This window comes from Snodgrassella sp. ESL0323 (assembly GCF_013346865.1).
Classification (GTDB): Bacteria; Pseudomonadota; Gammaproteobacteria; order Burkholderiales; family Neisseriaceae; genus Snodgrassella; species Snodgrassella alvi.
Genome location: NZ_JAAEDT010000009.1, coordinates 57,672 through 110,703 on the forward strand (window position 1 = coordinate 57,672; position 53,032 = coordinate 110,703).

Genomic DNA, 53,032 nt, shown 5'->3' on the forward strand with positions numbered 1-53,032 from the left:
GTTGTTCAATCTCTTTTAAAGAGGGTTGTTCAGAGCGGTATATATCGTCAGATACTTTATAAAAGTTGTCGGGTAACTGGTTAGAATTATCATTGGATCGACAGCTGCTAATGATTAAACACACGCAGCAACATAAAAAAATGTTCGCTATTTTTGTCATTCTAAAATCATTGTAAAGATAACGGTAAAAATATGCGGTTGAATTTAAGATTGTGGCTGTAACCATTGCTGTAACAGCAATATATCATCAATACTCAGCAGCGCAGTATCTGTTAATGCTGCCTGCGCCTGTAAGGTAGTCTGTCGCAGCAAACCATCACGGATGAAGTGTATCTGTACTGTTTCACCAGCATGAATACGTGCCCACTGCTTATTAAAATCGGTAATAATTTCATCATTAATAGCAATAAGCTGGTCACCAGCACTCATACCTGCATTCTCGGCACTGCCTTGATTAAATACTTGTTGTAGGCTAACACCGAATGAGGCTGGCTGAACGCGGGCACCCAGATCTGCATCGGGCTGTTCGGCAACAGAATAATGCTCAACATATGCACCACCATGCTGGCGAGGCAGAGCAGCCCAGTGAAGCTGTACACCAGCCTGCTGTAGTTGTTCTGCCAGAGGCAAGTCTGCCGTGGTCATAATGTATTGCTGATAAACCTGAGTTAAGTCTGTTCCGGTAGCTTGCTGGGCTATTTTCAGCCATTCATTTTCCGCCAGCCCCATACCTCGCTGACGCCAGTCCTGATACAGGGCACGCATAATATCATCCAGATTTTTTTGCTGGCCGGTATGCCGGCGGATATAGTGATCCAGACACAGAGCTGCCAGTGCGCCTTTCTGGTAATAGCTGACAATACTGTTGGCACTGTTTTCATTCTGTTTGTAATATTTTGTCCATGCAGTAAAGCTGGAATCTGCCAGACTTTGCTTTAAACGGCCGGCACCCTGTTGTACACGGGTAATGGTTTTGGCCAGTAATTGCAGATACTGTTCTGGTGTAATCACACCGCTGCGTACCAGAAACCAGTCATCATAATAGGAAGTGATACCTTCAAAAGCCCACAACAGCTGTGTATAAGCTTCATCATCCAGTTTACTGTTTAAAAATGCAGAAGGAATAATAGATTTTACGTTCCATGCATGAAAATATTCATGGCTGAACAAACCCAGTAATGTAATATAAGCGTCGGTATTTTTTCCGTCTTTTTGCGGCAGATCATGCCGGTCGGCCATGAGGGCAGAGGAGGATTTATGTTCCAGTCCGCCATAAATGCCATTTCCGACAAAAAGTAAAAAGCTGTAGCGTTCAAACGGTGCCGGTGCGGCAAACATAGCAATTTCACTGGCACATATTTTGCTTACATCATCTACCAGACGCTGCTGATCAAAAGATGAGAAATGGCCGCTGATAACAATTTCATGTTCAATGCCGCCTGCACTAAATGGCAGACGCAGCAAATAGCCCATTTCCACCGGATAATCAATTAAAGAGCGGTAATTATTTACCTGATAAACATGGGACTGTGATGTTTGCGGCATGGTAGTGGCAATATCCCAGTTTTCAGGCAGGCCGGTAATGATTAACTGGCAGTTTTCCTGTTCACGCTGATTATGCCGTAAAAACAGACAGGCACCGTCAAAGAAACCTCGTTCAGTATTTAAAAAAGAACCACGCACTGAAGTATCGAAAGCATATACCAGATAAGTGATCTCCCATTTACCTACCTGTCCGTTGCAAGCCCAGGTGTTTTTATTTATCTGTTCGGCTGATGCCGGTGTATTGTTGCAACTGGCCGATAAAGTGACAATATGACGGGCAAAATCACGAATCATATAACTACCGGGCACCCAGCTGGGTAAACTCAGACTGAAGTTCTGATTATCCAGTTGTGTAAAACTAAGGCGTACTTGCCACAGATGCTGAGTCAGAGAATGGGGTTGCAAATGATAGTTAAGCATAATTTGTGCCTCAATGAAGCGGAAAAGAAATATCAGCGTTGTCTGTCAGAGAAAAATTGCCAAGATTAATATTAACTTGGTTGAATTTGTTCTGGTGTTTGTATGGCAACAGGTACTGATTCTGTTTGCCACAATAGGTTCAGGCTGTCTGAAGCCTGTATAAGCGGATTCAGACAGCCTGTACTTCTGCTGGTAAAACGGGTTAAGCGAGTGGTGTAACTTCCATGCCAAACATAGCACGTGCAGTATTCAGCATCTGGCAGCTAAAGCCCCATTCATTGTCATACCAGGCCAGTACTTTTACCATATTACCATTGGTAACTTTAGTTAATGTACTGTCAAATATGGAAGCCTGAGTTGTATGATTAAAATCGGTGGAAACCAATGGCAGAGTATTGTAGCCCAGAATATGTTTCATACTGCCTTCACTGGCTGCTTTAACTATGGCATTAACTTCTTCGACACTGGTGTTACGGGCGGCTTCAAACGTTAAATCAACCAGTGAAACATTAATTGTGGGAACACGTACTGCAAAGCCATCAAACTTACCCTGTAATTCCGGTAATACCAGTCCTACAGCCTTGGCTGCTCCGGTTTTGGTCGGAATCAGATTTTCAACAGCACTGCGGGCACGGCGTAAATCTTTATGGCGAACATCAGTCAGTACCTGATCATTGGTAAATGAATGAATAGTTGTCATTAAGCCTTTTACCATTCCCAGTTCGTCGTTAATGGCTTTTGCTACCGGTGCCAGACAGTTTGTTGTGCAAGAACCATTGGATATTACTGTCATTTCCGGTCTTAATACCTGATGATTAACTCCGTATACCACGGTAGCATCTACATCGGCACCGCCGGGTGCGGAAATCAGAACTTTTTTGGCACCACTTTGTAAATGAATGCTGGCTTTTTCTTTGGTAGTAAAAGCACCGGTACATTCCAGCACCAGGTCGATACCCAGTTCACCCCAGGGTAATTCTGCTGGGTTACGGGTAGAAAAAAAACGGATGCGGTCGCCATTAATAATTAAAGCATCATTATCAGATGAAACATCTGCGGCAAAACGGCCATGAACCGTATCAAATTTTGTCAGGTGTGCACTGGTTTCCAGTGAACCGCTGGCATTTACCGCAACAATTTCCAACTGATTGCTCAAGTTATAGTCATAGATTGCACGCAATACCTGGCGGCCAATACGGCCATAACCATTAATGGCAACTTTTAACGTCATGCTTATTCCTTTTTAAATCAACAAAACCAATCAGGCAAATTTGGGATGTACAGAGCGAAATGGTTTAAACCGTACCAAAAACATCATGTATTATAGCTGAACCGGCCTGTTTCCACATCTGTATCAGCGCATACCTGTCCCAGCTGACTGTGCTTCCAGTATTTGCCGAAATGCATCTGACATGCTGTTAATATCCACCCAGCCCATGGTGCTGAATAACAATAGCAGTATGCCTCCGGCCAGAAAAAACATTAAGTGATAGATAATATATCCCAAAAATACTTTAAATATATTTTGCTGACTGATACGGACAAAACCACAGATTTGCACTACCAATGTCCATAGTAGCCATAAAGATCCCGGAGCGGCTAATACCTGTGGCCAGTATAGTGTGGCCAGTGTAGGCAGGATCAGCACCTCAGTGGCCAGTACATAACCATACCAGTATCCTGGCTGCTTATTGTAGTAGCCCAGAATGATCTCCATTGCCATGCTCAGAACACCCCAGCGCACCACTGTTAACACAATGACAAAGATAGTTATACCGGTTTGCCGTCCCAGAATCTGTGACATATTGGCCATATTCATCAGACCAAGCGCAAGTAAAACGGTAACGAAGATTAATGGATTGTAACTATAATGTGTTTTGGGATAAAAGCGCAGGCGCAGAGCAGCACAGGCGTCCAGAAAAAATTGATACATCAGGTTAATACCACAATTAGGGTTGTAAATAAGGATAGCTGTTTTAACCAGCAGCCATTCTACGGCATCATAATCAAGTGTAGGTCAGAAGACTGGTATGTCTATTTTACCAAGCAAACATGTTTGTTGTTTTGTATGATGGCTGATATTAGTGTGTAATCAATACACAATATAGCTTTACCGATAACATCACGATTGTTTTGTATCGTGAATTTCTGCTGCTTTCAATGTGTTTTCCATTAAGGTAGCTATGGTCATAGGGCCTACTCCGCCCGGTACCGGTGTAATCATAGATGCACGTTCTCTGGCTGCATCAAACTCTACATCCCCGCACAACTGTCCGTTTTCCAGACGGTTAATTCCCACATCTATTACTACAGCCCCGGGTTTAATCCATTCACCTTTAACAAAGTTCGGAATGCCGACGCCTACAACCACAATATCAGCAGCAGCAACTTCCTGTGCCAGATTCCGGGTGGCACTATGACAGATTGTGACTGTCGCACGTGCCAGAAGTAATTCTAACGCCTGTGGCCGGCCGACAATATTTGAAGCGCCTACTACAACAGCTTTTTTACCGGTGACTGGTACCTGACAGGCATCCAGTAATGTCATTACCCCTTTAGGTGTACACGGACGCATTAGTGGCATTTTTACCGCCAGCCGGCCAACATTATACGGATGAAAACCATCTACATCTTTATGAGGCACAATCCGTTCCAGTACCTGCTGACTGTCAATATGTGCAGGCAGTGGTAATTGCACCAGAATTCCGTCTATACCATTATCTGCATTCATTTCGTCAATCAAGGCCAGTAATTCGGCTTCTGTGGTATGTACAGGCAGCTCGTAACTGCGGGATTCAAAGCCAATGGTTTCACAGGCACGCTTTTTATTGCGTACATATACTGTACTGGCCGGATCTTCACCAACCAGAACCACAGCCAGACAGGGGCGGCGTAGCTGATTATCCAGACGCTGCTGTACACGAATGGTTAATTCTTGCAGGATTTGTTGAGAAATTTTTTTACCATCAATGAGTTGAGCGGTCATGAGAAAATTCCAGAGAAAAAAATTATGCCGATGGCAGGTAACTATCAGCTAATATTTACAAGAATAGCATTGTCGCATTTTTTTTAAGCGGTTTCATCTGCTTTTGTATATAGCTGTTCATATAAATCAGCCATATTTCAAAAATATGGCAAAAAAATTTACTTTACCTCTTGACGATAGTTTTTCATGGCTGTATAGTTCGCCTCTCTCGTCGGGGTGTAGCGCAGTCTGGTTAGCGCATCTGCTTTGGGAGCAGAGGGTCGTGAGTTCGAATCCCACCACCCCGACCATATCGACCGAATCCTTGTCCGGATAGATTTGAGAGTACGCGCCCGTAGCTCAACCGGATAGAGCACCGGCCTTCTAAGCCGGGGGTTACAGGTTCGATTCCTGTCGGGCGCACCAAAGTTTAAAGTTTTATGGTGGCTGTAGCTCAGTTGGTAGAGCCCTGGATTGTGATTCCAGTCGTCGTGGGTTCGAGCCCCATCAGCCACCCCAATATAAAAGCCCAAGCCGTTTGCTTGGGCTTTTAATTTTTATGGTACCCTTCGGGAATACACTATCGCCTGCTAAACTTGCTATCTATTACGTCTTACTATAATAGTTGCTTATAAAACTGCTATCCTGCTATGAATAAAGCTGCAACTGAACTTCCCATTTTAACCATAGCCTTGTGTGCCGGCGAAGCATCTGGTGATTTGCTGGGTGCCCATTTGATGAATGCGATTCGTACACGATATCCGCGGGTACAGTTTGTTGGTATTGGCGGACCGCGGATGCTGGCAGCCGGAATACAAAGTCTCTATGATCAGGAAAAACTGGCAGTACGCGGTTTTGTTGAAGTTGTCAAAAAATTACCGGAAATTCTGGCCATTCGTCGCGGCCTGATTCGTTCACTGAAACAAATCAGACCACAGGTATTTGTCGGTATTGATGCACCGGATTTCAATCTGGGTGTTGCCGAAAGTTTAAAACAGGCCGGTATTGCTACCGTACATTATGTCAGTCCGTCTGTCTGGGCATGGCGGCGTAAACGGGTAAAAAAGATTGTTAAACAGGTGGACGAGGTATTATGCCTGTTTCCGATGGAACCGGAACTATACCGGCAGGCAGGCGGACGGGCACGTTTTGTCGGGCATCCTCTTGCTCAGACTTTGCCACTGGTTATTGACAGAAAGGCGAAAAGACAGCAGCTGAAACTGTCTGAACAGGCTCCAGTGTTTGTTTTAATGCCGGGCAGCCGGGTCAGTGAAATTGATTTCATGGCACCGATTTTTTTACAGGCTGCTGAAATTATTCACCAGCGTTATCCTCAAGCTCAGTTTTTACTACCACTGGCTACGGCGGCAACACGGCAGCGTATGCAGGATATTCTGGCTCAGCCGGTGTGGCAAAAACTGCCGATACGTTTAATGTCTGCACATGCAGAAATGGCCTGTCAGGCAGCCGATGTTGCACTGGTTACCAGCGGTACGGCCACGCTCGAAGTGGCTTTATGCCAATGCCCGATGGTAATCAGCTATAAAATCTCACCTTTAACCTATGCATATGTCAAACATAAAATTAAAGTGCCGTATGTTGGTTTGCCTAATATTCTGCTAGACAGAGGTGTGGTACCTGAATTACTGCAAAGTAATGCAACGCCACAAAAACTGGCAGAGGCTGTGATTCACTGGTATGAATCGCCACAGGAAGTACAGGATTTGCAGGCAGACTTTTCAGCACTACATCAGCAGCTGCGTTTGAATACTGATGAACTGTCTGCACAGGCGGTATTGCAGCATGCAACGGGGCAAATATGAATACAGAGCTGATGGTTTTACCCAGCCATGCCGGTGTAGACGAAGCCGGTCGTGGTCCGTTAGTTGGCAGTGTATATGCAGCAGCTGTTATTTTACCGGCAGATTATGATTTACCCGGTCTTACTGATTCAAAAAAATTGTCCGAGAAAAAGCGTGATGAGCTGGCAATATTAATTAAGCAGCAGGCAACTGCATGGTCTGTAGCTGCAGCAGACGTGGCAGAAATACACCAGTTTAATATTCTGTTTGCAACTATGCGTGCCATGGCTCGTGCTGTAGCCGGTTTACATATTCAGCCGGCTAAAGTGTGGATAGATGGCAATCGCATACCTGCTGATATGACGTTGCCGGCAGAAGCAGTAGTTAAAGGCGATCTCAAAATAGCCGCTATTTCTGCCGCCTCTATTCTGGCCAAAACGGCACGTGATGCAGAGATGTATGAGCTGGATAAATGTTATCCGCAGTATGGTTTTGCCCGTCATAAAGGCTATGGTACAGCCGCACATCTTGCTGCATTGCAGCAGTTTGGTGTACTGCCACAGCATCGGCAGGATTTTGCACCTGTGAAAGCTTTGCTGGCGCAGGGAAAATACTGTCTCTGAGGCTATTCAACCGCGGGATTGTACTTTTTATGCTTAACCTGTACATCGCTGTTATATCAACCTTTTATGATTTCTATTGAATTAATTTCAAATAATTAGCAGCAGTTAATATTTAAGCAAATCAGCGGTAAGGCATGCATTATCGCAATGATGATATGTAGCAATAATGCAAAAACGCTTTCCGGCAGGAAAGCGTTTTTAATCCATAACAGATAAATTAATCAACAAACTGTTTTTTAATTCGTTCACGCCGTTCCTGCGCTTCTACCGACAAAGTTGCAGTAGGGCGAGCGAGTAGCCGTTTCAGACCGATAGGTTCGCCGGTATCCTGACAAAAGCCATAATCGCCTTCGTCTAGTTGACGCAATGAAGCCTGAATTTTACTTAATAACTTACGTTCACGGTCACGGGTGCGCAGTTCTAATGCATATTCTTCTTCCAGTGTTGCGCGATCTGCAGGATCAGGCGTAGTAGCCTGCTCCTGTAAATGTCCGGCCGTATTGTTGGCATTATGAATCAGCTCATCCTGGAGTTTTAACAGCAAATCACGGAAGAAAGCTTGGTGTTCTTCATTCATGTATTCTTCTTCAGGGCCATTCCAGGCCTGGATGTCTTGTTCTGTGAGTTTGGCCATTGTACAGTCTTTCTTTTGCATAGCTCGATTAAGCAATTAGCTCAGGAACTGACAGCTTAATCTGGATTTGAAAATAACAGATACTGGATTTCAGGCTGTTAAAAAAGTTCGGGCATAATAGCATGTTTTTATAATTTATTAATAATTTTGCATTCGACAACATTATCCGAATATCAGCCAGTATGAAATCTTACTGCTTGCCTGCGGCAGCCACCATTCGAGACAAAGCCAGAGCACAAGCAGAATAATTGTCGCAGAAAAATCATATTTACCAATACGCATAAAGGCAAACGGACGGGTTAATGGAGCATAAATACGCTGCAAGGTAAATAGCAGTACTGAATAAGGTTTGCTCAGACTTAAAAACATTCTTATTACCAGCCCGATGAATAATACATAGCACAGTGCTTTCAGGGAAAACAGAATGCAAAGAGCCAGACTGGCTGCAATAGTGCGAATATCCGGTAATACCCATCTAAGGCTGATAAACAGATTTAGCGTACATACCAGGTAATAAATAATGACAGTAGCCAGAATGCAGGCAATATCCCATTGGTACAATGGCGGTATAATTTTACGCAGAGGGCGTACCAGCCAGTTGGTACTGCGTACACAAAACTGAGCCAGAGGATGCAGAAAAGGTAATTTAGCCCACTGTAACAGAAGCCGGGCCCAGCATATAATACTCAGTGCACTGGCTAATAAAAATAATGTTTTACTAATCACATAATGCCTTTAAGATTCAACTGATGTTGAATCTTGTTTTGTAGAAAGAGATTCAGGCAGATTATATTATGGAAAAGTTTGAAAGAACAAACCCTAACTTGGCAGTGTATTCTGCTTAAAATGAAAAATAAATAATAATATTTGATAAATATGAGCTTTTATCTAAGGTAAAATTTAAATCTGCAACGGTATAATCCGGCATCCATAATACAGAAATTTGTATTCCGCAATTTTAATCTGAAATACAATGTCCTTGTATTGGTAATTTTTCTTACTTTTAAGTTTAATTGAGCTGTTAACTCAGAGTTACTCTATATTTATGAATCAAGATATACTGACAAGTTTTTGGTGCAACGGATGAAGTAGGTTTACCGATATCAGTTATACCGGTTTTAATACTGAAGCAGGTAGTTCCGGGGACAAGTTGTACCCGAATATTGGTACTAATGATGACATCTGTGCAATATCATTAAAACAATATAATAATCATATTGAAGATATAAATAAAACTGATTACCGGATAGATATAGATAAAGAAAATTTAAAATTTATTCAATTAACCCTTTGCTAAATGAATACCAGATATATCAATTTGGACTAATTTATTGATATTTATTTTAAAAAATAAAGATAGAATATAATGAGGAATGAATATGGATTTGCAGGAATTACGCCAGCAATATAGCAGAGGTAAACGATTCAAATATTTATACTTTTGGGGACATACGCAAAAGCAACCCTCTTCAATGATAACTAAATCCTGTCTTAGCCAATGGTATCATAGTGGTTTTGTGATTGATAATATTTATTATCCAACTGCTGAACATTATATGATGGCAGAAAAGGCAAGATTGTTTAATGATCAACAAAAGGTGTCAGAGATTCTTAAAGCAAATAATCCAAAATTAGCGAAATTGTTAGGAAGAAAAGTAGCATATTTTGTACCTGATATTTGGAATGAACGATGCTTAGCTGTTGTTATAGCTGGTAATTTTGCTAAATTTTCACAAAATCCGGAATTAGCCGATTTTTTATTATCCACTAAACAAAAAATATTAGTCGAAGCTAGTCCTGTAGATAAAATATGGGGGATAGGATTGTCTGAAGATACACCTAATATTGATAACCCCTTAATTTGGCGTGGTAAAAATTTATTGGGTTTTGCTTTAATGACTGTCCGTCAGCAATTAAAAGAATAAGTATTAATTGTATTAATACTTAGATAAAACAGAAAAGCAATATTTCTTGGATAAATATTGCTTTTCTGTTTAAACTGTTTGCCTGATAAGTTGCCATTTTCATCTTTTCAGCACTGGTTTTTTCAAGCATAGCTGATAAGTTTGTAACAATTAATTTATATGTTTGGTCTAAAAATGTCGATTCGACTATCCTTGAAGTACATTATCAGAAATTATACTAAAAAATATATTTTTTAATTAATAATGTTTTGTATGGGAATAGTATTTTTTAAATAGGTGCAAGTTGTTGCTGCATTTCTTCTGCTCGCGCAACACTGGCAGCAACACCGTCAATTACAACCTGTGTCAGCTGATGCTGGTCAAAAACTGAAGTCGCAGCAAATGTGGTGCCACCTTTAGATGTTACATTTTTTTGTAGTTGAGCAAATTCGGTGCCAGACTGTTCTGCCAGATTTACTGCACCTTTGAATGTGCCAAGTGTCAGACGGTGAGCTTCTTCAGGGCTGAAACCCTGTTGTATGGCAGCCTGTTGCAGGGCATTAAGAAAATAGAAGACATAGGCCGGACCACTGCCACTGATACCGGCGATACGATTAATGCCACTTTCTTCTTCCAGCCATACTACTTCGCCTGTTGTGCGCATGATATTTTCTGCAACGGTTTTGTCTGCTTCACATATGTCTGCTAGTGCATACATACCGGAGATTCCCTGACCAATCTGGCAGGGGGTATTTGGCATAATCCGGATAATACGCTGATGATTATCCAGAAACTGACTTAAAGTATTTATTGTTAAGCCGGCAGCTATGCTTAATACAAGTGCACCGTTAAGCCGGATACCGGCTGTAGCCTGTTGCATATCTTGCGGTTTAACTGCCAGTACCAGGATATCTGTGGCTGCCAGTTCTGTTAATTTAGCACTGGTGCGTACCTGATATCGCTCGCTTAGATACTGTCGTTTATTCTGATTACGGTCAATTACTTCAATCTCATAACCGCCTTGCTGAGTCATACCGGCAACAATCGCTTTTGTCATATTGCCACCGCCAAGAAAATATACGTTCATAAGATTTTCCTCAGTTTCTATTAAAAATAATTAACTTAATCGGTAATATTGTCTGAATTAAATAAATTTAAACAATATTGGTTTGTAAAGAACTTTATATTCAATATTAGCTTAATTATAGGTTCAATGTGCAACGGATAAAGTCAACATTGGTTGCAGCATCGGATTCAGCAACCGAATATTAACTAATTAATATTTTACTCTGCTGATTTTAAAGCTGATAAGAAACAAATAAAATTACTGGTGTTAATTTGACTATTATGTTAATAATATATTTTTATCTGATAAATAAAGAATATTTATGTTAAAAATAAAATCAATAGGTCGTAAAGCTTCTTGTAGTTTGATCATGGTGTTATTAACCAGCATACTGAGTGCTTGTAATACGGCTGGCACCAGTAGTAGGGATAGGGTTAGTAGTACGAATAGCACCAGCAATCAATCAGATTATCGCCATGAAAAAAAGTCATCGGAATTTCTGGGCTTGTCTGCTGGCTATGAGGTACGTGGGGTAGGGAGTATATCTTCATCCATCGAGGGGTATGATTCCAGAATAGGATTTAGGGAGGCAGTCTATCAGAGTCCAGGCTCAAGGGCTGTATTTGAAACTCAGCAGCCGGATACTGCGCAATATAAAAATTATTCTGATAACCCGGTAAAACAGGTGGCTACTGAACCTGTCAGTACATTCAGTCTGGATATGGATACAGCCAGTTATGCAAATAGCCGACGGTTTATCACCCAAGGTCGGATGCCTCATCCTGATGCGGTAAGAGTAGAAGAATTTATTAATTATTTTCCAAGTGCTTCGAATGAGAAATTAACGTCAATAACAGGTTCTCCTTTTTCTGCCGGTTATGAGCTGGCACCCAGCCCATGGAACACAGATAAGATTCTGTTAAGAGTTAATATTAAGGCAAATGATGTCAATTTTAATCAGTTACCGCCGTCGAATCTTGTTTTTCTGATAGATACATCCGGTTCGATGGATGGTGAAGACAGGCTGGATTTGCTTAAACAGTCATTAAAGTTACTGGTAAATGAACTGCGTCCGCAAGATAAGGTTTCTATTGTTACTTATGCCGGAAGTGCCGGAGTGGCGCTGGAATCTACCTCTGGTAGTAATAAAACCAAAATTATGGCTGCCATTAATAAACTTGAAGCTAGGGGCAGTACCGCTGGCGGTCAAGGACTGCAGCTGGCTTACAAGATGGCTGAACGGGGCAAAGTAAAAGGTGGAATCAATCGGATATTGCTGGCTACTGATGGTGATTTTAATGTTGGTATTAATAGCACAGAAGAGCTGAAAGCATTTGTCAGCAGAGAAAAAGAAAAGGGTATAACATTATCTACACTTGGTTTTGGTACTAATAATTTCAATGATGCAATGATGGTTCAGATTGCCGATGCAGGTAATGGTAATTACAGCTATATCGATAGTCTCGAAGAAGCGCAAAAGGTATTGCAGGAGGAGATGAGTGCCACTTTGGTGACGGTAGCTAAAGATGTCAAAGCTCAGATCGAATTTAACCCGGCTCAGGTACTCGAGTATCGCCAGATTGGTTATGAAAAACGGCAGTTAAAGCAGGAAGATTTTAATAATGATAAAGTTGATGCAGGTGATATTGGTGCGGGGAAAAAGCTGACGGTTCTATATGAACTGACGCTGGCCGGTGGTAAACCAAGTATTGATCCTTTACGTTATCAGAACAAAAAATCAGCACCAGCTATAAATGCAAACAATAAAGAAATTGCTTTTCTTAAATTACGCTGGAAAGCACCACATGGTGAAAAAAGTGAACTGGCTTCCCTGCCTATAGAAAAGAAAGCTCTGGCCAGTTCTTTTGCTAGCGCCGGAGTAGAAACACGGTTTATGGCCGCAGTAGCTGCATACGGACAAAAATTGCGTAATAATCCTGAACTGTCTAAAACATCTTATCAGCAGATAGCAAGCTGGGCAAATAATGCCAAAGGTGATGATAAGCAGGGCTACCGCGCTGAATTTGTAAAATTAGTCAGAAAGGCAGCTGCTCTGGACGATAAAGACAACTAAGGTATGATTCAGTAGCATATTAAATTCTATTTCTAATAGAAAATAAACAGAGATTACTGAACCGGGTAATTTAATAACTAAAAAAGCCAGTTTTAAAACTGGCTTTTTCATTTTTTAATGTTTATAAATTAGTTTTGTCTGCTCACTACAATTATCAGATTCAGAAGATATAAATATTTATGCTTTTGGAGTAATTTAAAGGTTATAATTAATTTCAGTGATAAAAATAATTGTTTTCAGCTTAATTAATTTCAATTCAACTATTATCTGGTTTATGTGCTGCAATCAGAATTAGTATTGTTCAAATAATGATATGCAGTATATATATAAAACCAATAATTATTGAGAAAAATAAAACACAAGGTTTGGCTGTTACATGAATATCTGAATATTTTGTAAATAAATTTTATATAGTATTGTTTTTGCAATGTTAGAGATAAATCCGGACAAATTATGTCGTAATTAGTGTGTATACAGATATGAAAAGCAAGATTCAGGGCTGAGGTGTTGATATAAGTAATGATTTATCCGAACCAATATAATCTGAGTATAATCAGTTTTGTCAGCATGTTTAGCTGATTATCAGGTTTTTATGAAATTCGCTGGGTAAACACTCATTGGATTGTAAATGGCATTATTATGAAAAATATACTTTCAATTCAGTCTCACGTGGTATTTGGTCATGCAGGTAACAGTGCTACTGTTTTTCCTATCCGTCGGTTAGGTGTCAATGTCTGGCCATTAAATACAGTACAGTTTTCTAACCATACTCAGTATAAGCAATGGAAAGGTATGGTAATGCCGGCTGCACATTTACTGGATATTGCAGATGGCATTGCCGCAATTGATGAATTAAAAAATTGTGATGCTGTACTAAGTGGTTATATGGGTTCAGCTGAGCAAGGCAATGCGATTACTGATATTGTCAGAAAAGTGAAACAAGCTAACCCGCAAGCCATTTATTTTTGTGATCCGGTAATGGGACATCCGGAAAAAGGCTGTATTGTGGCAGGTGGCGTAGCTGAATTTTTGTGTGATGTGGCTTTGCCGCTGAGTGATATGATTGCGCCGAATCTGTTTGAGCTGGAAGAATTGAACAACAAACAACGTATTCATAATGTGGAGGAAGCAGTTGCAGCCTGCCGCGCTTTATGCAATAAAGGTCCGCAGGTGGTTCTGGTGAAACATTTGAGCCGTGCCGGCTATCAGACAGATCGTTTTGAAATGCTACTGGTCACTGCTGAGGAAGCATGGCATATTCACCGGCCATTGGTAGATTTTGGTGAACGGCAGCCGGTAGGTGTGGGAGATATGACCAGTGGTATTTTTCTGGCTGATTATCTGTCTGGTAAGACCTTGCTGGAGTCATTTGAGCATACTACTGCTGCAGTATACGGCGTTATGCTGGAAACTCTAAAATGCCGGCAGTATGAGTTGCAGGTGGTCGCTGCTCAGGAAGAAATAGCTCATCCTACACATCGCTTTCAGGCTGAGAAAATAGCCTGATTGATTTATATATTTATCATAATGATGATAATTTTTGTGCTGCCGGTAAGAAATCCTTACCGGCATAATTTTATTTCTAAGAATTATTTTCTGTTTGAGTGTAGTTGCGCTGCCCAAAAATTGCACTGCCTACCCGTACATGAGTAGCTCCGCAAGCTATAGCAATACTTAAATCCGCGCTCATACCCATTGATAATACATCAACAGAAAAACCGGCCTGGTGCAAGTACTGTAACAGGTTTTGCATCTGATGGAACTGTTGTTGTAATTCAGTGTCTGTGCTACCGGCCTTGGCTACACACATAAGTCCGCGCAGTTTAAGACGCGGTAATTCGCTGATCATATTAGCCAGTGTCAGTAATTCGCTTTTATTTGGGCTAATACCATGTTTATTGCTTTCTGCTGAAATATTCACCTCAATACAGACATTGAGGGGCGGTAAATATTCAGGACGCTGCTCATGCAGCCGCCGGGCAATTTTTTCACGATCAATAGTGTGTACCCAGTGTGCCCGTTCTGCCACAATTCGGCTTTTATTTGACTGAATATGCCCTATCATGTGCCAGACAATATCCAGCTCAGCGAGCTGACTGGTTTTTTCGCTGAATTCCTGAATATAGTTTTCACCAAAATCACGCTGACCAGCCTCATATAAAGTAATGATATCATTGGCGGGAAAGGTTTTACTGACAGCAATCAGCTGTACCGGCTGTGGGGCCGCAGTTTGCCGACAGACATCATTTATGTTTGCCAGTACCTGTTGCCAGTGTTGAATTAAGATGTCTGTATTTTTCATAATTAATGGTGTTTTTCAATTTTTCTGATTAAATCTAAGTATATTTGTAAAAATTTTGACATAGTGACAAATATTTTCATTTTAAAGATACGACAACTTGATTAAAATAAGAACCATATTTTGTGCCTGTATCATGCAGGCAAGCATAATGGAGTAAATATGCAGATAACCGATTTATTGGCCTTCGGCGTTAAAAATAAAGCTTCCGACTTGCATCTGAGTGCTGGTCTGCCTCCCATGATACGCGTTAATGGTGATATCCGCCGTATCAATCTGCCTGAACTGAGTGCAGAAGAAGTAGGCAAAATGATTGCTTCTATCATGAACGATTATCAGCGCAAGGAATATCAGCAAAATCTAGAAACTGACTTTTCGTTCGAATTGCCCAATGTATCGCGGTTCCGTGTAAATGCCTTTAATACTGAACGCGGCCCTGCAGCTGTTATGCGTACCATTCCGAGTAAAGTTCTTACGCTTGAAGAACTCAGAGCCCCGGCAATTTTTCAGAAAATTGCAGAAATGCCGCGCGGGCTGGTGCTGGTAACCGGGCCTACAGGTTCAGGTAAGTCAACTACACTGGCTGCTATGATCGATTATATCAATAATAATGATGCCGGCCATATTTTAACAATTGAAGATCCGATTGAGTTTGTGCATCAAAGTAAAAAATCGTTGGTAAATCAGCGTGAACTGCATCAGCATACCCATAGTTTTGCCAATGCTTTACGTTCGGCACTGCGTGAGGATCCGGATGTAATTCTGGTAGGTGAAATGCGAGATCCGGAAACGATTGCTCTGGCTTTGACTGCTGCTGAAACAGGTCACTTGGTGTTTGGTACTTTGCATACCACTGGTGCCGCTAAAACCGTTGACCGTATTGTGGATGTATTTCCTGCTGGTGAAAAAGAAATGGTTCGTTCCATGCTGTCAGAAAGTTTGCAGGCAGTGATTTCTCAGACACTGCTGAAAACCAAAGATGGAAATGGTCGTGTGGCTGCGCATGAAATCATGATCAGTAATCCGGCAGTGCGTAATCTGATTCGGGAAAACAAAATTGCTCAGATTAACTCCACTTTACAAACCGGGCAGAAATTCGGAATGCAGACACTCGATCAGTGTTTACAGCAATTAGTGCGTGAAAATCGCATCAGTATGGATGTTGCACGTTCGAAAGCAGTGAGCCCGGATCAATTAGTAGGATAATTATTTTTGTTTTTATTCAGGAAAGTGTATTGACATGGGTATGTTGAAAGGCTCTGCTACTGAGTCCGGCTTATCTGATTTACTTGCAGATATGGTTAATCAATATCAACAGCCTGCTACTGAGGCAGCTGATACTTCAGTTTCAACTGTCGGTGCAACTGTCAATTCATCGGCCGTTGCCAATCAAAAGCCGGTTTCACAAGCTAACGTTGTTGCTAAAGAAGCTACGTCTGAAATCAATAAAACGATCAAACCTAAAAACACAATGACAGAATCCCGTACACAAGAAATAAATACTTCAGCCCCTGTTGCCCCGGAGAGGGAAACTATCCATATCCATCCGGTACTTGAAAAAATGGCTGCAGAGGCTGTTCGTTTAAATGCAGCAGATATTTTTATCAGTCCGGGTTTTCCTCCGTCATGGAAAATTGACGGTATCATTACACCGGCCCCTACTAAACCTTTAACCGGCGATGAAACTGCCAAAATTACCTTTTCTACCATGACGATGGCGCAACGTCAGCGCTTTATTAAAGAGCTGGATCTGAATTATTCTATTATTGCTAAAAATGGTGTGCGCTTCAGGGTTAATGCTTATCATGAACAAGGTCGGATTGGTATGGTATTGCGCCGGATTACCACTGATATTCCAACGATTGAAAGCCTTTTTTTACCACCGGTACTGAACGAACTGGTAATGAAAAAACGCGGGCTGATTATTCTTGCCGGTCCTACTGGTAGTGGTAAATCCACTACCATGGCTGCTATGCTAGATTATCGCAATGCTAATTCTGCCGGCCATATTCTGACTATTGAAGATCCGATTGAATATGTTCATAAACCCAAGAAAAGCATTTTTACTCATCGCGAGGTAGGTGTAGATACGCTGAGCTGGGATAATGCTATGCAAAGTGCTCTGCGTGAGGCCCCTGATGTAGTGTGTGTAGGGGAGGTGCGCAGTGATGAAAGCATGGAGTATGCATTAAAGCTGGCTCAAACCGGCCACTTATGCTTTTTTACTCTGCATGCTAGTAGTGCAAATCAGGCTATTGAACGTATTCTGAATTTTTATCCGGAAGAGCAGCATAAACAAGTATTGATGGATTTGGCACTGAATTTGGTATGTATTATCGGTCAGCGTCTGACTGCGAAAAAAGATGGTAAAGGCCGTCGTGCTGCGATTGATCTGCTTATTAATACGGCTACTGTCCAAGACTATATCTATAAAGGTGAGTTAATGCAGATAAAAGATCTGATGGCTAAATCGGGTAATGATGGTATGCAAACTTTCGACCAGTGTCTGTTTCAGTTATATGTCGATGGTGTTATTGATTTTGATGAAGCTTTGCGTCAGTCTGATTCACCTAATGATTTACGCTTACGTATTAATCTGTATGAACAGGGTGAAAAGGGTGCGGCAATCTTTGATACTGGGGCAGATTTGAATCTGATTTAAACTGATTAAATTTATTAATTAGCTATGATTTCGAATATTCAGGCAAAGCTATATGCTTTGCCTGTTATATTATCGGCTTGATCTATCAGCCTGTAATTTTAATTGTATTTACTACGGAATAATCAATCATCATGAAAGCCATGATTCTTGCTGCCGGACGCGGTGAGCGTATGCGTCCACTGACAGATACTTGTCCAAAACCATTGCTGAATGTTGGTGGTATACCTTTAATTGCCCATCATTTACGGCGGTTAAAGGCAGCCGGATTTACTGATATTGTTATTAATCATGCCTGGCTTGGACAGCAAATCGAAGATACTCTAGGTTCAGGGCGTACTTATGGCGTGAATATCCGTTATTCTGCGGAAGCTCAGGGTGGGTTGGAAACAGCCGGAGGGATTGCCACGGCCTTACCTTTATTGGGGCATGTCCCTTTTCTGGTCATAAACGGAGATGTTTTAACTGATATTGATTTTGCACAGGCGTTAAAGATTAGTAAAAAGTTACAGCAAACAGGTAAGCTGGCACATCTATGGCTGGTTAATAATCCAGTACATCATCCGGAGGGTGATTTTAGTCTGACGGACCAAGGAGATGTTGTTGAACGGCAGCCAGAAAACCCGGCATTTACTTTCAGTGGTGTAGGTGTCTATCATCCTGCTCTTTTTAATGAGATACCAAGATATACTCGGGCTAAACTGGCACCTTTGTTGCGTACAGCTATGCAAACCAGGCTGGTGAGCGGGAAGTATTATGATGGTTATTGGCTGGATGTAGGTACAGAAGAACGCTTGCAACAAGCAAATCAATGGGCTGCTGAAAAAAAATCTTAAATCACTAACAGATCTGATTAATATACGATAACATAATTTACTCAACTGGCAGGGCAAATATCCGTTTATAAGATAGTGTCACAACCTGTCAGCATAAATTATTGTTTTTCAGTGATTAAGTAGTAAAGCATGCAAAAACAGCCGACAGAGCAAACTCGTATTCGAATTCTGGGCGTTGATCCTGGTAGCCGAGTTACCGGCTTTGGAGTGATTGATGTCATCGGTAGCCAGCATATTTATGTGGCTTCCGGTTGTATTAAAACGACTTCAGGTGCCCCATTAGCTGAACGTATCCGTATAATCGTTCAAAATTTACGTGAGGTGATTACAACCTATCAGCCAACGCAAACTGCTGTAGAACAGGTTTTTGTCAATGTTAATCCTGCTGCAACACTGGTACTGGGACAGGCTCGTGGAGCCGTATTGGCAGCATTAACCCTGGGAGAACTGCCTGTATTTGAATATACTGCATTACAGGTTAAACAGGCTGTAGTAGGTAAGGGGAAAGCTGCTAAAGAGCAGGTACAGCATATGGTGGTGCAAATGCTGTCGCTGTCGGGTACGCCTCAGGCTGATGCTGCGGATGCTTTAGCGGTAGCACTAACTCATGCTTTACGAAATTATAGTCTGGCTTCAAGAATTCAACAGGGGCTAACCATTAAATCTGGTCGTTTTCGTTGAATCCTGTCTGCCAGATGATATTCTGCTATTTGTCAAAGTACCTATTTCAATACTATTAGTAACTTATAATTTTTGTTGATAAAACCTATAACGCTGTAGGGATGCTACTGTTCATCCTCATTAACTAAATTCATTCTACTTAACAGGCACAAATTGTGCTGACCCAAGTTTTGCTAGCTTTACATCGAGTCGATCATGCCAAACACGGTAAGCTCCCAATTTGCCATTACGTCGGTAGAAGAAACCGGCCAGTGAGTGAGTTAGATATACCAGTGCAGGTGCCCAGTCAGACTGTGTATGCATTTCATAGTGCTGCTAACATTTGGAAAGTGGGTCAAAGTGACAATTGAAACTTGTTTTGCCCTGATGCCAGGGTGATTTCCATACATTACGGGGTACCATAATCGTCCAGGAATCCAGAGTTGTGCCCAAAAACCAAACATAGCGTTCACCAGTAGTGGTATCTATAATTTATAAAATAAGATTGTCTTTTATTTAAAATATATTAATTTATATTTATTTTGAAAAATTACAATATATATTTAGTTTTGGAAAAATTATGATTGTTGATACTGATTAGATTTTCAGTATAAGAATTAAAGGAATTGATGTGCTAACGCTTCTTAAATCTAAGAATTTTCTGTATCCGTGTCCGGTACTATCAGGGATAGATGTAGACTTTAAATTAAAACATTTTGCTATTATTACTTACGCAATTGATGCAAAGAGATTTGTAGGATTATTTCCATCACGCTTTTAGCTGGATAGTGTCATAATTAATAGTGAGCAAAAAGTCTTGTCATCAGAAGTAGCTTTTATGGATGTTGATTTTACTTCAGCCGCTTATCCGTTTCCTGTTTTTACCATGTGGCAAACCAATTATAGAATTTAAATTAAATATTTTATATAAAGAATATTAGATAAGGATTATATTTTTAAAAGCTAATTAATTAGCTCATTAATAAATGTGGGGAGTTATCTATTTAATATATTTGGGGTAATTGGAAAACTATTTAATTTAAATATTATGTGAATAAACTAAAAAGAGCATTATGCTCAGATAGAATTGGTTTTAACGCCAATATCTAAATGACAAAACTTTTTTGCGAATATTAAATCCTTTTGGTTCAGCCTAAGTGTACTAACGGCAAATGTAGATGAAATTAAATTTTTCTGATATGAATGCTTAGGCATGCCAATATTAGTGAGAAAATGCAGCTTGGCAGTCTGCAGAAATTGCAATGATATTGGAATAATATTATGAAAATGCCCGTTTATTATTGCATGATTAAAGATTATCTGGATATTCAGGTACCCATTAGCTGAGCGTATCCGTCTAATCATTCAAAATTTACGTACGACCTATAGCCAACGCATTACCGTAGAACAGGTTTTTGTCAATGTTAACCTGATAACGCTGGTGCTCAGACAAGTGCGCAGAGCCAAACTGGCAGCATTAACGCTGAGAGAGATGTTTGTATTTGAATATACTGTACATCAGGTCAAACAGGCTGTGTAGTAAGGTAAGGGCAAGCGGTCAAAGAGAGCAAGTAAAGCATGGTGGTGCAAATGCTGCTACTGTCGGGTACATCTCAGGCTGATGCTGCGGATGCTTTAGCAGCAGCATTGACTTATGCTGTATGTAACGGAGGCTGGTTTCAAAAATTTAGCAAGGATTGATATTAAAGTCTGGTCGTTTTTGTTCAATATATTTTTATTACTTAATATGGTAGTTGGTAAAAAAACAGACTGGCTATGGTTTTGTTCGGATAACTCAGACAGAGCTAAGAGGTGGTAATTCATGTGGAGTAAAAAGCGATGTCAAAAAATATTGATTTACCATGGTCGAGTATTTTTTTAACAGAAGATTGTTTATACGAAGAGGCTTCTGCTGCGTATAAACTGGTAACACCTGTAATCGATGTATAAGCGCGCAAACTTAATTCAATCAATGGGTAAAACTTAAACTATGAATCACTTTTAAAGTGTGATATTAAACTAATTCAGGCTTTATAGTGCTCGGGCAAGTTTAAAACAAATCAGTAAATAATGAAGATTAAATTGCGTAATTGATCAAGAATAGAAACAGTATTAAGGTTATAAAGATATTTATCTGAAAGATAAAATACTTTTAGTCCATATAATATGGGTAGTAATAACATAATATTACCAGTTGTAAAATAAAATCCAGAGCATAAATAATACTAAAATCAGATAGCCAGATATTGTCCTTTAATCCAGAGGATAAATGTGATGACACCATGCATTGCAATTAACCCCATAAATAATAGCCAATATAAAGCTGACCATTGCAATAGAATAATAAAAAACAGTGGTATGCAACAGCAAAGCATAAACCAGGTGATAATTCCCCAGCGTTTACCTTCGGCTATGCCTCCCAAAGCTATACTTCCTAAAACTAAACTGCTAAATAACAAATATTGTGTGATGTTTGGATTTTGATAACCATAGCCATAATCGTAGACATAACATAGCACCAGGCAAAACAAAATCAAACCACCGCTCACCAATAATGTATTCGGTACGCGATAATAACCTGAAGTAGACGGAGTATAGTGGATATTGAGCAGTTTCATGAAAGGTAATAAGCTTGCCCAAAAAGGATTTTGTGACTTAATACCATGGCTGCCATAAGCAATTGTTTTATCTGTTGGCAGGGTTTTAAAGGTACCAAAAAGCTTATCCCAGAATATAAATGAACCTGAAAAATTACTGTTTGAGTAAAAGCGATTTTTAAGATGATGAACTTTATGATGATTAGGAGTGACAAAAATTTGTTCCAATATTCCTAATTTTGGAGTAACAGCATTATGATTAAAAAACTGAATAGAATAATGGAATACAGATACAGCGGTAAAAATTGGTGTCGGAACACCAGCTAAAGCCAGCAAAGCAAAGAATGGTATTGACGCCAACGATGAATACCATGAGTTACGAACCGCCAAAGATAAATTAAAATTTTCACCTTGATGATGAAGTACATGAATTGCCCATAATATTGGTATAGTATGATGCAGGCGGTGCTCCCAATAAAAGCCAAAATCCCAGGCAAATAAGGTAAATATCCAGATTAAGATAACCGGTACATCAACAAAGAGATTAAAACTAAAATGGGTATAAATAAAATGATAGCAAAAGACTTCAAATCCCCTGAAGAACCAAAGCATTAAATGCCCTGAGTTTAAATTGAAAATAATATCAGGCCAGTTGATGGTTGCTTTTTTTATTTTCTGCAAAAATATTGCTTCGGCCACTATCAATATCATTATAATCACAAAAGGGAAGGCCAATTCCACCATAATAATGATTCCTATAAAGCTAAGATTGTTTAATCACACGTTTAAATCCATATTGCACACTCCATCCCGCTATCAGTGCCAGTACAGTACCGCCAATAAAATCAATAAAGAGATGTCGCCGAAGCTGGATGATCGATAACACAATCGTCATTCCCCATAGTAATAAAATTATATTGCGCAGAGGGTGAAACTTGTTTAATGCACCCCAGATAGCAAGAGATGTTAAGGTAACATGCAGTGAGGGAAAACAGTTTACTGGATCATCAATTTCAATCAGTTTTACCAGTAACCATGAACTGATAGAACTACCGTTATCGACCGGATAAATCATCGTGGTTGGAAAAATAAGGTAACACAGAGCGGCCAGAATCCCGCTAAGTACAAAACAGCCAGACATCCAGCCCAGGCGTTTATAAGGGGCAATAAAAAAGCAAATTGGAATAATTAAAAAAAACGAGAGATAAGCCCAGATAGCATGGGGTGTAAATTCAATCCATTTATCGATTATTGACGGTGAAAGTAAACTCGGTTCATGTTGCAGATAGGCTGAACCATGATAAGCCATTCCGACTATTCCCCAACTTGTAAATAAATAAACGCATCGCATCCAGAAGTGCTTCATTGAACACCTCGCTCGCGAATAATTCGTCGCCTTTTTTGTGAAAATTCGGCAGGTATCGTGGTAACAGACATGAGTTTCCACTTTAGCTGGGTAACATTGGCGCCTTGCTGAATAAAATGTGCAGTTAATGCCTGTTGGCATTGACTTAAATATGCTTGTGAACAGCAGGCAATCAGCTCAATACTGTTATCCTGATGCTGAATCAGACGATAATCACTGGTTAATGGTAAATTATTGGCAATCACGCGACTGCAATAGTCAGCAAAAATAGTTAACGGATTTCCTTGCTGATCGGTAAGTGATAGCTGATCATCGCATCGCCCTTCAATATGTGAAATTGCCATTCCTTGCCGTCCACAAAGGCAGGGCGTTTGGCGCCGGACTAAAATATCATCTAACTGATAGCGTACAATGGGTTGGGTTTCACGAGTAAAATCAGTAATAATCGGCATAAAGCGATTTTCGTCTAACCAGCACGGTTCGATATAGATGAACTCTTCATTTAAGTGAAGCGTACCAAGCGGGCAGGTAGCTGCAAGAAAGCCTTCGGTAGCCTGATAAACTTCAGCCAACTGATTAAAGACCTGTTTGATAATTTGTTTGTCCTGATCTTCAAGTACTTCAGCAGCAGAGATTACTAGAACCGGATTTATTGTCAGCTTACCATTAAGCTTTTCTGTTGCCAGAGCACGCAATACTTGTGCTGGTGCCACGATGATAGTAGGTTGATATTCATTCAGCGATTGGATCTGTTGCTGAAAATTATCAAACAGACCATAAAAACGAAAAGTTAACCAATGGCTGTTGGTGCTATGATAAAGGTGATTATCGGCTCTTAAAAATAATGCAACCCGTTCTTTAGTCAGTAATCCGCGAGGTAACATTTTTGCCAGTATTCCGCCTGCCCAGATTAGTTGCTCTCTCGGACTCACAACAAATAAACCACGTTGCCCTGATGTTCCCGAAGATAACCCTACACTGAACTTACCCATTCTGGCACTAAAGTCACGCTGTTGTTCGCTGTGCTGAGCCAAGGTTAATAATGAATCACAAGTCAAATTCTCTGTATTCATTTGATCAAAATGTGCCATCATCAGCTGTTTGTTCATTAAAGGCCATGATTCAAACGGTTGATTAATGAATTGGCTGAAATAAGGACTTTTGGTTAACACACGCTGTTTAAATTTTTTTAGCTGTTTAATTTGATATGCTTCAAGATCAGCGCGCTGTTTAAATATTAAGTGTTTTGTGTGCCAGTAGTACCAAAGTATTTTTAGTAGCCTCATTCCTCACCTTCATGGCTTAAATAAATGGTCACGTCAGGATGATAAGAGAGTTGATGGAGCTGATTAAGAGTGTTTTCAAAGGCTCTGGAATCAGCCATAATCAATTGAGCAAAGCGAGATGGCTTTCTTAAATCTTGATAATTTTCTTTGACCCAAGCAGCATCACTGGCTAACAGCGTCCAACCCTTATCAGTTAAAATAAATGCACCAATATGGCCGACAGCATGGCCTGGTAAGGGAACTAAAATCACTTGTTCTTTACTGTTTGGCAAGATGTAGCCCTGAGTAAAAGGAGCAAGTTCAGGAGCAAGCTGACAAATTTCAAAATGTTCTACAAAACTCACCCGCTGTTCAAAATCAGACGGAATAAGGTCAGGTACAAATCCTTGTTTAAGCGCAAAAAAACCGCGTAAAGGTTTGAGTGTTTTCCAGCCCTGTTGTGAGCAGATGAAATGACTGTGAGTAAAATCTTTCAGTCCGGCGATATGATCACCATGAAAATGTGAAATAATGACATTTTGGATACTTGCAAGATCAATACCCAAGGTAATAAATTGCTCTTTAAGAGATTCACCTTTATTGAGATAGACAGGTGTGGTTTTCTGATAAAGTTTAAAGATACCTATTTGTGTATATTGCTTAAAATAGTCAGCATAGCCAGTGTCCCATAGCCAGCGGTATCCATCAACTTCAATAAGCCAGGCGCGTGCCGGGAACTGACACACGTTAAAACCTGCTCCACGCATGGCCATGCAAGCAATATGAGTACAATATCCGGCTTTGAACGGGGTAATTCTGGCCATTTATACATGCCCGCTTTGCTGTAACCACTGTGCTGTCAGATGTATACTTTCATTCATATTATATAGAGGCTGATAACCTAAACGTTCAATCGCCATTTTCTGACTTAAAGTCATATCAAAATAGAGCGTACCGACACTGTAACGGGTTAGTGCCGGTTCTTTGTTTGTTAATGATGCGATACCCTCAAGCAAAGCAGCTGTGCCATATAATAATCTGTAGGGTAGTGACCGGGTTTTGTAGTGAAGATTTAACTGATCTTTTAATAATAAATGAATTAGGTCATCAAGTTTGCAGGGTTGCTGATTGGTGATATTAAAAGCATTACCAGACTGAATATTCTGCTTATCAGAGGCCAGGTACAAGGCATGAACGACGTTAAGAACAAAGGTAAGGTCTACAAAAGCCTGACCGCCACCAGGCAAATATAAAATACCTCCGGTACGGTTTAATAATGCCAGTATACGGGGAATAATCACTCTGTCATGAGGACCGAAAATGCCTCGTGGTCTTAAGATTAAATAAACAGTATCCGGATAAAGCTTTACGCATTCCTGAATGCGTTTTTCTGCTTCATATTTGGTATTTGCATAATGATTTGCAAAATGTTCAGCAAGATAATCTTCAGTAATATTCTGATGAGATTGAAAATCAAAATAAATTGAAGGTGTTGATATATGAATAAAACGTTTAATACCAGATTTTCCGGCAAACTGAGCTAAACGTGCAGTAACAACGGTATTGGCCTGATAAAACCATTCATATCTTCCCCATGGGGAAGATAAAGCTGCACAATGCCAGACAATATCACAATCAGAAAGAAGTTGAAGATAATCCGTATCAGTTGCGGTAACTAAGTCCAGTGCAGTAAATTGTGCACCGAGTGTTGTCAGCTCTTTTCCCGCTATTTGATTACGACCCGTGGCATGAACCTGATGGCCTTGTGTCAGTAACCATTCTACTGCATTGCGCCCCAAACCACTGGTTGCGCCAGTCACTAAAAATTTCATGGCAGCAGAATCATCCCGCCTAGGGTTAGCCCTGCAGCAGTTCCTATTAGCATAGCTGGTTTCCCCGGATTAAAACGATTGGTGATTACCGCTTCATGCAATGCACTGGGAATTGATGCGGCTACCTGATTACCTCGAAAACGATAAATATCAATTATCGATTCGTTAGGAATAGTAAGCCGTTTACGCATGTGTTCCAGTGATAAATGGCTGGCTTGATGAGGAATAACCGTAGCTATATCAGAGAGAGTTAAATTAGCCTGATTTAATAAACGAGCTAAATATGGCTCAATCAAAGCAGATGCCAGTCTGAATAGTGGTTTACCTTGCATACGAAAAAGGCAATCATTTTCATCCATGCCGGTTTTAATATTCCGACGGCTACCGCCACCACTGATTTCACAAAAATCAATGCCATTAGTATGTGTTTCTAATAAACAGGCAAGAATACCACTACAACCATCGCCTTTTTCGACAATGGCACAAGCAGCGCCGTCTCCAAAGATTAAAGACGACTCTTCATCCTGCCAGTTCAGACCACGTGATGCTAAATCAGCCGAAACAATAGCGATGCGCTTATAAGCTCCGGTATTTAACAGACCTGCTGCTACTTGTAGTGCACTGATAAAACTTACACAACTGGTATTAACATCAAAGTTAGCAATGGTGTTGGATAACGTGCTGGCTTTTAAAATATGTGCTGCTGTATACGGTAAGGCCTGGACAGGAAGTGCACAGGCTGAAATCAGTAAATCAATAGATTCTGCTGAAATATTACAACGAGTTAGCGCATCATTAATGGCTGCTGCCGCTAAATCAGCCTGCTTTAAATGATGGTCAGCATGATAACGATAAAGAATGCCGGAACGTTTCAGCGTATAACCTGCCGGTTTGTTCAGCTTTTTATCCAGATCTGCTGCCTCAATTCTATCCGGAGGTAAAGCAGTTCCGGTGGAAAGAATTTTAATCGGAACTAAGTTTTTATTTAGTAGTTCATTGACTTTAAACAAAATATGTACACTCCATACTATTTTGTAAGAATTGCATTGTAATTCAAATATTTTATTAAATAAATGTTATTTTTTATTTTTTCATGATAATAAATGATAATTATAAGTATTTTAAGTAAATATTTTTGATTTTATTTTAATTTTTATTGTATATGGGTTAAATCCTTATTATAAAAAAGCAATCTGGTTGCTATTCACAAATCTGCCCAGATATTTATATAACTAAGGTACAAATACAGATATAAACTAATCCAGTTATGGATAGATATGAATAATTATAAACTATTGAATTATATAGTTTAAATTGGGAATATTTAAAAATTTTAGTTGATTTAACTTTATTTACAAGGCTAAAACAATAACTTGAATAAATAAAATATGCTTAGTTATGCAATAAATCAGTAATAAACATATCTGTAATTATAGTATTTTATAGTTAATATCAGTGTTTTATGATTTCAATTTTGTGCTATTTTTGTTTTCTTCTCTATTTTTTGAGTGCTTGGATATTATCAATAATATAGTAAGCAACTTTAAGCTATTTAGTTGATAAGTCTTTTTTACTTCTTTAAGTTTTAACTTAATCACTAGACACTACAATATACTATTCTATTACCGTAAGTATATAAAATTTGTTCAGGAAATTAAAAAATAACTGTAATCAACTAAATTATAAATAAACTAAATTATCATAATGAAAAGTAATTTAACTTAAAAATAATGCTAATTGAGTGTATGATAATATGTATTATAAATAAATTATGCAATGAGGTTGAATTTATTTATAAAAAAAACCCGCTGATGCGGGCTTTAGAGCTAATCAGTTAAAATTATTTATCATATTCACTGATAATTTGTTTAGCTGTTTTACCATTAAGTTTGCTTTTAAGTTCTTCAGCTATTTTAGCATCATTGCGATTATTGGCAGGATTAGTTGCCGCTTTAGCTGTTACATTAACAAGTGCACGAGCAAAAGCAGCTTTATCTGTATCACTTAATTTTTCAGTAGCTGCTTGTACAGAACTGGTATAAGTTTCTACTGTTGTAAAATCAATTTTAGGACCATCATCACCACCACAGCCAACTAATGCAAAACTTAATAATGATACGGCTAATAGTTTTTTAAACATTTTATTCCTTAAAAAAGTAAATATTTTAAAAGAATTGATATTTTTATACTAAAAGAGTTAATTTTCAAGCAATAAATGTAATTTAATTGAAAATAATTTATGACTGTGTCAGTTTGTATTTCAAGATTGTGAATTTAGTGCAACATATTTTTTTATAATAAATAAAAGCGTTATTAGAAATTATGTCTGATTTTACGCTTAAAATATGTTCTCTAATAATTTTTATTTAGAAAAACTTTAATGTCGGCAAATCAAGTGAAGAACTAAATAGTTATGATATAAACAATATAATGACTATTTAATCATTAATTTGTAGCTTATATCTGGATTTAGATAAAAATAAGCTTTCTGTTTTTAAGCAGCAATTAGGTGTTTTATTTGATAAATTTTACAAATGTAACTGAATTAGCAGGTATAATTGTTATTTGTGGTTTTTATATCTATCAGCTTAATTGAAAAATTAATGTATTTCTAATTTTACTCACAAATTCATGAATAATGCTGGTAGACACTCTAACAAGTAGATCAATATTATCAGCCAATATTTAAAAAAATTATTCAGCATAAGAATTCAATGTTTTTATAACTGCCTGGGAGTAATCAGACATTATATAAAAATAAGTTTTTCATTCTGATGTCTTTCAACTCAATCAGCTGCAATCTTGAGTTTCATAATATTTCGATATTGTATCTGTATATATAAAGATTAAAATGCACACATAGTTAATAATTTTTCATTATGATTCAAAATAATTCGATACATTATTAAATGATATTAGAATGATAAATAGAAAATAATTAAGTAAATTGATAATAAAAATTAATAGGAATTGTTTATTTATATTTCTTTTGTCATAATTAAATTTAGTAAATGCTAAAACTATAATATGGATACACAAGAACGCCTTGCCTGGATTGAATTGGCATTGACTCCGTTTGTTGGTGCTGAAACTTTTCTTCGTATAATTAAATATTTTGGTTCTGCACAAAATGCTCTGAGTGCATCTGTTGCTGAAGTAACTCCTTTTTTTCATCACCAGCAAGCCGGTAAATATTGGCACAGTAAAATAGCTAAACAGGCAACAGAAGCAGCTATAGAATGGGAACAGGCGCATTCTGATGCACGTTTATTATTGCTGGCAGATAATGATTTTCCGGCAATGTTAACTAATGGATTGACGCCGCCACCATTATTGTTTGTTCGTGGTGATAGCAAGTGTTTGCATCAACCTGCTTTATCAATTGTTGGTAGTCGGCATGCTACACCACAAGCCATGCGCATTACTCGTGATTTTGCTGCTGCGCTGGCTCAGAAAGGTGTGATGGTTATTTCAGGTATGGCTGGTGGCGCAGATACAGCAGCACATCAGGGTGCTTTGCAGGCGATGGGTGCAACAGTAGCAGTTTGGGGTACAGGTATTGACAGAGTATATCCGGCACGCAACAAAAATTTAGCGGCACAAATTGCTACTCATGGCTGTATTATTTCTGAATTTCCTTTAGGTACTCGTCCTTCTCCGGGAAATTTTCCACGACGTAACCGTTTGATTGCTGCACTTAGTCAGGGTACGCTGGTAGTTGAAGCCGCAACTGAATCAGGTTCTCTGATTACTGCAAGACTGGCCGGAGAAATGGGACGGGAAGTTATGGCGATACCGGGTTCTATTGATAACCCTTTAAGTAAAGGCTGTCACACATTAATCAAACAGGGCGCCAAATTAGTAGAAAATCTGGAAGATATTTTGCAGGAGTGCCCGCACCTCTTGCAAAAAAAAGATTTGCAATCATATAGCCATCGTCCTCATCTGCAAACTGATGATATGAGTAAATCGTCTATAAGTGCTGATGGTTCAGAAGATTTATCATCAGCTCAGTCGCCGAATTGTATACTTAATCCGATGGAGCAGCAGGTGTTGGACGGACTGGGTTACGGCATAATGCATCCGGATATGTTGGTTACAACACTTGGCATGGATGCAACAGATGTGTATGCTCACCTCGTGACATTGGAGCTTGGTGGCTGGATTACTACCCTGCCAGGCGGTTGTTATCAACGCATTAAATCTTGAGAGGAAAGCAAATGATTGATGTAATAGCGTTTTTGATTGAGCACTTTCAAGACGTTGATGCATTCCCACCACGTAAAGACTTAGGCGTATTGTTGGAAGAAGTCGGTTTTAATGATGAAGAAATTGGCGACGCTTTATCCTGTCTGGATGATTTGCGTTTTGAACCATTAATTCCAGCAGAAAAATTACGCAATAGCACAGGATCGCGCATCTATAATAATGAAGAGCTCGATGCACTTCCGCTTGAAGTGCGTGGACTGGTACATTTTCTGGAGCAGAATGGTGCTCTTAATCCGGAGCAGCGTGAATTTGTACTCAATGCCCTGATGAATTTACCTTACGAAGATATTACGGTGGATCATGCTAAAGTATTAGCTTTACTGGTGTTATGGGCACACCGCTCAGAATTACCGGTGCTTATAGGTGATGAATTAATGGCTGCGCTAAACGGTGAAGCTGTTATGCAGTAAATTACTGAAGCGATACAGTTGCATGAAAGCTTTCAGTCAGCGTGTCTGGAAGCTTTTTGCGTTGTTTAAATGTATTTATTAGAATAATCCAGACTAACAACATATCACAAATACTTAAATTACGAATGTGAGCCTGAACTAATGGCAAAAAAACTGTTGATTGTTGAATCTCCATCTAAAGCGAAAACGCTGAAGAAATATTTGGGTAGCGATTTTGAAATTCTCGCCTCCTACGGTCACGTGCGTGATCTGGTTCCCAAAAGCGGTGCAGTGGATCCGGAAAATGACTTTGCTATGAAGTACCAGTTAGTAAGTCGTAATGCCAAACATCTCGATGCAATTGTGGCTGCAGCAAAAGAGGCTGATGCATTGTATCTGGCTACCGACCCGGATAGGGAAGGTGAGGCCATCTCATGGCATTTGCAGGAAATACTGAAATCCAAACGCGGCCTGAAAAATCTGCAGCCAAAGCGAGTAGTGTTTCATGAAGTGACCAAAAAAGCTGTACTGGATGCAGTAGCCCATCCGCGTGAACTGTCACAAACGCTGGTAGATGCGCAGCAGACGAGACGGGCACTGGATTATCTGGTAGGTTTTAATCTGTCACCTTTATTGTGGAAAAAAATTCGTCGTGGTTTATCTGCTGGCAGAGTACAAAGCCCAGCATTACGCATGATTTGTGAACGAGAAGAGGAAATCCGCGAGTTTACTGCACAGGAATACTGGACTGTACACCTTGACAGCCATAAAGCACGTACTAAATTTACCGCTAAATTAACCCATTGGCAGGGGCAGAAGCTGGAACAATTTGACATTCCTGATGAAGAACGTCAGCAAGGTATCGTTTCAGCTTTGGCCGGTCAACCAGCACATGTATCTAACGTAGAAAAGAAAAAGCGCAGCCGTAATCCTGCAGCTCCATTTACCACCTCGACTATGCAGCAGGAAGCAGTACGTAAACTGAGTATGACAACTGATCGTACCATGCGTACCGCACAGCAGTTATATGAAGGTGTGGATGTCGGACAAGGAGCTGTGGGTCTGATTACGTATATGCGTACCGATTCGGTTAGTCTCTCAGATGAAGCTGTAACAGAAATACGTCATTATATTGACAACAAAATCGGTAATGAATTTTTACCTTCATCTCCCAAAATATACAAAACCAAATCTAAAAATGCACAGGAAGCGCATGAGGCTATTCGTCCTACCTCAGTGTATCGTACGCCAGAAGCAGTAAAACCATTTCTGACTGCCGACCAGTTTCGCTTGTATCAGATGATATGGCAGCGGGCAGTGGCCTGTCAGATGGCGCCTGCACGCTTTGATACTACCAGTGTTGATATTGTTGTGGGTAAAGGTATCTTCAGAGTAACCGGTCAGGTACAAACTTTTGCCGGTTTCCTCAGTGTCTATGAAGAGGGTGTGGACGACAGCGAAGAAGATGAGAATGCCAAAAAATTGCCGGAACTTCATGAGGGGGACAGTTTGCCGGTTGACAGGATTTTTGGCGAGCAGCATTTTACCCAGCCACCACCGCGTTATTCTGAAGCCAGTCTGGTTAAAGCACTAGAAGAGTATGGTATTGGTCGTCCATCAACCTATGCCAGTATTATTTCCACACTAAAAGAGCGGGAATACGTTACTCTGGAACAGAAGCGTTTTATGCCCACTGATACCGGTGAAGTGGTTAATAAATTTCTGACCGAACATTTCGGTCAGTATGTGGATTATAACTTTACTGCCAGACTGGAAAATCAGCTGGATGATATTGCCGGCGGTAAGCGGGAATGGAAACCCGTAATGCAGCAGTTCTGGAAAGGCTTTGATAAAGAAATCAAAGCTAAGGAAGATATACCCCGCGCAGAATTAACTGCCGAAAATCTAGATGAAATCTGTCCTAAATGCGGTACCCATCAATTACAAATTAAATTTGGTAAGCGCGGGCGTTTTATTGCATGCAGCGGTTATCCGGAATGCGACTACACCCGCAATGTTAATGAAACAGCCGAGGAAGCAGCAAAGGCAGCAGAAGAACCGACGGTTGTAGAAGGGCGGGTTTGCCCGAAGTGTGAAGGACAACTGGTATATAAACGCGGACGCTACGGTAAATTTATTGGTTGTGCCAATTATCCTAAATGTAAATATATTGAACCGCTTGAAAAGCCAAAAGACACGGGTATTGAGTGCCCTAAATGTCATAAAGGCAGTCTGATTGAGCGTAAAAGCCGTTATGGTAAATTATTTTACAGTTGTAATACTTATCCGGACTGTGATTATGCTGTCTGGAATCCGCCGGTTAAAGAAAGTTGTCCGCAGTGTGGTTGGCCAATAATGACCATCAAAACAACTAAGCGGCGCGGAACTGAAAAAGTGTGTCCGCAAAAAGAGTGCGGTTATACGGAGCAGATTGAGCCACCTGCACCAAAAGAATAAATCAGGCTGCTTTAAGAAATTAAATGTATCAAGACTTTCAGAATGCCTGAAAGTCTTTTTTTATCGGAGTGAGTATACGTGGCAAAAGTACAGCATCAGCATCGCAATCAGGTACGCATTATTGGCGGTACTCATCGCGGACGTAAATTAACATTTCCGGCAGCCGAAGGACTGCGTCCGACTGCAGATAGTGTGCGTGAACGATTGTTTAACTGGCTGGGACAGGATTTAACCGGAATGGCTGTTCTGGACCTTTTTGCCGGTAGCGGGATAATGGGGCTGGAGGCTGCCTCACGAGGTGCTGCTAAAGTTACTATGATAGAAAAAAATCGTCAGGTTGCTGCAGCAATAAAAAGTAATGTGCAGCAATTGAATTTTGGGCAGATAGAGCTTATTTGTACAGAAGCACACAGTTTTCTCATAAATAATCACCAGCAATTTAACATAGTATTTCTCGATCCGCCGTATGTCTGGCAGCAATGGCATGAACTGCTGGATGCTCTTTCATTACATTTGCTTCCGAATGCGCGCGTATACATGGAAAGTAACACATTACCTGTACTTCCAGCTGGCTGGGAGGTGCTTAAACAAGGAAAGTCAGGTATAAGTCGTTTTGAATTATTGACTTATCATAAAATTGATGCTGAATAGAGAGAAAGAGCGAATTGCAGGAGAGAAAACAAAATAGTGCTATAATCCGCGCCCAACGGTTTAGAGTTAAATTTAACGATAAAGGAAAAACATGTCACTCTTGATAACAGATGAGTGCATTAACTGCGATGTATGTGAGCCTGAGTGCCCAAACAACGCTATTTATCAGGGTGATGAGATTTATGAAATCACCCCAGAGCGCTGTACACAGTGTGTCGGCCATTATGATGAGCCGCAATGCCAGCAAGTTTGCCCGGTAGACTGTATCATTATTGATGAAGAACATCCGGAAAGCGAAGAAGAGCTGGAAGCAAAATATCAGCAGCTAATGGCGGAAAAAGAGTAAATTTTTCCAGACATGAAATGTATTTGAAACAGTTGATTACTATTTTAAGCAAAAAAAAATGCTGAATAGACTTGACGAAGTGGAAAATGAACATTATCATGCCGTTCTCTTTTGGAGGGATTCCCGAGCGGCCAAAGGGGGCAGACTGTAAATCTGTTGCGAAAGCTTCGAAGGTTCGAATCCTTCTCCCTCCACCAAAATTCCAGTCTTGCTTGTAATTTTTTTAAGTGAGTATGCGGGTGTAGCTCAATGGTAGAGCAGAAGCCTTCCAAGCTTACGGTGAGGGTTCGATTCCCTTCACCCGCTCCAGATAAGTAAATACCTACCGTACGCCCATGTAGCTCAGGGGTAGAGCACTCCCTTGGTAAGGGAGAGGCCGACAGTTCAATTCTGTCCATGGGCACCATTAGAATTGATAAACCTAATCATCTTTAGATAGGAAGTAGCCATGGCTAAAGAAAAATTCGAGCGGAGCAAACCGCACGTAAACGTTGGCACCATTGGTCACGTTGACCATGGTAAAACCACTTTGACTGCTGCAATGTGTACCATTCTGTCCCAGAAATTTGGTGGTGCAGCCAAAGCTTATGATCAGATTGACAATGCCCCGGAAGAAAAAGCCCGTGGTATTACCATTAATACATCACACGTAGAATACGAAACCGCAGAACGTCACTATGCACACGTTGACTGCCCGGGACACGCTGACTACGTGAAAAACATGATTACCGGTGCTGCCCAGATGGACGGCGCGATTCTGGTGGTTTCTGCAGCTGACGGTCCAATGCCACAAACCCGTGAGCACATCCTGTTAGCTCGTCAGGTAGGTGTACCTTACATTATCGTTTACATGAACAAATGTGACATGGTAGACGACGAAGAGTTGCTGGAACTGGTAGAAATGGAAATTCGTGACCTGTTGTCAAGCTACGAATTCCCGGGTGATGATGTTCCTTTGATTAAAGGTTCAGCTCTGAAAGCACTGGAAGGTGACCAGTCAGATATCGGTGAAGCTTCAATTATGGCTTTGGCAGATGCACTGGACAGCTACATTCCTACACCGGAACGTGCAGTAGACAAACCATTCCTGTTGCCGATTGAAGACGTGTTCTCAATTTCAGGTCGTGGTACCGTGGTTACCGGTCGTGTAGAACGCGGTGTAATCAATGTAGGTGACGAAATTGAAATCGTTGGTTTGAAAGACACCCAGAAAACCACATGTACTGGCGTTGAAATGTTCCGCAAATTGCTGGATCAAGGTCAGGCAGGTGATAACGTAGGTGTATTGCTGCGTGGTACCAAACGTGAAGAAGTAGAACGTGGTCAGGTACTGGCAAAACCGGGCAGCATCACTCCGCACACCAAATTCAAAGCAGAAGTATACGTACTGAGCAAAGAAGAAGGTGGTCGTCATACACCGTTCTTTGCGAACTACCGTCCGCAGTTCTATTTCCGTACAACAGACGTAACTGGCGCAGTAAGTCTGGCAGAAGGTGTGGAAATGGTAATGCCGGGAGAGAATGTAACGATAGACGTAGAACTGATTCATCCGATTGCGATGGAAGAAGGCTTACGCTTTGCGATTCGTGAAGGTGGCCGAACAGTTGGTGCCGGTGTGGTTGCTAAAGTTATCGCTTAAAGTTTTGTAGGCCAGTAGCTCAATTGGTAGAGTATCGGTCTCCAAAACCGAGGGTTGGGGGTTCGAGACCCTCCTGGCCTGCCAAAAAATCAGACTAATCGGCCAATGGTCGGTTAGTCTTTTTTGTATTAATTAAAAGGTGGTTATATGGACAACAAAACATCGAAAGATGTAGGAGCCAAAACCAAAGCACAATTAAAAGCTGAAGCTAAACAACAGCAGGAGTTGGAAGTCAAACGTAATAAATGGTTTGATTTATTAAAATATTTTCTCTCTGCTATATTGGTTGCCGCTGGTATTCAGGCATTCTATGCTCTTGATGCGCAATTGCCACTTTATATTCGTTATTTGTTTCCATTAGTAGGTGTGGTAGCAGCCATTGTAATTGTATTTTTTTGGAGTACGGGTGGACGCAAACTTACTGCCTATGTGCGTGACTGTGTATCGGAAGCCAGAAAAGTAGTTTGGCCGGAGCGTAATGAGGCATTGCGCATGACCCTGTTTGTGCTGATATTTGTTGCTGTCTTGTCGTTATTTATTTGGGGTGTTGACAGCCTGATTTCATGGTTGTTATTTGACATCTTTATGAAGAGGAGCTGATCATGGCAAAACAGTGGTATGTTGTACACGCTTATTCCGGTTTTGAAAAAAATGTACAAAAGACCTTAAAAGAACGCATTGAGCGTGAAGGAATGGGTGAATACTTTGGTCAGATACTGGTACCGGTTGAAGAAGTTGTGGACATAAAAAACGGGCGTCGCAGTATTACTGAACGTAAATTTTTTCCTGGTTATGTTCTGGTAGAAATGGATATGACCGATGCTTCATGGCACTTAGTTAAAAATACACCACGTGTGACGGGCTTTATTGGCGGAACTGCTAATAAACCATTGCCTATTTCAGCTCGTGAAGTGGATGCTATCTTGCATCAGGTGCAAAGTGGGGTAGAAAAACCGAAACCAAAAGTTCTCTTTGATGTTGGTCAGCAAGTGCGAGTAAACGAAGGTCCGTTTAAAGACTTTAATGGTGTTGTAGAGGAAGTCAATTACGAACGCAATAAACTGCGCGTTGCTGTGCAGATATTTGGACGTGAAACACCGGTTGAGCTGGAATTTTCTCAGGTAGAGAAAATTTAACTGCAATAATACAACTTAAACTAACCTGTGCTTGTAAGGAAAAGGATTTTTCTTTATAATCACGGGTCTTGCTTTTGGGGAGCGGCATTTGCTGCGTCATACCCGTTTATTTGGAGTTTAAATCAAATGGCAAAAAAAATTATAGGTTATATCAAACTGCAGGTTCCTGCAGGTAAAGCCAATCCGGCTCCTCCGATAGGTCCGGCGCTGGGTCAGCGTGGTCTGAATCTTATGGAATTCTGCAAAGCTTTTAATGCGGCTACGCAGAATGTTGAACCGGGTCTGCCGATTCCGGTAGTGATTACTGCGTTTGCAGATAAATCATTTACCTTCGTAATGCAAACGCCGCCGGCTTCTTTTTTGCTGAAAAGAGCAGCTGGTCTGCAAAAAGGTAGTTCAAATCCATTAACCCAGAAAGTGGGTAAAGTGACTCGTGCTCAATTGGAAGAAATCGCCAAGACTAAAGAGCCTGATTTAACTGCTGCTGATCTGGATGCAGCGGTACGCACCATTGCCGGTAGTGCCCGTTCAATGGGTTTAGATGTGGAGGGTGTGTAAATGGCTAAGCTTTCAAAACGTATGCAGGCTATTCGTGCTGCTGTAGAAGCCAATAAATTATATGCTATTGATGATGCTCTGAATCTGGTTAAAGCTAATGCTACGGCCAAATTTGATGAATCTATTGATGTATCTTTCAATTTGGGCATTGATGCACGTAAATCTGATCAGCTTGTTCGTGGTTCTGTAGTGCTGCCTAAAGGTACTGGTAAAACTGTACGTGTAGCTGTGTTCACTCAGGGTGCTAATGCTGAAGCTGCCAAAGCAGCCGGTGCAGATGTGGTTGGTTTCGATGATCTGGCTGCTGAAGTCAAAGCAGGTAACCTGAACTTTGATGTGGTAATTGCATCTCCTGATGCTATGCGTGTAGTAGGTCAGCTAGGTACTATTCTGGGTCCGCGTGGTTTAATGCCAAACCCGAAAGTGGGTACTGTTACGCCAAATGTTGCTGAAGCTGTTAAAAATGCGAAGGCAGGTCAGGTACAGTATCGTACAGATAGAGCTGGTATCGTACATGCAACTATTGGTCGTGCTTCTTTTGATGCCGCTGATCTGCGTGAAAACTTTAACGCATTACTGGATGCCATTGTTAAAGCTAAACCTGCTGCAACAAAAGGTCAGTATCTGCGCAGAATCGCCGTATCCAGCACGATGGGTGCAGGTTTGTGTGTTGACAGCGCTTCTGTAAATAATTAAGAAGTATCCTTGAATTCTGCAGTTTGGTCTTATATCAGACTGCCATTAAAATTCATATAAATGTTTTACATTTATATGTTGGGCTACTTAGAAATAAGTAGATGTCCAAGACCGTAGGGAATTTGTGGTTGTAAAACAAATTTTAAAAAAATAACCCTACGCAGACGGTAGTCCCGGATAATCTTGTGTAAGCCTTGCTTACGGATGTCTTTTTGGGTTGCCGCGCTGGGTGGAGTGGTATTCATATCGCTCTGATTAAAAACAGTGGGAGGTAGACCTTGAGTCTCAATATTGAAACCAAGCAAGCAGCCGTAGCCGAAATCGTAGCAGCCATTGCTAACGCTCAAACTATGGTTATTGCCGAGTATCGGGGTATCAGTGTTGCCAGTATGACCGAACTGCGTGCCAATGCTCGTAAAGCAGGTGTATACCTGCATGTGTTGAAAAACACATTAGCCCGTCGCGCTGTTGAAGGTACATCATTTGCCGCTCTGGCTGATCAGATGGTTGGTCCGTTGGTTTATGCGGTATCTGAAGACCCGGTTGCTGCTGCAAAAGTACTGCACCAGTTCTCGAAAAAAGATGAAAAAATTGTACTGAAAGCAGGTTCATATAATGGTGATCTGCTGGATGTTGCTCAGGTGGCAGAACTTGCTTCTATTCCGAGCCGCGACGAATTGCTCGCGAAATTGCTGGGTATTATGCAAGCTCCTGTTTCCGGTTTTGCCCGTGCACTTGCTGCTTTGGCTGAGAAAAAAGCCGGCGAAGAAGCTGCCTAAATTTCATCTGATTTATATTTAAATTTTTATTCTCAATAATTGGAGTTTAATAGCATGGCTATTACTAAAGAAGACATTCTGGAAGCAGTTGGTAACCTGACCGTTATGGAATTAAACGATCTGGTTAAAGCTTTTGAAGAAAAATTTGGTGTATCTGCAGCTGCTTTGGCTGTTGCTGGTGGTGGTGCTAGCGGTGGTGCTGCGGCTGCCGAAGAAAAAACTGAATTCGATGTAGTATTGACTTCTGCCGGTGCTCAGAAAGTTGGCGTGATTAAAGTTGTTCGTGCTATCACTGGTTTGGGTCTGAAAGAAGCTAAAGATCTGGTTGACGGTGCACCTAAAACTCTTAAAGAAGGTGTTTTTCAGGCTGAAGCTGACGAAATTAAAAAACAACTGGAAGAAGCAGGCGCTTCTGTCGAAATCAAGTAATTTCAGTTGCGTTTTACAGGCTGGTAGCTTAGGCTACCAGCCTGCTTTCGCTTGTCTAGCTTAAGTGATATTTTATAAATATTTACATAAAAGCCTATAATTTACTTAATTTTACTTTTTGGTTTTAACAGTTATCTGAGTATTTATAAAACCTTACTTGCCAAACCTCCCTACTGGAGACTGTTCATGTCCTACTCTTTTACTGAAAAAAAACGTATCCGTAAAAGCTTTGCCAAACGTGCCAATGTATTAGAAGTGCCGTTTTTATTGGCTACGCAGTTGGATTCTTATACACAGTTTTTACAGATGGAAACATCCTATGACCAGCGTGCAGATATTGGTCTTCAGGCTGCTTTTCAGTCTATTTTTCCGATTATCAGTCATAACGGTTATGCCCGTCTCGAGTTCACTCATTATGTATTAGGTGAACCAGTATTTGACATTCCGGAATGTCAGCTGCGTGGTATTACTTATGCAGCTCCGTTGCGGGCACGTATCCGACTGGTAATTTTGGACAAAGAGTCATCCAAACCTAATGTTGTTAAAGAAGTTCGTGAAAATGAAGTTTATATGGGTGAAATTCCGTTGATGACACCTAGTGGTTCATTCATTATTAACGGTACTGAACGCGTCATTGTTTCACAGTTACACCGTTCTCCGGGTGTATTCTTTGAGCATGACAGAGGTAAATCACATTCATCTGGTAAATTATTATTTTCAGCACGGATTATTCCTTACCGCGGATCCTGGCTTGACTTTGAATTTGACCCGAAAGATTTGCTGTATTTCCGTATCGACCGTCGTCGTAAGATGCCAGTAACTATTTTACTGAAAGCACTTGGGTTTACACCGGAACAGATTCTGGACATGTTCTATGACCGTGAAAGTTACCACCTGTCTAAAGATGGTGTGCATACTGATCTAATTCCGGCACGTCTGAGAGGTGAAACTGCCAAGTTTGATCTGGTAGATAAAGACGGCAAAGTACTGGTACAAAAAGGCAAACGAATTAATGCCAAGAATATCCGTGACATTATTGCTGCAGATATTAAATGGCTGGAAGTTGAACCGGAAAGTCTGATTGGCAAGGTACTGGCTGCTGATGTAGTTGTTCCGGATACCGGTGAAATACTGGCTAAATCCAATGATGAAATCACGGAAGAGTTGCTGGCACAGTTTGATATACAGGGAATCAAAGAAATTTCAACTCTTTATATCAACGATCTGGATCAGGGCGGATATGTTTCCAATACTTTGCGTACTGATGAAATTGAAGGTCAGCAGGCTGCACGTATTGCTATTTATCGCATGATGCGCCCGGGTGAGCCGCCAACCGAAGATGCTGTTGAGGCATTGTTTAATCGCTTGTTCTTTAGTGAGGACAGCTATGACTTGTCACGGGTTGGCCGGATGAAATTCAACACCCGTACTTATCAGCAAAAATTGCTGGAAGCGCAGCAGGAGTCCTGGTATGGCCGTCTGATGACACAAACTTTTGCCAATGCTGATAAAGAAGGCAATCATGTACTGACTATTCCGGATATTGTATCCGTGATTGCTACACTGGTTGAATTGCGCAACGGACATGGTGAAGTAGATGATATTGACCATTTGGGTAACCGTCGCGTACGGTCTGTGGGTGAGCTGGCTGAGAACCAGTTCCGTAGTGGTCTGTCACGTGTAGAACGCGCCGTTAAAGAACGCCTGAATCAGGCCGAATCAGAAAATCTGATGCCGCATGATCTGATTAATGCTAAACCGGTTTCTGCTGCAATCAAAGAGTTTTTCGGTTCCAGTCAGTTGTCTCAGTTTATGGATCAGACTAATCCGTTGTCTGAAATCACCCATAAACGCCGTGTATCTGCATTGGGACCTGGCGGTCTGACCCGTGAGCGTGCCGGCTTTGAAGTGCGTGACGTACATCCGACTCATTACGGTCGTGTATGTCCGATTGAAACACCTGAAGGTCCGAATATCGGTTTGATTAATTCGCTGGCAGTTTATGCCCGTACCAATAAATACGGTTTTCTGGAAACACCTTATCGCCGAGTTGTCGACGGTAAAGTAACCAATGACATTGATTATTTGTCTGCTATTGAAGAAGGTCGTTTTGTTATTGCCCAGGCGAATGCCGATCTGGATAAAGACGGCCGGATTATCGGTGATTTGGTAACTTGCCGTGAAAAAGGTGAAACCATAATGGCAACACCGGATCGCGTACAGTATATGGACGTGGCTACCGGTCAGGTGGTTTCAGTAGCGGCTTCACTGATTCCGTTCCTTGAGCATGACGACGCCAACCGTGCTTTGATGGGTGCCAACATGCAACGTCAGGCAGTACCTTGCCTGCGTGCTGAAAAACCATTGGTTGGTACCGGTATTGAACGCTCTGTGGCTATTGACAGTGCTACAGCTATTGCGGCCAGTCGCGGCGGTGTTGTGGAATATGTGGATGCAAACCGTGTCGTAGTACGTGTTAATGATGACGAGGCTACTGCTGGTGAAGTGGGTGTGGATATTTACAATCTGGTGAAATTCACCCGTTCTAACCAGTCAACCAATATTAATCAGCGTCCTGCCGTACAGAAGGGTGATGTTATCCAGCGCGGTGATGTTATTGCGGATGGTGCTTCTACTGATTTAGGTGAGCTGGCATTGGGTCAGAATATGACTATCGCCTTCATGCCATGGAATGGTTATAACTATGAAGACTCAATTCTGATTTCAGAACGTGTCGTTGCCGGTGATCGTTATACTTCAATTCATATTGAAGAATTGAATGTGGTATCCCGTGATACCAAGCTGGGCGCCGAGGAAATTACCCGTGATATTCCGAATTTGTCTGAGCGTATGCAAAATCGTCTGGATGAATCCGGTATCGTTTACATTGGTGCTGAAGTAGAGGCCGGTGATGTACTGGTAGGCAAGGTGACACCTAAAGGTGAAACTCAACTTACACCAGAAGAAAAACTGTTGCGTGCTATTTTTGGTGAAAAAGCCAGTGATGTAAAAGATACTTCACTGCGTATGCCTACTGGCATGAGTGGTACTGTTATTGATGTTCAGGTATTTACCCGTGAAGGTATTGAACGCGATAAACGTGCTAAAGCGATTATCGATGCAGAACTGAAACGCTATCGTCAGAATTTGACTGATCAGTTGCGCATTTTCAATGATGATGCTTTTGATCGTACTGAGCGCCTGATACTGGGACAAAAAGTTAATGGCGGACCATTGAAGCTGGCTAAAGGCGCAGAAGTTACTAAAGAATATTTGGCTTCATTGCCAAGCCGTCATGACTGGTTTGATATTCGTCTGAGTGATGAAAGTATTGCTAAGCAGGTGGAACTGATTAAGGAAAGTTTGCAGGCCAAGCATGAAGAATCAGATGCTCTGTATGAAATCAAGAAGAAAAAACTGACACAAGGCGATGAATTACAGCCGGGTGTACAGAAAATGGTTAAGGTGTTTATTGCCATTAAACGTCGCCTGAAAGCCGGTGACAAAATGGCCGGCCGCCATGGTAATAAAGGTGTGGTATCCCGCATTCTGCCGGTTGAAGACATGCCTTACATGGCCGACGGACGCGCTGTAGATATCGTACTGAATCCGCTCGGTGTACCAAGTCGTATGAATATTGGTCAGATTCTGGAAGTACATCTGGGCTGGGCTGCCAAAGGTATTGGTGAGCGTATTGACCGTATGCTGACAGAAAAACGTGCTGCTGATGATATTCGTGCTTTCCTTGAAAAAGTGTACAACAGCAGTGGTAAGAAAGAAGATTTATCGCAGTTTAATGACGATGAAATCATCAATCTGGCTCAGCATTTGCGTAAAGGTATGACTGTAGCTACACCAGTATTTGATGGTGCGGAAGAATCCGAAATCAAAAATATGCTGGCACTGGCTTATCCAGAGGATGATCCAGAAATTCAGAAACTGGGCTTTAATGATACCCGTACGCAGATGACACTGTATGATGGTCATACTGGAGAAGCCTTTGACCGTAAGGTGACTGTGGGTGTAATGCATTATCTGAAACTGCATCATCTGGTTGATGAAAAAATGCATGCTCGTTCTACTGGTCCGTACAGTCTGGTCACTCAGCAGCCGTTGGGTGGTAAAGCTCAATTCGGTGGCCAGCGTTTTGGTGAGATGGAAGTTTGGGCACTGGAAGCTTATGGTGCTGCTTATACTCTGCAGGAAATGTTGACTGTGAAATCAGATGACGTCACCGGTCGTACCAAAATGTATGAAAACATTGTTAAAGGCGAGTACAAGATTGATGCCGGCATGCCGGAATCATTCAATGTGTTACTGAAAGAGATTCGCTCTTTAGGCCTGGATATGGATTTGGAACGTTACTAACCGACACCGGTCGTATACAGTGTGTGAGGCATACTGTATACGGCATCGTCAGGAGCAAATATGAAAGCTTTATCAGACTTATTTAATCCGCTGCAAAATGCCAGTGCCGAAGAAGAATTTGACGCAATTAAAATCGGCATTGCTTCGCCGGATACCATTCGTTCTTGGTCGTACGGTGAAGTGAAAAAACCGGAAACGATTAATTACCGTACTTTTAAACCGGAACGTGACGGCTTGTTTTGTGCCAAGATTTTTGGCCCGATTAAAGATTATGAATGTTTGTGTGGTAAATACAAACGTCTGAAATTTCGCGGGGTAACCTGTGAAAAATGTGGTGTGGAAGTAACCTTGTCCAAAGTACGCCGCGAGCGCATGGGACATATCGAACTGGCTGCACCGGTTGCGCATATCTGGTTTTTGAAATCTTTGCCATCCCGTCTGGGTATGGTATTAGATATGACTTTGCGTGACATTGAACGTATTCTGTATTTTGAAGCTTATGTGGTAACTGATCCGGGACTGACTTCATTGCAGCCGCGTCAGCTGCTCAGTGAAGAAGAATACATTACCAAATATGAAGAGTCCGGCGGCGATTTTGAAGCCAAGATGGGTGCTGAAGGCATTCGCGATTTACTGCGAGCCATGGATATTGCCCATGAGGTTACTGTATTGCGTCAGGAACTGGATTCAACCAGTTCAGATACAAAAATTAAGAAAATTGCTAAACGACTGAAAGTTCTGGAAGCATTCCAGCGTTCCGGTATGAAGCTGGAATGGATGATTATGGATGTGCTGCCAGTACTGCCACCGGATTTGCGTCCGCTGGTACCGCTGGATGGCGGCCGTTTTGCTACTTCTGATTTGAATGACCTGTATCGTCGCGTCATTAATCGTAACAACCGTTTGAAACGCCTGCTTGAACTGCGTGCACCGGATATCATTGTACGCAATGAAAAACGTATGTTACAGGAAGCGGTAGATTCATTACTGGATAATGGCCGTCGTGGTAAAGCCATGACTGGTGCTAATAAGCGTCCGCTGAAATCCCTGGCAGATATGATTAAAGGTAAGGGCGGTCGTTTCCGTCAGAATCTGCTGGGTAAACGTGTCGATTACTCCGGTCGTTCTGTGATTACCGTTGGTCCGTACCTGCGTCTGCATCAGTGCGGTTTGCCGAAGAAAATGGCTTTGGAACTGTTCAAACCATTTATTTTCCATAAACTTGAACAGCTAGATCCGACCGTAACTACCATCAAAAAAGCCAAAAAAATGGTGGAACAGGAAGAGCCGATTGTATGGGATATTCTTGAAGATGTTATTCGTGAACATCCGATTCTGCTCAACCGTGCACCAACCTTGCACCGTTTAGGTATTCAGGCATTTGAGCCGATTCTGATTGAAGGTAAGGCAATTCAGCTGCATCCGCTGGTATGTACTGCATTTAACGCCGACTTTGACGGTGACCAGATGGCTGTACACGTACCACTGAGTCTGGAAGCACAGATGGAAGCGCGTACCCTGATGCTGGCTTCGAATAATGTATTGTCACCAGCTAATGGTGAACCAATTATCGTACCGTCACAGGATATCGTATTGGGTCTGTATTATATGACCCGCGACAAAATTAATGGTAAGGGTGAAGGCAGCCTGTTTGCTGATGTAAAAGAAGTACATCGTGCCTACCAGACTCGTCAGGTAGAGCTGGGTACTAAAATTACTGTACGTTTGCGTGAATGGGTGAAAAATGGTCAGGACGAATTTGTACCGGTAGTTAACCGTTATGAAACTACTGTCGGCCGTGCTCTGCTGTCAGAGATTCTGCCAAAAGGTTTGTCTTTCGATCATATTAATAAAACGCTGAAGAAAAAAGAAATTTCTAAGCTGATTAATGCTTCATTCCGTCGCTGCGGATTGCGTGATACTGTCATTTTTGCTGACCACCTGATGTATACCGGTTATGCATTCTCAACTCGTGCCGGTATTTCAATCTGCGTTGACGATATGCTGGTGCCTGAAAGTAAACCACAATTGCTGGCAGAAGCTAATGCAGAAGTTAAAGAAATTGAAGATCAGTACCGTCAGGGTCTGGTAACCAATGGCGAACGTTACAATAAAGTAGTCGATATCTGGGGTCGTACCGGTGACAAGATTGCCAAAGCGATGATGGATAATCTGTCTACTCAGAAAGTAGTTGACCGCGAAGGTAATCTGGTTGATCAGGAGTCATTTAACTCAATTTACATGATGGCTGACTCCGGTGCCCGCGGTTCTGCCGCTCAGATTAAGCAGTTGTCAGGTATGCGTGGTTTGATGGCGAAACCGGATGGTTCCATTATTGAAACACCGATTACTTCTAACTTCCGCGAAGGTCTGACAGTATTACAGTACTTTATTTCTACTCACGGTGCCCGTAAAGGTCTGGCTGATACGGCATTGAAAACCGCTAACTCCGGTTATCTGACCCGTCGTCTTGTTGATGTGACACAAGACTTGGTGGTAGTAGAAGATGATTGTGGTACCAATGACGGCTTTGTGATGAAAGCAGTGGTACAGGGCGGTGATATCATTGAATCATTACGTGATCGCGTACTGGGACGTGTTACTGCTGAAGATGTAGTTGATCCGACCAGTGGTGAAACTTTAGTTGAAGCAGGTACGCTGCTGAATGAAAGCCTGGTTGATCTGATTGATAACTCAGGTGTCGATGAAGTTAAAGTACGTACTCCGATTACCTGTAAAACACGTCATGGATTGTGTGCCAAATGTTATGGCCGAGATCTGGCGCGCGGTAAATTGGTCAATGCCGGTGAATCTGTTGGTGTGATTGCCGCTCAGTCTATTGGTGAGCCGGGTACTCAGTTAACTATGCGTACCTTCCACATTGGTGGTGCTGCTTCACGAGCTGCAGCTGCTAGTCAGGTAGAAGCTAAATCTGGTGGTACGGTTCGTTTCTCCAGCCAGATGCGTTATGTAGCCAATAACAAAGGTGAACTGGTCGTTATTGGTCGTTCATCCGAAATTGTGATTCATGACGATATTGGTCGTGAGCGTGAACGCCATAAAGTACCTTACGGTGCATTATTGCAGGTAAAAGATGGTGGTGTGGTGAAAGCCGGTCAGACACTGGCTACATGGGATCCGCATACCCGTCCGATGATTACCGAGTTTGCCGGTCGGGTGCGCTTTGAAAATATCGAAGAAGGCGTTACTGTAGCCAAACAGACCGATGATGTTACCGGTTTGTCTACACTGGTAGTTATTGATGGTAAACGTCGTTCCTCTACTCAGTCTAAACTGTTGCGTCCGACAGTAAAACTGCTGGATGACAAAGGCGAAGAAATTCGCATGGCAGGAAGTGAAACCGCTGTTTCCATGGCCTTCCCGGTTGGTGCGGTGATTACTGTACGAGAAGGACAGGAAGTGGGTAAAGGTGATGTACTGGCCCGTATTCCTCAGGCTTCATCCAAAACCCGCGATATTACCGGTGGTCTGCCGCGTGTAGCTGAATTGTTCGAAGCACGTACTCCGAAAGATGTGGGTATGCTGGCTGAAGTAACTGGTACTGTTTCTTTCGGTAAGGAAACCAAGGGTAAACAGCGTCTGATTATTACTGATGCAGACGGTGCTGCTTATGAAACTCTGATTTCCAAAGAAAAACAGGTGCTGGTACATGATGGTCAGGTGGTGAATCGCGGTGAAGTGATTGTAGATGGTGCAGTCGATCCGCATGATATTCTGCGCTTGCAGGGTATTGAGGCGCTGGCTCGTTATATCGTGCAGGAAGTACAGGAAGTGTATCGTCTGCAAGGTGTGAAGATTTCCGATAAACATATCGAAGTGATCATTCGCCAGATGCTGCGCCGGGTAAATATTGCCGATGCCGGTGACAGTCACTTCATTACTGGTGAGCAAGTTGAACGCGGTGATGTAATGATTGCCAATGAGAAATTGCTGGCGGAAGGTAAAGAACCGGTACGCTTTGACAATGTATTGCTAGGTATTACAAAAGCATCATTGTCTACCGATTCGTTTATTTCTGCTGCATCCTTCCAGGAAACTACCCGTGTGCTGACTGAAGCGGCTATTATGGGTAAACGTGACGATTTGCGCGGCCTGAAAGAAAACGTAATTGTTGGTCGTCTGATTCCGGCCGGTACCGGACTGACTTACCATCGCAGTCGCCGCCAGAAATGGCAGGAGCAATTGGCTGCTGAGGCTGCAGAGAAAAGCGAATAAGCTTTAATATCTGTTGTAAATAAAACCGCTGAAAGCCATTCAGCGGTTTTATTTTGCACATGGTTTTATATAGTTGTTTTTTCAACAGATATAAAGCGTTTAAAGTTTGATTATCTTGACCGTAATAAAGCAGGAATGCTAGAATACCCGTTTTGCCGGCATGGTGCCGGCATATATTGACTCAACAGGATAAAGAGAAAATATGCCTACTATCAACCAATTGGTACGTAAAGGACGTCAGGCTCCGGTTTACGTCAACAAAGTACCTGCTTTAGAGGCTTGTCCTCAAAAACGTGGCGTATGTACCCGTGTATACACCACTACTCCGAAAAAACCTAACTCAGCGCTGCGTAAAGTATGCAAAGTGCGTCTGACCAACGGTTATGAAGTGATTTCATATATCGGCGGTGAAGGCCATAACCTGCAGGAACACAGCGTAGTACTGATTCGCGGCGGTCGTGTAAAAGACTTGCCGGGTGTGCGTTACCATACTGTACGCGGTTCTCTGGACACCGCAGGTGTTAAAGACCGTAAGCAGTCTCGTTCTAAATACGGTGCTAAACGTCCTAAATAATTGGACGCATCGGCAGATTATCTGTCGAGTAAGTGAATATTTACATAAATATTCGCGGGCTATGCCCAGCTGAATAGTTTAAGGAAATTGAAATGCCAAGACGTAGAGAAGTCCCAAAACGTGACATATTGCCAGATCCGAAATTCGGCAGTATCGAATTATCCAAATTCATGAATGTGCTGATGATTGACGGTAAAAAATCTGTAGCAGAACGCATTGTATACGGTGCTCTGGAACAGATTGAAAAGAAAACCGGTAAAGAAGCCATCGAAGTGTTTAACGAAGCCATTGCCAATGCCAAACCGGTATTAGAAGTAAAAAGCCGTCGTGTTGGTGGTGCTAACTATCAAGTTCCTGTTGAGGTTCGTCCTGCTCGCCGTCTGGCTCTGGCCATGCGCTGGGTACGCGACGCGGCTCGTAAACGCGGTGAAAAATCCATGGATTTGCGTCTGGCTGGTGAATTAATTGATGCGGCCGAAGGTCGCGGCGGTGCATTGAAAAAACGTGAGGAAGTACATCGCATGGCTGAAGCCAACAAAGCCTTCTCTCACTTCCGCTTCTAATGCAGAAAGGCAATTATCGTGGCTCGTAAAACCCCTATTGAGCAATACCGCAATATCGGTATTTCTGCACATATTGATGCTGGTAAAACCACCACTTCAGAACGTATTCTGTTTTACACCGGCATGACTCACAAACTGGGTGAAGTACATGACGGTGCAGCCACCACCGACTGGATGGAGCAGGAACAGGAACGTGGTATTACCATTACCTCTGCTGCTGTTACCACCTTCTGGAAAGGTATGGCAGGTCAGTTTAAAGAACACCGTTTAAATATTATTGATACCCCGGGACACGTAGACTTTACCGTTGAAGTAGAGCGTTCTATGCGTGTATTGGACGGTGCGGTAATGGTTTACTGTGCCGTGGGTGGTGTACAGCCTCAGTCTGAAACTGTATGGCGTCAGGCCAATAAATACAAAGTGCCTCGCCTGGCTTTTGTAAATAAAATGGACCGTCAGGGTGCCAACTTCTTCCGTGTGGTTGAACAGATGCAGACCCGTTTGCGTGCCAATCCGGTACCGGTTGTGATTCCGGTAGGAGCTGAAGACGGTTTCGAAGGCGTGGTGGATTTGCTGAAAATGCAGGCTATTGTATGGGATGATGCAACTCAGGGTTTGAAATTTGAGTATGCTGATATTCCTGCCGACCTGAAAGACGTTGCCGAAGAATGGCGCGAAAAAATGGTTGAAGCTGCAGCAGAAACCAACGAAGAACTGATGGAAAAATACCTTGGCGGTGAAGAGCTGAGCGAGGAAGAAATCGTTGCTGCCCTGCGTGCACGTACACTGGCCGGTGAAATTCAGCCGGTGCTGTGCGGTTCAGCATTCAAGAACAAAGGTGTACAGCGTCTGCTGGATGCTGTAGTTGAGTATCTGCCCAGCCCGACAGATATTCCGCCAGTAGCCGGTGAAAAAACGGATGGTGAAAAAGACAGCCGTAAAGCCAGCGACGATGAGAAATTCTCTGCGTTGGCATTTAAACTGATGAACGATAAATACGTTGGTCAGCTGACTTTTATCCGCGTGTATTCTGGCGTGGTGAAATCTGGCGATACTGTAGTGAACTCTGTTAAAGGCACTAAAGAACGTATTGGTCGTCTGGTACAGATGAAAGCCAATGATCGTGATGAAATCGAAGAAGTACGTGCCGGTGACATTGCAGCTGTAATTGGTCTGAAAGATGTAACTACAGGTGAAACGCTATGTGATACTGACGCTCCGATTATTCTGGAACGTATGGAATTCCCGGAACCGGTTATCCACGTAGCAGTTGAACCAAAAACTAAAGCTGACCAGGAAAAAATGGGTCTGGCTCTGAACCGTCTGGCTAAAGAAGACCCGTCTTTCCGTGTGAAAACAGATGAAGAATCTGGTCAGACTATTATTTCCGGTATGGGTGAATTGCATCTGGAAATTATTGTAGACCGTATGAAACGTGAATTTGGTGTAGAAGCCAATGTGGGTGCACCACAAGTAGCTTATCGTGAAACCATCCGTAAATCAGTGGAATCCGAAGCCAAATACGTTAAACAGTCTGGTGGTAAAGGTCAGTATGGTCATGTAGTGATCACTATGGAACCTCTGGAACCGGGTGGTGTAAACTACGAATTCATCGACGAAATTAAAGGTGGTGTGATTCCACGTGAATTTATTCCGTCTGTGGATAAAGGTATTCGTGATACCATGACTAATGGTATTCTGGCCGGTTATCCGGTTGTGGATATCCGTGTGCGCCTGACTTTCGGTTCATACCATGATGTGGACTCTTCGCAAATCGCGTTTGAATTAGCCGGTTCTATGGCATTCAAAGACGGTATGCGCAAAGCTTCTCCGGCATTGCTGGAACCTATCATGGCGGTTGAAGTAGAAACACCGGAAGACTACATGGGTGATGTAATGGGCGACTTGAATCGTCGTCGTGGCATCGTGCTGGGTATGGATGATGATGGTATTGGCGGCAAGAAAGTTCGTGCCGAAGTACCATTGGCAGAAATGTTCGGTTATTCAACCGACCTGCGCTCTGCTACTCAGGGGCGTGCTACTTACTCCATGGAGTTCAAGAAATACGCTGAAGCACCAAATAATGTAGCCGAGCAGGTAATTGCTGCACGTAAAGGCTAACTTATTTACCGATAACCTGAAAGTACCTGTACTTTCAGGTTATCATCGTTCTTTAATGATCTTTATTCAAGGAAACTTAGCTCATGGCTAAAGAAAAATTCGAGCGGAGCAAACCGCACGTAAACGTTGGCACCATTGGTCACGTTGACCATGGTAAAACCACTTTGACTGCTGCAATGTGTACCATTCTGTCCCAGAAATTTGGTGGTGCAGCCAAAGCTTATGATCAGATTGACAATGCCCCGGAAGAAAAAGCCCGTGGTATTACCATTAATACATCACACGTAGAATACGAAACCGCAGAACGTCACTATGCACACGTTGACTGCCCGGGACACGCTGACTACGTGAAAAACATGATTACCGGTGCTGCCCAGATGGACGGCGCGATTCTGGTGGTTTCTGCAGCTGACGGTCCAATGCCACAAACCCGTGAGCACATCCTGTTAGCTCGTCAGGTAGGTGTACCTTACATTATCGTTTACATGAACAAATGTGACATGGTAGACGACGAAGAGTTGCTGGAACTGGTAGAAATGGAAATTCGTGACCTGTTGTCAAGCTACGAATTCCCGGGTGATGATGTTCCTTTGATTAAAGGTTCAGCTCTGAAAGCACTGGAAGGTGACCAGTCAGATATCGGTGAAGCTTCAATTATGGCTTTGGCAGATGCACTGGACAGCTACATTCCTACACCGGAACGTGCAGTAGACAAACCATTCCTGTTGCCGATTGAAGACGTGTTCTCAATTTCAGGTCGTGGTACCGTGGTTACCGGTCGTGTAGAACGCGGTGTAATCAATGTAGGTGACGAAATTGAAATCGTTGGTTTGAAAGACACCCAGAAAACCACATGTACTGGCGTTGAAATGTTCCGCAAATTGCTGGATCAAGGTCAGGCAGGTGATAACGTAGGTGTATTGCTGCGTGGTACCAAACGTGAAGAAGTAGAACGTGGTCAGGTACTGGCAAAACCGGGCAGCATCACTCCGCACACCAAATTCAAAGCAGAAGTATACGTACTGAGCAAAGAAGAAGGTGGTCGTCATACACCGTTCTTTGCGAACTACCGTCCGCAGTTCTATTTCCGTACAACAGACGTAACTGGCGCAGTAAGTCTGGCAGAAGGTGTGGAAATGGTAATGCCGGGAGAGAATGTAACGATAGACGTAGAACTGATTCATCCGATTGCGATGGAAGAAGGCTTACGCTTTGCGATTCGTGAAGGTGGCCGAACAGTTGGTGCCGGTGTGGTTGCTAAAGTTATCGCTTAA

At 41.8% G+C, this 53,032-nt stretch carries 45 protein-coding genes and 7 tRNA genes (1 of these 52 running past the window's edge); 35 read left to right on the forward strand and 17 right to left on the reverse strand.

Features of this window, described 5'->3' with window-relative positions; all coding sequences use genetic code 11:
* The 5 genes from GY065_RS01750 to folD all read right to left on the reverse strand — a co-directional run.
* Positions 1-160, reverse strand: partial view of a tyrosine-protein phosphatase gene (locus GY065_RS01750; RefSeq protein ID WP_174832879.1) — the start only. It extends 377 nt beyond the left edge of the window; only the first 160 of its 537 coding nucleotides appear in the window; its start codon is at positions 158-160; its stop codon lies beyond the left edge, outside the window.
* A 44-nt stretch (positions 161-204) separates the two neighbouring features.
* Entirely contained in the window at positions 205-1,965 is a 1,761-nt protein-coding gene (locus GY065_RS01755; protein WP_174832880.1) for a M61 family metallopeptidase, read from the reverse strand.
* Between the two features lie 202 nt (positions 1,966-2,167).
* Positions 2,168-3,196 (reverse strand): type I glyceraldehyde-3-phosphate dehydrogenase, encoded by a 1,029-nt coding sequence (gap, locus tag GY065_RS01760; protein WP_174832881.1) that lies wholly within the window; start codon positions 3,194-3,196, stop codon positions 2,168-2,170.
* A gap of 123 nt (positions 3,197-3,319) precedes the next feature.
* The gene (locus GY065_RS01765; protein ID WP_174832882.1) at positions 3,320-3,898 is read right to left on the reverse strand and encodes a hypothetical protein; all 579 of its coding nucleotides are present in this window, start codon (positions 3,896-3,898) and stop codon (positions 3,320-3,322) included.
* 189 nt (positions 3,899-4,087) lie between these two features.
* Positions 4,088-4,951 (reverse strand): bifunctional methylenetetrahydrofolate dehydrogenase/methenyltetrahydrofolate cyclohydrolase FolD, encoded by an 864-nt coding sequence (folD, locus tag GY065_RS01770; RefSeq protein WP_078475019.1) that lies wholly within the window; start codon positions 4,949-4,951, stop codon positions 4,088-4,090.
* A gap of 212 nt (positions 4,952-5,163) precedes the next feature.
* Here folD and GY065_RS01775 point away from each other — a divergent pair.
* From GY065_RS01775 to rnhB, 5 genes are all read left to right on the forward strand, one after another.
* Positions 5,164-5,241 (forward strand) — tRNA-Pro (locus tag GY065_RS01775).
* A gap of 38 nt (positions 5,242-5,279) precedes the next feature.
* A tRNA-Arg gene (locus tag GY065_RS01780) sits at positions 5,280-5,356 on the forward strand.
* Positions 5,357-5,373: 17 nt separating this feature from the next.
* Positions 5,374-5,449, forward strand: a tRNA-His gene (locus GY065_RS01785).
* Positions 5,450-5,580: 131 nt separating this feature from the next.
* Positions 5,581-6,753 carry a lipid-A-disaccharide synthase gene (gene lpxB / locus GY065_RS01790; protein ID WP_084563534.1) on the forward strand — a complete coding sequence of 391 codons (1,173 nt, stop codon included), beginning with the start codon at positions 5,581-5,583 and terminating at the stop codon, positions 6,751-6,753.
* Positions 6,750-7,355, forward strand: coding sequence for a ribonuclease HII (rnhB, locus tag GY065_RS01795; RefSeq protein ID WP_100125693.1), 606 nt, complete (start codon positions 6,750-6,752; stop codon positions 7,353-7,355). Before lpxB ends, rnhB begins: the two co-directional genes overlap by 4 nt.
* Before the next feature lie 217 nt (positions 7,356-7,572).
* On the opposite strand, the gene dksA is transcribed toward rnhB, so the two are convergent.
* Together dksA and GY065_RS01805 are read right to left on the reverse strand one after the other, a co-directional pair.
* A complete protein-coding gene (dksA, locus tag GY065_RS01800) occupies positions 7,573-7,989 on the reverse strand; it encodes an RNA polymerase-binding protein DksA (protein ID WP_025329875.1) in 417 nt (138 codons plus the stop codon).
* Positions 7,990-8,151: 162 nt separating this feature from the next.
* Positions 8,152-8,715, reverse strand: coding sequence for a YggT family protein (locus tag GY065_RS01805; RefSeq protein WP_174832883.1), 564 nt, complete (start codon positions 8,713-8,715; stop codon positions 8,152-8,154).
* Positions 8,716-9,368: 653 nt separating this feature from the next.
* On the opposite strand from GY065_RS01805, the gene GY065_RS01810 reads away from it, so the two are divergent.
* Entirely contained in the window at positions 9,369-9,914 is a 546-nt protein-coding gene (locus tag GY065_RS01810) for an NADAR family protein (RefSeq protein WP_244621465.1), read from the forward strand.
* A 268-nt stretch (positions 9,915-10,182) separates the two neighbouring features.
* Here the strand turns inward: GY065_RS01810 and proC are convergent, their stop codons facing one another.
* Positions 10,183-10,980, reverse strand: coding sequence for a pyrroline-5-carboxylate reductase (proC, locus tag GY065_RS01815; RefSeq protein ID WP_174832885.1), 798 nt, complete (start codon positions 10,978-10,980; stop codon positions 10,183-10,185).
* Between the two features lie 301 nt (positions 10,981-11,281).
* Between proC and GY065_RS01820 the strand changes: the two genes are divergently transcribed.
* Positions 11,282-13,033 carry a VWA domain-containing protein gene (locus GY065_RS01820; protein ID WP_174832886.1) on the forward strand — a complete coding sequence of 584 codons (1,752 nt, stop codon included), beginning with the start codon at positions 11,282-11,284 and terminating at the stop codon, positions 13,031-13,033.
* A gap of 639 nt (positions 13,034-13,672) precedes the next feature.
* Positions 13,673-14,539, forward strand: a complete 867-nt coding sequence (gene pdxY, locus GY065_RS01825; RefSeq protein WP_084547953.1) for a pyridoxal kinase PdxY — start codon at positions 13,673-13,675, stop codon at positions 14,537-14,539.
* A 76-nt stretch (positions 14,540-14,615) separates the two neighbouring features.
* Here the strand turns inward: pdxY and GY065_RS01830 are convergent, their stop codons facing one another.
* Positions 14,616-15,335, reverse strand: coding sequence for a YggS family pyridoxal phosphate-dependent enzyme (locus GY065_RS01830; protein WP_174832887.1), 720 nt, complete (start codon positions 15,333-15,335; stop codon positions 14,616-14,618).
* 159 nt (positions 15,336-15,494) lie between these two features.
* Between GY065_RS01830 and GY065_RS01835 the strand changes: the two genes are divergently transcribed.
* The 4 genes from GY065_RS01835 to ruvC all read left to right on the forward strand — a co-directional run bounded on the left by GY065_RS01835 (position 15,495) and on the right by ruvC (position 19,508).
* Positions 15,495-16,538 carry a type IV pilus twitching motility protein PilT gene (locus GY065_RS01835; RefSeq protein WP_037476158.1) on the forward strand — a complete coding sequence of 348 codons (1,044 nt, stop codon included), beginning with the start codon at positions 15,495-15,497 and terminating at the stop codon, positions 16,536-16,538.
* Between the two features lie 265 nt (positions 16,539-16,803).
* The gene (locus GY065_RS01840) at positions 16,804-17,994 is read left to right on the forward strand and encodes a PilT/PilU family type 4a pilus ATPase (protein WP_174832901.1); all 1,191 of its coding nucleotides are present in this window, start codon (positions 16,804-16,806) and stop codon (positions 17,992-17,994) included.
* 131 nt (positions 17,995-18,125) lie between these two features.
* A complete protein-coding gene (gene murU, locus GY065_RS01845; protein WP_174832888.1) occupies positions 18,126-18,827 on the forward strand; it encodes an N-acetylmuramate alpha-1-phosphate uridylyltransferase MurU in 702 nt (233 codons plus the stop codon).
* A 129-nt stretch (positions 18,828-18,956) separates the two neighbouring features.
* On the forward strand, positions 18,957-19,508 hold the full coding sequence (ruvC, locus tag GY065_RS01850; RefSeq protein WP_174832889.1) for a crossover junction endodeoxyribonuclease RuvC: 552 nt from the start codon (positions 18,957-18,959) through the stop codon (positions 19,506-19,508).
* Between the two features lie 135 nt (positions 19,509-19,643).
* Here the strand turns inward: ruvC and GY065_RS01855 are convergent, their stop codons facing one another.
* A complete protein-coding gene (locus GY065_RS01855) occupies positions 19,644-19,811 on the reverse strand; it encodes a hypothetical protein (RefSeq protein ID WP_174832890.1) in 168 nt (55 codons plus the stop codon).
* A gap of 1,039 nt (positions 19,812-20,850) precedes the next feature.
* Here GY065_RS01855 and GY065_RS13185 point away from each other — a divergent pair.
* Complete coding sequence (locus tag GY065_RS13185) at positions 20,851-21,027, forward strand: crossover junction endodeoxyribonuclease RuvC (protein ID WP_371731925.1); 177 nt, start codon at positions 20,851-20,853, stop codon at positions 21,025-21,027.
* Positions 21,028-21,718: 691 nt separating this feature from the next.
* Here GY065_RS13185 and GY065_RS01865 read toward each other — a convergent pair.
* The 7 genes from GY065_RS01865 to GY065_RS01895 form a co-directional block, all read right to left on the reverse strand.
* Positions 21,719-22,828, reverse strand: coding sequence for a sterol desaturase family protein (locus GY065_RS01865; protein WP_174832891.1), 1,110 nt, complete (start codon positions 22,826-22,828; stop codon positions 21,719-21,721).
* A gap of 19 nt (positions 22,829-22,847) precedes the next feature.
* Positions 22,848-23,450: a phosphatase PAP2 family protein gene (locus GY065_RS01870; RefSeq protein ID WP_037476168.1), complete on the reverse strand. Its 603-nt coding sequence runs from the start codon at positions 23,448-23,450 to the stop codon at positions 22,848-22,850.
* The gene (locus GY065_RS01875) at positions 23,447-24,736 is read right to left on the reverse strand and encodes a F390 synthetase-related protein (protein WP_174832892.1); all 1,290 of its coding nucleotides are present in this window, start codon (positions 24,734-24,736) and stop codon (positions 23,447-23,449) included. Before GY065_RS01875 ends, GY065_RS01870 begins: the two co-directional genes overlap by 4 nt.
* The gene (locus GY065_RS01880) at positions 24,733-25,539 is read right to left on the reverse strand and encodes an MBL fold metallo-hydrolase (RefSeq protein WP_174832893.1); all 807 of its coding nucleotides are present in this window, start codon (positions 25,537-25,539) and stop codon (positions 24,733-24,735) included. The genes GY065_RS01875 and GY065_RS01880 overlap by 4 nt, the downstream gene beginning before the upstream one ends.
* Positions 25,540-26,547 (reverse strand): NAD(P)-dependent oxidoreductase, encoded by a 1,008-nt coding sequence (locus GY065_RS01885; protein WP_174832894.1) that lies wholly within the window; start codon positions 26,545-26,547, stop codon positions 25,540-25,542.
* Positions 26,544-27,557 (reverse strand): 3-oxoacyl-[acyl-carrier-protein] synthase III C-terminal domain-containing protein, encoded by a 1,014-nt coding sequence (locus GY065_RS01890; RefSeq protein ID WP_037476177.1) that lies wholly within the window; start codon positions 27,555-27,557, stop codon positions 26,544-26,546. The genes GY065_RS01885 and GY065_RS01890 overlap by 4 nt, the downstream gene beginning before the upstream one ends.
* A gap of 830 nt (positions 27,558-28,387) precedes the next feature.
* Complete coding sequence (locus tag GY065_RS01895; RefSeq protein ID WP_084551064.1) at positions 28,388-28,687, reverse strand: DUF6694 family lipoprotein; 300 nt, start codon at positions 28,685-28,687, stop codon at positions 28,388-28,390.
* 887 nt (positions 28,688-29,574) lie between these two features.
* Between GY065_RS01895 and dprA the strand changes: the two genes are divergently transcribed.
* The 22 genes from dprA to tuf (GY065_RS02005) all read left to right on the forward strand — a co-directional run bounded on the left by dprA (position 29,575) and on the right by tuf (GY065_RS02005) (position 53,032).
* Positions 29,575-30,756 carry a DNA-processing protein DprA gene (gene dprA / locus GY065_RS01900; RefSeq protein WP_174832895.1) on the forward strand — a complete coding sequence of 394 codons (1,182 nt, stop codon included), beginning with the start codon at positions 29,575-29,577 and terminating at the stop codon, positions 30,754-30,756.
* A gap of 11 nt (positions 30,757-30,767) precedes the next feature.
* The gene (locus tag GY065_RS01905) at positions 30,768-31,226 is read left to right on the forward strand and encodes a DUF494 family protein (protein ID WP_025329887.1); all 459 of its coding nucleotides are present in this window, start codon (positions 30,768-30,770) and stop codon (positions 31,224-31,226) included.
* Between the two features lie 141 nt (positions 31,227-31,367).
* On the forward strand, positions 31,368-33,662 hold the full coding sequence (topA, locus tag GY065_RS01910) for a type I DNA topoisomerase (protein ID WP_037476183.1): 2,295 nt from the start codon (positions 31,368-31,370) through the stop codon (positions 33,660-33,662).
* Positions 33,663-33,740: 78 nt separating this feature from the next.
* Positions 33,741-34,313 (forward strand): 16S rRNA (guanine(966)-N(2))-methyltransferase RsmD, encoded by a 573-nt coding sequence (gene rsmD / locus GY065_RS01915; RefSeq protein WP_174832896.1) that lies wholly within the window; start codon positions 33,741-33,743, stop codon positions 34,311-34,313.
* Between the two features lie 91 nt (positions 34,314-34,404).
* Positions 34,405-34,659: a YfhL family 4Fe-4S dicluster ferredoxin gene (locus tag GY065_RS01920; protein ID WP_037392355.1), complete on the forward strand. Its 255-nt coding sequence runs from the start codon at positions 34,405-34,407 to the stop codon at positions 34,657-34,659.
* Between the two features lie 113 nt (positions 34,660-34,772).
* A tRNA-Tyr gene (locus tag GY065_RS01925) sits at positions 34,773-34,856 on the forward strand.
* 38 nt (positions 34,857-34,894) lie between these two features.
* Positions 34,895-34,968 (forward strand) — tRNA-Gly (locus tag GY065_RS01930).
* Positions 34,969-34,990: 22 nt separating this feature from the next.
* Positions 34,991-35,065, forward strand: a tRNA-Thr gene (locus GY065_RS01935).
* A gap of 42 nt (positions 35,066-35,107) precedes the next feature.
* On the forward strand, positions 35,108-36,298 hold the full coding sequence (gene tuf / locus GY065_RS01940) for an elongation factor Tu (protein ID WP_025329891.1): 1,191 nt from the start codon (positions 35,108-35,110) through the stop codon (positions 36,296-36,298).
* An 8-nt stretch (positions 36,299-36,306) separates the two neighbouring features.
* Positions 36,307-36,382: transfer RNA gene (locus GY065_RS01945), tRNA-Trp, on the forward strand.
* Between the two features lie 63 nt (positions 36,383-36,445).
* Positions 36,446-36,898 carry a preprotein translocase subunit SecE gene (secE, locus tag GY065_RS01950; RefSeq protein ID WP_174832897.1) on the forward strand — a complete coding sequence of 151 codons (453 nt, stop codon included), beginning with the start codon at positions 36,446-36,448 and terminating at the stop codon, positions 36,896-36,898.
* Between the two features lie 2 nt (positions 36,899-36,900).
* On the forward strand, positions 36,901-37,434 hold the full coding sequence (nusG, locus tag GY065_RS01955; RefSeq protein ID WP_025329893.1) for a transcription termination/antitermination protein NusG: 534 nt from the start codon (positions 36,901-36,903) through the stop codon (positions 37,432-37,434).
* Between the two features lie 126 nt (positions 37,435-37,560).
* Complete coding sequence (rplK, locus tag GY065_RS01960) at positions 37,561-37,992, forward strand: 50S ribosomal protein L11 (protein ID WP_037476186.1); 432 nt, start codon at positions 37,561-37,563, stop codon at positions 37,990-37,992.
* The gene (gene rplA / locus GY065_RS01965; protein ID WP_037476187.1) at positions 37,993-38,688 is read left to right on the forward strand and encodes a 50S ribosomal protein L1; all 696 of its coding nucleotides are present in this window, start codon (positions 37,993-37,995) and stop codon (positions 38,686-38,688) included.
* Between the two features lie 278 nt (positions 38,689-38,966).
* The gene (gene rplJ / locus GY065_RS01970) at positions 38,967-39,467 is read left to right on the forward strand and encodes a 50S ribosomal protein L10 (protein WP_025329896.1); all 501 of its coding nucleotides are present in this window, start codon (positions 38,967-38,969) and stop codon (positions 39,465-39,467) included.
* Between the two features lie 54 nt (positions 39,468-39,521).
* Positions 39,522-39,896 (forward strand): 50S ribosomal protein L7/L12, encoded by a 375-nt coding sequence (rplL, locus tag GY065_RS01975; protein WP_037476189.1) that lies wholly within the window; start codon positions 39,522-39,524, stop codon positions 39,894-39,896.
* A gap of 186 nt (positions 39,897-40,082) precedes the next feature.
* Entirely contained in the window at positions 40,083-44,264 is a 4,182-nt protein-coding gene (rpoB, locus tag GY065_RS01980) for a DNA-directed RNA polymerase subunit beta (protein ID WP_174832898.1), read from the forward strand.
* Between the two features lie 60 nt (positions 44,265-44,324).
* The gene (rpoC, locus tag GY065_RS01985; RefSeq protein ID WP_025329899.1) at positions 44,325-48,500 is read left to right on the forward strand and encodes a DNA-directed RNA polymerase subunit beta'; all 4,176 of its coding nucleotides are present in this window, start codon (positions 44,325-44,327) and stop codon (positions 48,498-48,500) included.
* Positions 48,501-48,702: 202 nt separating this feature from the next.
* Complete coding sequence (gene rpsL / locus GY065_RS01990; protein ID WP_025329900.1) at positions 48,703-49,074, forward strand: 30S ribosomal protein S12; 372 nt, start codon at positions 48,703-48,705, stop codon at positions 49,072-49,074.
* A 92-nt stretch (positions 49,075-49,166) separates the two neighbouring features.
* The gene (gene rpsG / locus GY065_RS01995) at positions 49,167-49,637 is read left to right on the forward strand and encodes a 30S ribosomal protein S7 (protein WP_037476193.1); all 471 of its coding nucleotides are present in this window, start codon (positions 49,167-49,169) and stop codon (positions 49,635-49,637) included.
* Positions 49,638-49,655: 18 nt separating this feature from the next.
* The gene (gene fusA, locus GY065_RS02000) at positions 49,656-51,758 is read left to right on the forward strand and encodes an elongation factor G (protein ID WP_037476195.1); all 2,103 of its coding nucleotides are present in this window, start codon (positions 49,656-49,658) and stop codon (positions 51,756-51,758) included.
* A gap of 83 nt (positions 51,759-51,841) precedes the next feature.
* Entirely contained in the window at positions 51,842-53,032 is a 1,191-nt protein-coding gene (gene tuf / locus GY065_RS02005; RefSeq protein ID WP_025329891.1) for an elongation factor Tu, read from the forward strand.

What these genes read in the sequence shown, in the direction of transcription:
- gap (WP_174832881.1), bottom strand. Translation starts at nt 3,196, where the DNA reads ATGACGTTAAAAGTTGCCATTAATGGTTATGGCCGTATTGGCCGCCAG.
- GY065_RS01905 (WP_025329887.1), top strand. Translation starts at nt 30,768, where the DNA reads ATGATTGATGTAATAGCGTTTTTGATTGAGCACTTTCAAGACGTTGAT.
- rpoC (WP_025329899.1), top strand. Translation starts at nt 44,325, where the DNA reads ATGAAAGCTTTATCAGACTTATTTAATCCGCTGCAAAATGCCAGTGCC.
- GY065_RS01830 (WP_174832887.1), bottom strand. Translation starts at nt 15,335, where the DNA reads ATGAAAAATACAGACATCTTAATTCAACACTGGCAACAGGTACTGGCA.
- murU (WP_174832888.1), top strand. Translation starts at nt 18,126, where the DNA reads ATGAAAGCCATGATTCTTGCTGCCGGACGCGGTGAGCGTATGCGTCCA.
- GY065_RS01820 (WP_174832886.1), top strand. Translation starts at nt 11,282, where the DNA reads ATGTTAAAAATAAAATCAATAGGTCGTAAAGCTTCTTGTAGTTTGATC.
- GY065_RS01865 (WP_174832891.1), bottom strand. Translation starts at nt 22,828, where the DNA reads ATGGTGGAATTGGCCTTCCCTTTTGTGATTATAATGATATTGATAGTG.
- GY065_RS01765 (WP_174832882.1), bottom strand. Translation starts at nt 3,898, where the DNA reads ATGTATCAATTTTTTCTGGACGCCTGTGCTGCTCTGCGCCTGCGCTTT.
- lpxB (WP_084563534.1), top strand. Translation starts at nt 5,581, where the DNA reads ATGAATAAAGCTGCAACTGAACTTCCCATTTTAACCATAGCCTTGTGT.
- GY065_RS01920 (WP_037392355.1), top strand. Translation starts at nt 34,405, where the DNA reads ATGTCACTCTTGATAACAGATGAGTGCATTAACTGCGATGTATGTGAG.
- proC (WP_174832885.1), bottom strand. Translation starts at nt 10,980, where the DNA reads ATGAACGTATATTTTCTTGGCGGTGGCAATATGACAAAAGCGATTGTT.
- GY065_RS01855 (WP_174832890.1), bottom strand. Translation starts at nt 19,811, where the DNA reads ATGCATACACAGTCTGACTGGGCACCTGCACTGGTATATCTAACTCAC.
- rplK (WP_037476186.1), top strand. Translation starts at nt 37,561, where the DNA reads ATGGCAAAAAAAATTATAGGTTATATCAAACTGCAGGTTCCTGCAGGT.
- rpsL (WP_025329900.1), top strand. Translation starts at nt 48,703, where the DNA reads ATGCCTACTATCAACCAATTGGTACGTAAAGGACGTCAGGCTCCGGTT.
- tuf (WP_025329891.1), top strand. Translation starts at nt 35,108, where the DNA reads ATGGCTAAAGAAAAATTCGAGCGGAGCAAACCGCACGTAAACGTTGGC.
- GY065_RS01880 (WP_174832893.1), bottom strand. Translation starts at nt 25,539, where the DNA reads ATGGCCAGAATTACCCCGTTCAAAGCCGGATATTGTACTCATATTGCT.
- GY065_RS01755 (WP_174832880.1), bottom strand. Translation starts at nt 1,965, where the DNA reads ATGCTTAACTATCATTTGCAACCCCATTCTCTGACTCAGCATCTGTGG.
- ruvC (WP_174832889.1), top strand. Translation starts at nt 18,957, where the DNA reads ATGCAAAAACAGCCGACAGAGCAAACTCGTATTCGAATTCTGGGCGTT.
- GY065_RS01810 (WP_244621465.1), top strand. Translation starts at nt 9,369, where the DNA reads ATGGATTTGCAGGAATTACGCCAGCAATATAGCAGAGGTAAACGATTC.
- GY065_RS01840 (WP_174832901.1), top strand. Translation starts at nt 16,804, where the DNA reads ATGACAGAATCCCGTACACAAGAAATAAATACTTCAGCCCCTGTTGCC.
- folD (WP_078475019.1), bottom strand. Translation starts at nt 4,951, where the DNA reads ATGACCGCTCAACTCATTGATGGTAAAAAAATTTCTCAACAAATCCTG.
- GY065_RS01895 (WP_084551064.1), bottom strand. Translation starts at nt 28,687, where the DNA reads ATGTTTAAAAAACTATTAGCCGTATCATTATTAAGTTTTGCATTAGTT.
- nusG (WP_025329893.1), top strand. Translation starts at nt 36,901, where the DNA reads ATGGCAAAACAGTGGTATGTTGTACACGCTTATTCCGGTTTTGAAAAA.
- GY065_RS01885 (WP_174832894.1), bottom strand. Translation starts at nt 26,547, where the DNA reads ATGAAATTTTTAGTGACTGGCGCAACCAGTGGTTTGGGGCGCAATGCA.
- GY065_RS01875 (WP_174832892.1), bottom strand. Translation starts at nt 24,736, where the DNA reads ATGAGGCTACTAAAAATACTTTGGTACTACTGGCACACAAAACACTTA.
- rplL (WP_037476189.1), top strand. Translation starts at nt 39,522, where the DNA reads ATGGCTATTACTAAAGAAGACATTCTGGAAGCAGTTGGTAACCTGACC.
- rpsG (WP_037476193.1), top strand. Translation starts at nt 49,167, where the DNA reads ATGCCAAGACGTAGAGAAGTCCCAAAACGTGACATATTGCCAGATCCG.
- secE (WP_174832897.1), top strand. Translation starts at nt 36,446, where the DNA reads ATGGACAACAAAACATCGAAAGATGTAGGAGCCAAAACCAAAGCACAA.
- pdxY (WP_084547953.1), top strand. Translation starts at nt 13,673, where the DNA reads ATGAAAAATATACTTTCAATTCAGTCTCACGTGGTATTTGGTCATGCA.
- rplA (WP_037476187.1), top strand. Translation starts at nt 37,993, where the DNA reads ATGGCTAAGCTTTCAAAACGTATGCAGGCTATTCGTGCTGCTGTAGAA.
- GY065_RS01835 (WP_037476158.1), top strand. Translation starts at nt 15,495, where the DNA reads ATGCAGATAACCGATTTATTGGCCTTCGGCGTTAAAAATAAAGCTTCC.
- GY065_RS01870 (WP_037476168.1), bottom strand. Translation starts at nt 23,450, where the DNA reads ATGAAGCACTTCTGGATGCGATGCGTTTATTTATTTACAAGTTGGGGA.
- topA (WP_037476183.1), top strand. Translation starts at nt 31,368, where the DNA reads ATGGCAAAAAAACTGTTGATTGTTGAATCTCCATCTAAAGCGAAAACG.
- tuf (WP_025329891.1), top strand. Translation starts at nt 51,842, where the DNA reads ATGGCTAAAGAAAAATTCGAGCGGAGCAAACCGCACGTAAACGTTGGC.
- rpoB (WP_174832898.1), top strand. Translation starts at nt 40,083, where the DNA reads ATGTCCTACTCTTTTACTGAAAAAAAACGTATCCGTAAAAGCTTTGCC.
- rnhB (WP_100125693.1), top strand. Translation starts at nt 6,750, where the DNA reads ATGAATACAGAGCTGATGGTTTTACCCAGCCATGCCGGTGTAGACGAA.
- dprA (WP_174832895.1), top strand. Translation starts at nt 29,575, where the DNA reads ATGGATACACAAGAACGCCTTGCCTGGATTGAATTGGCATTGACTCCG.
- dksA (WP_025329875.1), bottom strand. Translation starts at nt 7,989, where the DNA reads ATGGCCAAACTCACAGAACAAGACATCCAGGCCTGGAATGGCCCTGAA.